Origin of the sequence: Maledivibacter sp. (genome assembly GCA_025210375.1) — a bacterium.
GTDB lineage: Bacteria > Bacillota > Clostridia > Peptostreptococcales > Caminicellaceae > JAOASB01.
This window is the reverse complement of sequence record JAOASB010000002.1, coordinates 1-57,671: the sequence shown is the minus strand read 5'-3', so window position 1 is coordinate 57,671 and position 57,671 is coordinate 1. Positions and strand designations below refer to the sequence as shown.

Genomic DNA, 57,671 nt, shown 5'->3' with positions numbered 1-57,671 from the left:
TAACTATTTCTCTAGCGACAACATCTGCATCTATAACAATAGCACCAAGCTCCTTCAAATAGCTTGATACCGTACTCTTTCCAGAAGCTATGCCTCCTGTTAAACCTATTACCTTCATTTCTTACTCCTTATTTTTATTTAGTATTATACCAATTATCACCGATATTCATGTCAGCCTTCAAAGGAACTCTTATACTAATGGCTTCTTCCATATTATCCTTCAATAATTTTTTAACCTCGTCTATTTCATCCTTATGGGCATCTATAATCAATTCATCATGAACCTGTAGAATTAATTTTGATTTTAAATTTCTTTCTTTTAGTTCATTAAATACCCTAATCATAGCTATTTTAATAATATCCGCTGCACTTCCTTGAATAGGTGTATTCATAGCAGTTCTTTCACCAAAGGATCTTAGGTTAAAGTTTTTTGATTTAAGCTCAGGTATATATCTTCTTCTTTTAAAAATTGTAGTAACATAGCCCATCTCTTTACCCTTTTTAACTTCATTGTCCATATAGTCTTTTACTCCACTATATTTCTTAAAGTATTCGTCTATATATTTTTTAGCTTCTTTTCTAGTTATATTTAAATTTGTGGCAAGCCCAAAATCACTTATTCCATAAACTATACCAAAGTTTACTGCCTTTGCTCTACCTCTCTCTAAAGAAGTCACTTCATCAAGGGGAAGGTTAAATACTTGAGAGGCTGTAAGTGTATGTATATCCTCATCCTCATTGAATGCCCTTATTAGGTTATCATCTTCAGACATATGAGCTAAAACCCTCAATTCAATCTGAGAATAGTCAGCATCTATAAGTTTATGATCATTATCCAAGGGTACAAATACCTTTCTTATTCTCCTGCCCATCTCCAGCTTAATAGGAATATTCTGGAGGTTAGGCTCCGTACTGCTAATTCTACCAGTAACAGTAACTGTTTGATTAAAGCTTGAATGAATTTTACCTGTAACTGGGTTGATTAAGTTAAACAAACCATCAACATAGGTAGATTTTAATTTAACCAGTTGTCTATATTGTATTATAAGTGGTACTATAGGATGTCTTTTGTAAAGCTTTTCTAAAACATCGTGGCTTGTAGAGTATCCTGTCTTAGTCTTTTTAATAACAGGTAGCTCTAAACGCTCAAATAGAATAACTCCTAACTGCTTTGGAGAATTTATATTAAACTCTTCACCTGACAAAGAGAAAATCTCACTTGTGATTTCATCTATTTTAGTAGTAAGTTCATCATCAATTTCCTTAAGCACCTTCTGATCCACTTTAAATCCTTCGTATTCAAGGTTTGCCAAAACTTCAATAAGTGGCATTTCAACTTCTTTAAATAATTCAGTTAATTCATGTTTTTCAAGCTCCTTAGCAAGTAAATCTCTAACATTCGCTACAATTGAGCAACAGTTCCCTCCATATCTAGACAAGATATCTCTAGATAAATCACTAAACTTCTTAGCGTTTTTACCTTTGCCTAAGAGTTCTTCTTGGCTGCTAATCTTTATCCCCAGATATTCTAAAGCTAAGTCCGATACATCATAATCACTTCTAGATGGCTGAAGAAGATAAGCGGCAATAAAGCTGTCAAATTCTATGCCATCAAGGATGATACCATATCTGAGTAATGAAATTATCTCTTTTTTAAGTCCATGCCCTTGTTTTTTTATCTCTTTATCCTCAAGCACTTCTTTTAAAGGAAACAGTAATTCTTTGTCACTTTGTACATCTATGTAATAATTATTTTCTTCATCTAGGCATAGGGAAATACCAATAATATCATCACTTCTCAGATTGTTTTCTTCTTTAAATATTTTCATAGCAAAGCTTTTTTTATCTTTTATGATATTCGTAACCCTGTTTAAATCCTCTTTTTTCTCAATGATAGTTATATCTATAGCATTAGTACTTACAGTTTCTTGCTTTCCCGCTTCTTCACCTTCATCTAAATTAGTTAATGTTTTTATCAAGCTATTGAACTCATATTTTCTGAACAGTTCGATTAACTTCTCTGAATCTGGCTGAATCAATCTAAGCTCATCAATATCTAAATCAAGGGGAATATCCGTCTTTATGGTTGCTAGTCTTTTACTTAGCAGTGCGATCTCAGCATTATCTCTTATTTTTTCCTGATGCCTTTTACTAGAAATATCGTCAACATTCATTATCAATTCCTCAACAGTAGGATATTGATTTAATAATTTAGCAGCAGTTTTTTCTCCTATTCCAGGCACTCCAGGGATATTGTCGGATTTATCTCCTACAAGTCCTTTGAAGTCAATTATTTGCATAGGAGTAACCCCATACTTTTCCTTCACCATTTCCTCATCATAGGCCTCAAGGTTTGAAATACCCTTTCTAGTTATCATAACCTTCACATTATCTGATACAAGCTGCAATGCATCCCTGTCTCCAGTCACGATTATTACTTCAAAATCCCTTTCTTCACAAAGCCTTGCAATAGTTCCTATTAGGTCATCGGCTTCAAAGCCTTCAAGCTCAGTTCTATGTATTTTATAAGCGTCTAATACTTCCTTAATAATAGGCATTTGCTGAGCTAATTCACTCGGCATCTTTTTTCTATGCCCTTTATACTCTTTATATGCTAGGTGTCTAAAGGTTGGTGCCTTTAGGTCAAATGCCACGCTAAGATACTCTGGACTATAATCTTCATTTATTTTGTTAACCATCTTAATAAAGCCAAACACTCCATTAGTATGTATGCCTTCCTTTGTAATCAAGTCAGGCAAAGCATAAAAGGCTCTATTTATAAGACTATTTCCATCTATGATTACTAACCTTTTTTTCAAAACATCATCTCCTTAATACTCCAGTACTAATATTTTATCAATAAATACAAAATTTATGAAGTAAATTTAAGCTTAGATTATTCATAGAGAGTTTAAAAGTATTTAGGGTAGTTTGGATTTCTAAGACATTTATCAAGTTCAAGGGTATAACCCCGACAGTACATCAAGAATCCGATGAATTACTTAGGAACAAAAGGACAAAGTAGACTTTTAAATTTTCTATGAATAATCTGGGTTAAGTTAAAGTTTCTTTAATATATTCTCAATCTTAACACAAAATCCTTCTTTAATGTATAAAATATAGAAATAGAACCTCCCATTTAGGAGGTTCTATAATTTTTCTCTTAATATTTATACTCAACAACTACATTTGCAGTTACTTCAAGTTCACCAGCTTCTACAGGTGTTTCATATGCATCGGCTCCCATCGACGACTTCATCATGACATTCTCTCTATATACAAGTGGAGCCCCATAGCTGTTTTCTTTGACTCTATATGGCTTTCCAAGCTTTGCCCCAAAGCTACTAAGTATAGCTTCTGCTTTACCTGAAGCATTTTTCATAGCAAGCTTTAAAGCCTCCCCATAATATTTTTCTTCATCACTTATTCCAAATCTAATATTATTTATTATGTTTGCCCCTTCTTTTCCAGCTAAATCAATTATTTTCCCAACTGTATCAATATTTCTTATTGTAACCTGTGCAACATTTCTCGCATTGTATCCTTCAGTTCTTTTTTCTTTTTCACCTAATCCAGCTGCATCATATCTATTTGTTTTGTATATGCTGTATCCAGTGGTTTTAATATCTTCATCTTTGATTCCATTTTTCTTAAGAGCCCCAATAATATTATCCATCTTGCTAGCAATCGTATCCTGAGCCTTTTTGGCATCTGTATTAAAAGTTTCTACTCCTATACTTATATAAGCGATATCTGGTTTAACCTTAACAGTTCCTAAGCCATTAACTTCAACAATATTTCCTTCTCTAGAAAAATCATTTGCTGCTGCCTTCCCACTAAACACATCTAAACTATCAAAAGCAAACAAACCTGCAATCAATATGGGAATCATTAAAATATAAAATATCTTCTTCATAAATAAATCACCCTTTCTTTTATTTTTGTTCATTTAATCTCTTTAGGTATATACATTCTTTATATTTTTCTATACTCACCTCCCCACAACATATTAGGCAAAGACATATACCACATCTCTTAGAAAATCACTTAGCTTAAATTCTTTTATTTTATTTCACTTCATCTAAGTAAATTTCTAATGTAGATAGAGCTTCCAGGTCATCTAGTGTTAGCACTTCTTCAGATAATCTTTCAATTTCCAAAGCAACGCTATCAAGCTTTTCATTTATATCAGAAACTTCATTTTCATCCTTCGTGTTATCTAAGGCTTCTTTAAGTTTCTTTTCCTCTAGTCCTAAATTATTTCTTGAATCAAGAATTTCCATATACTGTATAGTAATATCATTTGAATTGATATTTTCATCTGTAACAATTCCCATAGGTCTTATATCATCAAACATATTTTGAAATTCAGTCTTAGGGATTCTCAATACCATACTGCCATTTTTAAGGTCCCTTTCCCTGGCATTAGTGCCTAAATCCTTATATGATGTATATGAGTTTTGAACAAAGCCTCCCTTTGCGATAACTTTATTTACTATTTTATTATAGATAGCATCATAGTCAGCAATCTGAAGATTAATATGTCCACTTATTATCACCTTTTGAGGCGTAATCCCCATATTTTCAGCAGTTTTTTCTTTTTTATTTTCTAGGCCCCTATGTTCAGAAGCAAATTCCATTTTGTCCGTATTCAATTCTGCTTTTCTATGGCTTTCCATAGGTTCTTCTTTAGTAGCTATATCTGAACTTTTAGGTTCATCCATTGCCACATTAAACGGCATAGCCTGTTGTGGTGATGCCCCTTCGCTTTCCATCTTGGCGTACTCTTTAGTCTCAAAATTATTATTTATTAAGGATGATACCGAAACAACGGTTATTAAAATCCCAGCAGCAATGCCGGATAAAATCTTCCAGTTATATTTCTTCTTATTACGCACTTTCTCACTTTTTTCTTTAAAATCTATAATTTCCGAATTTTCTTCGATAGAAGATTCAACTAATTTTCTATGAAGTTCTTCTTTAAAGTTCATGGGCAATTCTACTTTAGGTGTTTCCGATAACAATTTTTTTATAGTTAATAGGTCTTCATACTCCCTACTGCATTTTTCACAATTCTTTAAATGTTTCTCTATTTCCCTTGTTTCCTTTTCATCTAATTGATTATCTATATAAAGTGATAACATTTCCATAACCTTTTCGCAATTCATGTTTTCCCTCCTCTCATTTAATTAGACTTAATTTTCTAGAAAAAGTTCCGATTCTTTTATTAATATTTCTTTCAATAATAATCTACCTCTACTTATTCTCGATTTAACAGTGCCCACAGGATTTTGAGTTATTTCACTTATTTCTTCGTATGTAAATCCTTGTATATCCCTTAAGACCAACACCGCTTTATATTTTTCAGGCATCTTATTCAATGCTACTTGAACTAATTCTTTCTTTTCCTTCACCTCATATAATTTTTCCGGTGAATATTTATTATCTGCTACCTCAAATTTATAATTCCCGTTTTCGGTTTCGTATTCCTTATCTAGTGAATAAGTTTTGATTTTCTTAAGCTTTCTTATTGCATCAATACACGTATTAGTTGCAATCCTATAAAACCATGTAGAAAAATTGGAATCTCCCCTAAAGTTCTTTATTGATTTATATACTTTAATCAGTGCTTCTTGGGCCATATCACTGGCATCTTCCTTATTTCCTACCATTCTATATGCGATATTAAAGGCTATAACTTGATATTTTTCTATCAGCTTTTCAAAGCTTTCTATATCTCCATTTTGGCTTTTCTCAATCAATATCTTTTCATAATCAGACACTCTACTCACTCCTTCCTGAATGTAGAATAATATTTTCTAAAATTAATATACTCGTCTAATATCTCCATTATATATTAGACGAGTATATTAATAAATTAGTTCCCAAATAAATAAAAAAAATTCTATTTTTTATTTATTTTTTCCAAAGAATATATAGGGATTTTAGTATAGACTTTAACTTATACTATGAAAACCCTATATAGATATTCCAGTTAAACAATTAATTTATACACATCAAAACTCCCTAGAAGCATCGGATATTTTGATATATATAAATTAAGTTTAACTTTGGAAAATCTATATTCCTAATTCATTTTAAATTTTATATTGTATTTATTAACAATTTACCTCCATATAACATATTATATATTGAGGAAATTGCATAATTCTAACTTGGCACAATTGCACAATAAATGCGGTATGACTCTAGGGCATTTAAGACTATATGTAGTAGTAAGTTCTTGAGGATTGTAATTATACAATTTGCTCTATTGATACCATATTTATAAAGGCCATTAATTCTTCCCCAAATATATAGCTTGTATTTCTAGTTTTCTATTTTCTTAATGATTACATAACAAAAGCTAAATAACCATCAGATTGGATACACAGAGTTATGCTATTAATGTCATTATCACCACCAAACAAACAAAGGCGACTAAGGTCCCCTTTGTTTGTTTGTATTTCAAAATAAAAACACCTGTGGAATTGCACAGGTGCCCTATGTCTATATTTTTTCTACTACAGGAATATACCTATTAATATCATACGGTTGGAAAAATGATTCTATTATATTCATTTGCTCATCAAAGACAACCGTTGCATGATGCATAAAATTGTTTTTAAGATAATATCTCAAATCCACTATGTTCAGTACTAGATTACCCATCTCTTCGAAATAATCAATATGCAATATAGGGGAAAAATCATTGAAATATTTTCCCACATTAGTATTATTAAAGAGTTCCACTATTTCTTCCTTTGGTTTCTTAAACTTCTCCCTCACAATAACCTTTTTATTAAAGATATTCACTTGACCCACTATATTGTGACTATTTGTATCAACTACAAAATCCCATTTATGAAATGCTATCAAGGCTGGTAGAACATTTACTTTAATCAGCTTATATCCATGGGAATAGTGTTCCTTAAGAATTCTTTCTGCCATCCTTCTCATCCCATACCTAGTCCCTATATATATAGCAAACACAAGGAAAACGGCCACCAAGAAAGTATTGCTAATATCTCTTTTGAATATAAGCATAAGGCAAAGTAAAGTTATAACAGGGTCATATAACATTAATAAGCTGGCCTTTAGCTTTCTTTCCGTAAAGGGTGCTAATAATTTAGCCCCATAGGAATTCAGTATATCAAAAAAGGTATGAGAAAATGCACCCAATAAGGTCCAAAGAAAAACACTGAGATGACTCATATCCCCAAATATTCTTCCTAATCCAAATGTAATTATACCTGATAGCACCAAAAGAGATGGTATTGAATGGGTAAGTCCCCTATGGTGTTTTAAATAATGATAATCATCCTTAAAAATTCTAACAACTACATCTATATCCGGTGCCATAGCACCTATCGCACATCCAATGCTAACGGGATTGGTTAAACTAACAGGATCTCCATTAAATGCTGAGATTGCTAGCCCAATGACCCCATGAGTAACTGGATCCATTTCATCACCACCAAAATTATTATTAACCTATTTTAGTATATCATATATATAAACCCCTCTCAACATAGTTCGACATGTCCATATTTAATTTTTTTTCAAAAACATCTTGCATACTATTAAAATTTGTGGTAAGATATTACTTGTCACTAGCCGAAGTGGTGGAATTGGCAGACGCGCTGGACTCAAAATCCAGTGGGGGCAACTTCGTGCGGGTTCGAGTCCCGCCTTCGGCACCAATTGGAAAAGCTAGGTTTTATCAACCTAGTTTGTTTTATTTTTTGCTATTTTTCTTCCGATTTTCTAACAAAACTTCTAGTACTTTTAAAAATATCATTTCAATATTTTCAAATTGCCAGTTAACTTATTAACCTTCTCTTTGGGTCCATAAATACATAATCAAAGATAGTTAATCTTATCCTTATGGGTTGAAGCTAACCTAATTCTATAATCATTATACATTTCATATCAATACCTCCTCGTAGAAATATTATAAAGGTATTATTATTGTATAATATTTACATCAATCAATGAATGGCTTTATAATATCGAAGGGGAGTTACTCCATAGGCTTTTTTAAACTCTTTAGTGAAATGAGCTTGATCATAAAAACCGGATTTTAGTGCAATATCAACTATATTATTACTACTTTTTAACAAATATTTTCCATAATCGATCTTAAGTTGTAATTGATAAGCATTTGGTGTGGTGTTGAACTTCCTTCTAAAATTTCTAATCAAAGCAAATTTATCAATATCAAATCTTTCCTCCAAATCTTTCAATTGAAGTATATCAAGAAAATGCTTTTCAATATAGCCCTTTACTGAGTTCATTTTTTTACTGCTCTGAAGTTGTATATTTATATCACATGTATTAAGCAACTCACTAAAGGCGTTTATTAATTCAACTTCCTTATCAAATCTACTTACATCACTCTTTAAAACCTCGGATAAATGTTTAATTTGATTCAATTCACAGTCATCTAATTTTTTTATTCCAATTGAATTTTTGATATCTACATTATTAAAAATGTCTTTACAAAACTCATCGTCTATATAGACCATTGTAAATGACCAGTCACTAATATCTACAGGCTGACATTTATGGCTTACATATGGATATATAATCACAGCCTCACCAGCTTTAATATAGTAATCTTTTCCGTTAACGTTCAATACAGTTGCACCTTTTTTGATATATCCAATTGATAGTTCTTTATGAAGATGCTCTTTATATGCATGTAAATCATCAGAACAAGTCTTAATTTCAATCATATCAAATTTCTCTAATCTATAATAATCTATCCCCTTCATAAGCACCACCCTATTGAAAATGTATAGTTTTATTATATCACTAATTTATTTATGACATTGGCTATATGCAATTTTTTACAATACAATTTTACTTATCAGTAATAAAATACAAGTATAATTACTTCTGAAAACTCAATTTAAAGGAGGATAAATATGATTAAAGGATACACCCTTCCACGCACACCACATGGCAAATCAAGTCTTGTCCCAAAGCCACCATGGCATTTTGTAGGTAATGTACTCTCTGTTGAATACCTTACAGATCAAGAAAATGCAGCAGCATTCTTACCACAAGGTCTTAGACTAGCTTCAAATCAATGTACAGCATACTTTATTGAATGGCAATACTCCAGTGAATCAGGAGAAGAACATCTTGATCCCGTTTGCAGCCAATATCACGAGACTATTATTCTATTGTCTGCCAGCTATAATAATTCTCCTGTGGCATATTGTCCCTTCATCTGGGTTGATCAAGACAAAGCTTTACTCCGTGGTCTCATTCAAGGTTGGCCAAAACAGATTGGAGAAACATGGATAACACGATCATATGATTTATCTTCAAAAGCCTCTCCCGTTGTTGGTCAAGGTGGAAAGTTTGGTGCTGCTCTCTCTGTAAATGGTCGTCGATTAGTTGAAGCTAAAGTTATACTAAATAAAAAAACCAATTCCCTTCCTTCACCAACCTTTGCAAAGGCTGTGAATGTAAGATACTTTCCAGAACTTATAAAAGATAAACAAGATAACCCTGCCGTCCATGAGCTTGTTCAACTTAAATCGCGGGATGTTAAGATGTCACCGATTTGGAAGGGAGAAGCCTCTATGGAAATATTCGATCATCCCTACACAGAACTCCCTAATTTAAGACCCACATCTGTCATTGCGGGTTATAGATTTTCTGTAGCACTTACAGTTGATGATTTACTTCCCCTTCTTAACTTAAAGTAGTTAGTAGAAGAAAAAGCTGTCAAATTAATAATTTTAGCAATTTCTCGACAGAACCCTTTATAGAAAAATTTCCCGGACAAAAAAATCAGGGCAGAAAGATTGAATTAGCATAATCCATTCAACTTTTCTACCCTGCTCCTATTTTATATTTCCTGCCCTATGTATTAGAAACCTTATTTTTCTAAATATGGAGTGAAAAACTTACTGTACTGTTGATTTTTTGATTCGTTAATATACTTTTTAGCTATATAGCCACTTGCTTCTGGACTCATAAATTGAAGAATAGCTGCAACCGTACCATAGTCACCTGTTTTATCAATATAGCTCTTTACTGTATCATCTATACCCTTTATGCTCATATACTGATGAACATTGTAGATACAATTAAAATTATTAGTTTTAACAACATAATCCTTAACTATTGCATCAATCTTATCCTTACTCATATAAGGCATGTAAAACATTACGCTAAACATGTCATTTGTTTTTCCCAACACCTCAGTAGCTAGCCTATCATAATCCGCTTGGGTTTTTAATTGATTTGAACCATTTGTAGCCGTATTATCCTTATTCATATATGATAAAGCTGATTGTACCTGCTTTTGATTACCACCTTTTTCATTAATATATAAATCAACTGTTTCTTTTACCCCTTGTGGTGTCATATATGAAAACAAAGGTTCAACATAACTCCAATTACCTGTTTTTTTCATAATCTCTAAAGCCAATTTATCCGGTTGATTTTCTGATATATTCTTATTCATCATACTTTCAGATGAAAGTATCGATTTAGTTGAAATATTAATAGATTGTTTTGTATCATCGAATTCTACATTATAGCCCATATATTCTAAGATTTCTTCAGCTGGCATATATAATTTTGAATCATTCTCACCATTCTTTACAATAGAAACCATCGAATCCTTCATAGGAATAACAGTATCATTGAGAGTAACTGTAACCTCCTCATATTTAGTGGATTTTATTAATCCTGAGGCAAATACACCAGTAATTCCTATAGTTCCAATAGTCCCTATTAACAATCCACACGCAAGACTTTTAACATTAATACTTTTCATTATTGAAAACCTCCCAAAATCCAATTCCTATAGCCTATTTCTTACATACATACCATAATAGACTTCTATATTAATCCTCCAGTTATTATATCATAAAAATTATATTATAAACACTTGAGCAAATTGCATAATTACCTTCTACAAAAACTATCTACCATATGTAGTTCTAAAATCCCAATAACTATACCATCAAATATGCTTATATCTTAAGCAATTAAATATAGGATGATATTCCCATATTAGGTTTAGCCAAGTAAGAGTTATGCAATTTCCTCTATTGGTAAGAAATTAGAAGAAATACAGCATAGTTACTGACTTTAACAGGCGAATTCATTATATTAGAAAATTTATTTAATTTAACTCTAGGGTTATGGATATTATTAGAAATTTTTACATCATTATATCCTTAATTGTGTTATTATTATGGATATATTACATATTAGGAGAGATGTATGAAATGAGAGTTAAACTAGTTTGTATAGGCGATAGCTTAACTGAGGGGTATGGTATACGCCAGGCTTATCGTTGGAGTAATCTTTTAAATAAAGATTTAAATATGGAAATTATCAATAGTGGTATATCTGGGGATACCACAAGTGGAATGCTTGCCAGATTTCATAATATGGTAATAGTACATAACCCAACCCATGTAATTATCACAGGGGGTACCAATGATTTATGGTTCAATCTTTCAGATGAACAAATTATCAGTAATATTCTTGCAATGACGAGATATGCTCGATATAACGGTATAATATCAATTATTGGCATACCTACGCCCTACTATTATGACAAGCAGGTATGCCCTAACAGTACTTTTCTTGATGCAAAAACCCATAGTGAACGCATTGAAGGCTATAGAAAAAAATTGATAAGCTTTGCCCTAGAGGACGGCCTTAACATTATTGATTTTTCACTAAATATGACTTGTGATTTGTTTCTGGAGGATGGCTTACATCCTAACGAAAGGGGTCATGGAATCATGAAGGAAAATGCCGAGAACGTATTGCTCCAAATTCTGAAGTAATAAAACTAAAAAATGACCCTATAGACCTAAGTCTATGGGATCATTTTAAAACTTTTTTGGAGAAGATATCTCCAGAACATAGGGGTGTTATACCCTATGCTTTTATTTATCAAATAACTTAGGAATAGATTCTTCATATGGTGGGTATGCTATCCCCTTTTCTGTAATGATAGCAGTTATGTATTCTGCATCAGTCACATCAAATGCAGGGTTATAAGTCTTAATACCCTCCGGTGCCATTGGTTTTTCATACCATGTCTTATATATTTCCTCACCTGGTCTAAGCTCTATGTGTATATCGTCACCGGTCTTTGTTTTTAAGTCTATAGTAGATAATGGTGCATGTACATAGAATGGAATGCCATACTTCTTAGCAAGTATTGCTACTCCAGATGTTCCTATCTTATTAGCTGTATCCCCATTATAGGCTACACGGTCACAGCCCACAACAACTGCATCTATCCATCCATTTTTCATAACGATTGATGCCATATTATCACATATTACAGTAACATCTATACCAGCTTCATTTAATTCCCATGCCGTTAATCTTGATCCTTGAAGCAAAGGTCTTGTTTCATCAGCAAACACTTTAAAGTCATATCCTTTTTCAGCCCCAAGATACAATGGAGCCAAAGCAGTACCATATTTAGCAGTTGCTATTGTACCTGCATTACAGTGGGTTAATATTCCCATACCTGGCTTTAATAAGGATAAAGAATATTCTCCAATAGACTTACAAACCGCTTCATCTTCATCCCTTATGACATGTGCTTCTAATCTAAGGGCCTCTTTTATTTCATCAACACTCTTATCTTTATTATTTTTTAAGCATTCTTCCATACGATCTAAAGCCCAGAAAAGATTTACAGCAGTAGGCCTAGAAGAAGCTAAACGCTCCTTTACCTTCATAAACTCATTATAGAAGTCCCCATAGTTTACAGCATTGCTGTGCTTTACCCCAAGATAAGCCCCATAGGCTCCAGCAATACCTATAGCAGGGGCTCCTCTTACCTGTAGTTTATAGATAGCTTCCCAGACATCATCTACAGTTTCAAGCTCCAGATAGCTCGTACGATTTGGCAAAGCAGTTTGGTCCAGAATCACAAGCTGGCTTTTTTCTTCCTCTAGCTTAACAGATTGAAAGTTAAGTACATTGTTTGACATATTCTTTACCCCCCTATAGTGCTTTTTCCGCTTCCTTGATAACTTCTAAGAAATCCTTACCAGTTTTCATCTCATCTCTTTTCATGATAAAGCTTTTACCTGAAAGCATACACAGTCTTTCAGCCCTTGCACGCTTTTCTTGATCTTCAATTATTGTAATATCCTTAACATGGGCGATTCCTACTATCCTTCTTATACCTTCTAATCCTGTAACTGCCGCAGTATCACGTAAAACAGTTTCTAAATAGTATTCTTTAAAGCCCTTGTATTTTGCAGTATACTCAGTAGCCTTTTCATCCCAAGCCTTAAGGAATTTTTCTTTAAATAAATCTATTACATCAACTATAGTTTCTTCTAACCATTTTTTCTGATTACTATCGCCTAAAGCATCTGCATTAGCTAAGGCAAACATGAGATTTGCTATAACATTTCCAATATCGTATCCCATTGGACCATAGAAAGCAAATTCAGGATCTATTATCTTTGTAGAATCTTCCTTTATAAATATGGAACCCGTATGAAGGTCTCCATGTATCAATGATTGAGCATTGTTCATAAACTCAAATTTTAGCTTTGCAGTTTCAAGCCTTAAAGCTTCATCTGCATAAAGATTTTCCTTTACCCACTCAGCATTAGGCCCAAATACATCGTTTCTGTCATTTATGTCACTAAAGGGCTCAGTGTAAACTAAATCTTCGGATATTTCGCAAAGCTCTGGATTAATAAAGTTTTTAACTAATTCTTTTTTAGCCTTATGCTCCATACAAACATCTGAAGTTAAAAGTAATGTATTAACCATAAATGTTGATATGTCATCGGCAAATTTTTTGAATTGCCTATGATTAATCATCTCTGTTCTCATTATAACATGGTCAGATAGATCCTCCATGGCAGTACAATTCATAATTGAATCGTAGCTATATACCTCTGGTACTAAGCCTGGTGCTAGCTTACTTTGAAACTTAAGTATTTCATACTCTATTCTATTACGATCAGGAGATAGCTTGAATTCATCTGATATTCTCGCAACAGGACCTGACTGCTTTATTATCACAGATTTTTCACTATTTAGTGAATCAACCTTAAAGATATAATTTAAATTGCCATCTCCAATTTCCTTACAAGTCAGTTCTTCACCAACATCAAAGATATTTAGCTTTTCTTTAGCATATTCAATAGCATCAGCTTCACTCATAGTAAAATATTTATCAAATTTCATTATAAACCCTCCTAACTTTAGATATGTTCAAATAATTAGTATTTTTTATGCTTCATTTTTATAATATGTTAAACCCAATGCAAGTACTAGTACAGCTCCCTTGATAATATCCATTGAATAGTATGGAACAGAAAGCATAACCAAACCATTAGATAGTGAAACCATCAATAAAGCCCCAAAAAAAGTACCTATGGCATTTGGCTTACCTGCTCCAGCCACAGAGAATCCTATATATGCAGCCGCAACTGATTCCATCAAATAACCAGCTCCACCGGAAGGATTTGACTGTCCAATACGAGCAGCTAAAAGAATCCCTCCTATACCAGCTAAGATAGCCGACATAATATAAGCAATTCTTTTATACTTATCGACCTTTACTCCAGAAAGTCTTGCTGCTTCTTGATTTCCACCAACCACATACATGTATCTACCATGCTTAGTATATTTAAGGAATATGTGTACTATAAGAATTATTAATGCCATTATAATTATAATAGTAGGCACTTTACCCAACTGTCTAAATATTGGTGATATCAATCCAGTTGAGGTTTCGCCATTTGCCATAATCATATTTTGAGAAATTATTTTTCCCCTTGAAAAGGTGGTCGAAACACCATTAAATATAAACATCGCTGCTAAGGTTGCAAGCATATCAGGAATCTTAACCTTAATAATAAATGTAGAGTTAATAAAACCTATTATTGCAGCAACCACTAAAGCCACAATTATTGAAACAAATATATTTTGACCATACCATACAAACATTGCAACGGATACAGCCATAGTCATAGAAGCCACCGATCCAACGGACAAGTCAAAGCCCCCAACAACCAGTGAAATCATAACTCCCGTTGCTATAACTGTAGTAATTGACATAGCTCTTAATATATTTATTAGATTCTGATACTTCAAAAATCTACCTTGAGTAGCAATGGAGAAAAACACAAATATTACAACTATTGTCAAAAGAGTTCCATATTTATATAGAAAATCAAAGAAATTTAGTTTTTTCTTCTGTTTTGAATTTGCATTCTTATTCACTATTTATTACCCCCTGCCGAATAGAATAAGATTTCATCTTCTGATGTATCCTTTGTGATCAGTTCTTTCACAGCTCTTCCATCATACATTACATAGATTCTATCAGAAATTCCTAATATCTCTTGTGTTTCACAAGTAGCATAAATAACTGATTTGCCCTTGGCTACAAGCCTGCCTATTAATTCAAAGATATCTGTCTTAGCCCCAACATCAACACCCTTTGTGGGTTCGTCAAATATATATAAATCCGCATCGGCAATTAACCATTTACCAACTGCTACCTTTTGTTGGTTACCACCTGATAGGTAAGCTACTTTTTGACTTTCATTAGGCGTTTTTATACCAAGGTCTTTAATTGTTTTCCATGATGCCTCAAACTCTTTCTTAAATTGTACAAAGCTATTTTTTGAGAAGTTGTCAAGACTTGGTAAAGTCAGATTGACCATGACGGATTCCTCTACCAAAACCCCTTCTTTTCTACGCTCCTCCGGTACTAAGGCTATACCCTCACTTACGGCTTGATTTGGAGTTTTTAAGTTTAGACTTTTGCCCTTCAAAATAATTTCACCACTAGTAATAGACTCAGCACCAAATAGTGCCTTACAAAGTTCTGTCTTTCCTGCTCCAACAAGTCCACCTATGCCTACTATTTCACCTTCACGGACATTAATATTTACTCCCTTGAGGTTCTTATTATCCTTAAGATCTTTCACCTCAAAGGCAATATCACCTATTTTCACTTCATGCTTAGGATAACTTTCATCGAGACTTCTTCCCAGCATATGTTCTACTACTTCCTTTTCATTTGTGTCCTTTATCTTCATCTGAGTAATGAATTGTCCATCCCTCATTATTGTTATATCATCACATATAGCAAATATTTCAGGTAGTCTATGGGATATGAAAATAATCCCAACATTCCTTGTTTTTAACTCTTCCACTACTCTAAAAAGTTCATCGGTTTCTGATTTTGATAATGGTGCAGTAGGTTCATCTAGTATTAGCAAGGAGCATTTTTGAGCAATGGCTCTAGCTATTAAGACCATCTGCTTTTCTGCTAGAGTTAGTTCTTCAACCTTTTTAGTAATGGGAATCTCAACGTTAAGATATTCTAATACTTCCTTTGCCTTTGCATTAATACTTTTCCAACTAATAAACTGTTTTCCCTTCATACCATTTACCATCTCATCGACTAGGATATTCTCTGCAACAGTAAGATATGGGATTAGGGCTACATCTACCTCTTGATAAACTATTTGAATTCCAAAATCCTTTGCTGCCTCAGTTGACCTGATATTGACATCATTTCCATTAATCTTTATATTGCCTGTCCAATGGGAATAGGCACCTGATAGAATTTTCATAAGTGTAGACTTCCCAGCACCATTAGCACCTATCAGGGCATGTACTACTCCACCTTCTGTGGTAAAGTGGGCTCCTTTCAACGCCTTAACCCCTGGAAACTCAATAGAAATATCCTGCATTTCTACTTTAAAGGCTTCCATTTAATCACCTCGAATCATCATTTTTAATGCTTTATATAAAGGTTATATATAGGGATTTTAGTATAAATTAAGTTATGCTATGAAAACCCTATACTAGTAATTGAACTTACAATTAAACATAACTCGATCAAATCAAAATATTAGGTTTCACAAACCCATTATTTATAACAAGGTTAAGATTAGCTTAAGCAATTAATCTTACTATAAAATTTGAGGAAGAAAGAGATTTCTTTCCTCCTCAAGAAAATATGTTTTACTTAGCAGCTTTGATCTTCTTCATCCATTCTTCATTAAAGGATTCAGATTTACCCCAAGTATCATAAACATCTGCTAATGTTTGAACAGTAACTTGTCCACCAGCTTTCACTAAGTCAGCTTGAGCTATAGTAGTAGCAGGTATCTCATATGTAGCTGGTGTTTCTTCTCCAGCTATTTTCTTAGCAAGAAGTCTAACATTTAATGTACCTACTAGCTTAGCATCTGCTGCGGCTGTCATAATCCATGGAGAATTCTCAGCTTGCATCATTTGAAGATCGGCATTTGAAACATCAACACCAAAAACTTTTATTTCATTTCTATTGTTTTCTTGTAAAGCTGTAAAAGCACCGGTAGCAAAAGCATCCCAGCTTGCCCATATTGCATCTATTTCACCTTCTGGAAATCTAGTAAGTAAAGAACCAATAGCATCGGCATTTAGACCTGCTACGTTTGAGAAATCACCAACTTCTCCTACTACTGCTATTTCTTCAATCTTACCTGCTTCAAGGTACTCCTTATACACTTCTTCTCTTCTTTCCATTGGAGGAAAACCAGCAATCCACATTTTAATAATCTTAGGAGTTTTACCTTCATTTGCATTAACTAAAGCTTCTAAAGATAATCTTGCTAAAGAGAAATCATCTTGAGCTGTACTTGTTACGCCTGATACCTTTGCATTTGTATCAAAGGTTACAACTGGTATTTTTTTCTCTACAGCCTGCTCAATTAAAGCCTGTGCATTATCCTGACCATGGGATACAACTATACCATCATAATCACCAATTAACACTTGATTAAAAATGTCTTCGAATTTTGCATTATCTCCATCAGTAGTAAATGTATCAACCTTAAAGCCTAGAGATTTACCTTCTTCAACTGCACCTGCTAAGAATTGAGCAGTATGCTCATCTGCACCAAGATTTCTTACAACAGCAACCTTGATTTCACCCTTACCTGCCAGTGGAGTACCTTCATAAACATTCTTTGCTTCCACTTCACCGGTACCCTTATCTGCACAAGCAGTAAAGGACATTATAGCCATTACTAAAACCAATAATAATGATAAACTTTTCTTCATTTTAAATCTCCTCCTTGTTATAATGTTATCTATGGATAAATTAAATACCCATCAATGAATTGAATTGCCTAATATTAGGCGTTTAGTTACATTACATAGAGAATTCCTTATAGCGTACCCCTTTAGGGTCAATCCTTCTTAGGGCACTTAGTTCCTCTTTTGTTGGCTCTTCTATAGTAGGAACATTATTCTCCATGATTTTGAACCCAGTTTTTGCTTTAACCTCTTCAATAGTTGTATATGGACTTATAGCTTCTAAATAAAGTCTTTCATTGCTATATCCAAATATACAAAGTGGAGTAACGATTTTATAAAGATTACCTCTGGTCGTGATGAAATCAACGTTTTCAACAAAAGTTCTCGGATCATGCTTCGTTCTCCATATTATTGCTTTCTTAGCAGTTGGAATCAATACAGCACTTCCAGCACCACCAGGAAGCCTAACCTTTGGTTTTTTATAATCACCTATTACTGAAGCATTGACATTGCCCTTTACATCAAATTGAACACCACTCAAAAATGCCACATCCAGACCACCCCTCATGGATAGGTCAAAGATCTTTTCCAAAGGAAAGTTTGCATCGGAGTTTTCCCACAATTCTTCACCAGCAGAAGAATATTCTGAGGTTCTATAGGAATTAGGATTTACCCCTCCAGGTATATTTAAAAGTACAGCTTCTGGGGCATATAAAGCCTTTGATAGCTTCATAGCCACCATGGGCAACTGAGATGAAACCCCATGAAATATTCTTTCTCCATTTTTTAGCATTCTTGCTATGGCACAAACCATTACATCTGCAGGATGATGCTGTTTATCAGCTTGAAAACTAGTATACACCAAGTCTCACCCCCGCAACTTTCTGATTATCCTTATTTTCATAATGCTTAAGATATTTTTGAAGCATATCAGTAGATTTATTTTGGGTAAAGTCCCTAAGAACTCTACTATCAATATCATATAATGTAGGACAACTGCAGGGTGCTGACCCCCTTGGTGCAATTACAATGGTATCAACTATAAATCCAGGTATGCACACATTTTGAGGCTGCCTAGAAAATCTACCCTTACCAACTATCTTTTCAGTTGTTAATATTACTTTTTTGGTCGCTAAAGAAATTAGCTCGTCATCAAACCTTGGCCCATATATTACTGCATTGCCATAGGCATCACATTCATGGACATGGATTATAGCTACATCAGGCTTTATACTCCTTACAACTGTAACCTGCTCTCCTGTAAAGGGATCGGTTATCACTTTGAAATAATCGTTTTCCTTAATGAGATCACTAACCTTTAATCCGCTTACTGGCATAAAATTCAATCCAGCTTTAGCTGCCCTTAAAGCACTCATAACAGTATAGCAAGCATGCTCGTTAGCTCTGATCTTACCACTTTCCACAGCTTTTCTATAATAATTTGCCAAACCAAATTCTGTTTCATAGCTTATAAAACCTGCATCCACAGTATCTACACAGTTTCCTGCACATAATAAGTCCACATCGTGGGCACCTGCCGTCTTTACTATTTTAAGATTTTTTCTTTGTTTTCTTACAATTTCTCTAAGGAATGCCATTGGAGCCCTATGAAGAACATTACCTCCAATAGCTACTATCATTCCATCCTTTACTTCATTAACAGCTTCATTTAAGCTCTTTATCTTAGAAATCATAACTTTATCACCTACTTAACAGCATTTGCTGCTACATTTACAGCATCCCATACTCCCGAAAATGGAGGGGCATAACACAGGTCACTCATACCAATATCTTCAGTTGTCATTCTAGCTTGAATAGCTATGGCAAACATATCTACTCTAAGAACTGCACCTTCTCTGCCTGCAATCTGCGCTCCCAAAATCCTATGGGTTCTTTTTTCATATACAATTTTTATATATAATGTTTCTTGATTCGGATAATATCCAGGATGATTATAGGACTTTACAAAGGTAGTTTCAAAATCAATCTTCATTTGTTTTGCTTCCCTTTCATTTAAGCCTGTCCTAGCCATTTCCATATATAGAACCTTTATAGCCGCTGAACCAAGGGTACCTACAAACTTTTCATGCTTACCCGATAGATTTACTCCTGCTATTCTCCCACACTTATTTGCGGTAGTTCCTAATGGGATATATGCATTTTCCTCCTTAATCAGGTGATAGACCTCTGCACAATCCCCAGCAGAATAAATATCTGGAAGATTAGTTCTCATTTCTCTATCTATGATTATAGCTCCATTCTTAGCTAACCCTATTCCGGACCCCCTTAGGAAATCCGTCGCAGGTCTTACCCCTATGGACAATATAACCATATCAGCATCATATCTACCCTTTGATGTAATTACTCCTTGTACCCTGTCACTTCCCAAAATTTCTTTAAGCCCTTCTCCTAAATGTAAATCTACATTATTGTCCCTTAATTCCTTTTCTGCAATATCAGAGATTTCCTTATCAAAGGGTGTTAATATTCTATCATTTAGTTCCAAAACCTTAACCTTTTTTCCAAGTTCTACCATAGCTTCAGCTAATTCAATCCCTATATAGCCTCCACCAACAATTATTACGTTCTTAATTTCATCGTTTATTATTTCATTTCTAAGCTTTATCCCATCTTCCAGGCTTTTCAGCAAATATACTCCCTTTAAGTTTTTTCCCTTAAAGCTTGGTACTATTGCCTTAGCCCCAGTGGAAATCATAAGCTTATCATATCTATCAAGAAAGATACTTCCTGTATTCAAGTCTTTAACCATTATTGACCTATCCTGAGGGTTAACCTTAATAACCTCATGGTTTAAGTGGGTTTTAATGCCTACACCATTGAAATCCTCTTGAGTTCTAATTATCATTCTTCTATAGTCATCATTAGCACCTGAAACATAGTATGGTAATCCACATGCTCCATAGGATAGGTAGCTTCCCTTTTCATAAACAACTATTTCAGCATTGGGATCAAGCCGCCTTAATTTTGAAGCAGCAGACATTCCCGCAGCAACACCACCTATTACTATGACCTTCATTTTAGACCCCTCCATTTATAAAATCCATAATATTAGATTGAGCTTTGCGTAATGCCTCAGAGGGTTCACTTCTACCTGTAAAAGCACTGTACACAGCTGTATATATTGGCCCAATAATTGAGCCTGTATTTAGCATCTTTGGCATTGGCTTTGCATAGTTAGCTATTAGATCATAATGTGTTTCATACCAAGGATACTCATTAGAGTCATTTTCATATGTGGATTTCCTAACAGGTGATCCAGCAAAGCTTCCTACATACCTATCAACTTCTTTGCTAGTCAAATAAATCAACAGTTTTTCAGCCATATCCTTTTTTTTGGATTTGGCAGTTATTCCAAAGCTCCATGTTACATTCCAGCTAGTATTAAATGTAAGGAATCCTATGTCCCCACGTTCTAAACAATTTTCATCCATAACCATTCCAAGCTGACCGCCCCAGGTAGTAGTCATAACGACCTTCTTGTTTTGAAATGCCTCTTTAACACCATCGTTTCCAAGGTTTTCAGTTCCACTTATGGAATATTTCTTTAGATTTATGTACTTATTAAGACCCCTTAGGCATTCTGGACTATCTAGCTTTGGTAAATGGCTATTTATATCTATAGGCTCTATGCCTTCGTTTCTGATAAAGGGAATCAAATCCAAAAAGATCTCAGATTCATGGGACTTCATTGCAACTGCCGACATATTATCGTAACCATGTACAGCTCTAGCTATTTCAATGTATTCATCAGTAGTAATTGCCCTTTTATCTATTACTCCATAAGCAGCTTCTACAACAGATTTTCTATAAACTATTATATGCCCATCACAGAAGGATGGATATAGGTATCTTATTCCATCTATAGTCATTTCATCTCTTATAACTTCACTGATATCCATATAATCATAGTCTCTGTCATCGTTTTCCTTAAGCTCAGACAAATAATTTTTTTCAACAAAATCTTTAAGCCATAGATGACCTGCAACCATAACTATGTCATAATCTATCTTGCCATTTAGTGAATCCATAAGGGTATCATAATATCTTTCCCATGGAACAATATCAAACTCTACCTTTACACCACTTTTTCCCATAATCCTATCAAGAATTCCATACTCTTCATTAACATAGACATATACTGCTGGATCAGCAACGGCTAGTACCTTTACTATATTATCCTTCATATCTATCACCTTTTTTCCGGCTCACTATCAACTATCCCTACAACCAGAGCATCGATAGGAGCTTCTTGCTCTAATCCACTCTTAACAGCATAATCCGTTGCCACTAGTACTAGTTCACCAATTCCTGCTCCTACTCTATCCGCCGCAATAAATGTGTCCTTTTTATTCCCATAGTAGGGTTCAATTATAAGCAATTTGAAGCCTACAAGTTTTTCATGTTTTCTGGTGGAAATTATGTTTCCCTTTACTTTTCCAAGTATCATTAATCTTCCACCCCTTTCTATTTTAAAAGCTCTAGCTTGTCACCGTTTTCTATAAAAAATGCATTAGCATCATCTGTATCAATATGAAAATCAAGCTTATATCTAGGATTAACACGGATGGTAATATCTGATAATATCCCGCCCTTTGTGCCATCTACCTTTACGGAAACTTTTTGACCATCTTCAACACCATAGTTTTCTGCATCCCTTGGGGTCATATGGATATGTCTGTCAGGAATAATAACACCTTCCTTTAATACAATCCTGCCCCTTGGCCCTTCAAGAATTACTCCCGGTGTATGATTTAAATCTCCGGAGCTTCTTACAACTGGTTTTATACCAAGCACCCTTGCATCAGATTTTGATAATTCAATCTGTGTTTTACTCCGCAAAGGACCTAAGACCCTTACGTTTTCGATCCTACCTTTTTCAGATATTAATGTTACCCTTTCATTTGAAGCAAATTGTCCAGGCTGTGAAATATATCTATTAAGGGTTAATTCATATCCCTTACCAAATAAGGCCTCCAAATCTCCTTGATTTAAATGAAGATGTCTTGCTGAAATAGAAACGGGCACCTTTGCATAATCCTGCTGTAATAACCCACAATCCTTTAGTTCCTCTAATACAAGCATTGTTATCTCTTCTTTGATTTCATCCTTATACATAGGACACCATTATCCTATTATTGGTAATACTTTTTTTACATCCTCAGATGGTCTTGGTATTACATGTACAGCTACTATTTCCCCGTATCTTCCAGCACTCTCCGCACCTGCTTCTACCGCAGCCTTTACTGCTCCAACATCACCTTGAACTACAACGGTTATTAATCCTGATCCTATCTTTTCAGTTCCTATCACCTTTACATCTGCTGCCTTTAACATAGTATCTGCCGCTTCTATAGCTGCTGTTAATCCTCTAGTCTCTATCATACCTAATGCTTCCATTCTTTTTCTCTCCTCTCGTATTTCCTTATTATTTTGTTGTGTTTTTTCTACTTTGTTTTCGCTCATGACTCTCCTCCTCTACTTCACGAGGAATAATATACTTTAATATTTCGCTATGTGGTTTAGATATTACAATAGCATTTTTAAGATGCCTCTTATGCTTTGTCTCTCCAAGTTCTTTTATTATATCTATTGCATCTGTAACCTCTGCTACTTTGCCCCCAACAAAAAGTGTTACTAGCTTCCCTCCTAATGCCGATTCCTTGCTAATAAACTTTACATTTGAAGATTTAATCATTACATCAAGCATTTCTAGGGCAACTGTAAAATATAAAGTTTCTACAACCCCTATTGCTTCAAATTTTTCCACAAAAACACCTACTTAACCGAAGGTAAAATTTTCTTAACATCTGAAGAAGGTCTCGGTATCACATGTACTGCCACTATTTCTCCTAATCTACCAGCACTCTCTGCACCTGCTTCAACGGCCGCTTTAACAGCTCCTATTTCACCTTGAACCATTACTGAAACAAATCCTGAACCTATTTTTTCAGAACCTAATACTTCCACGTTAGCAGCTTTTAGCATAGCATCTGTTGCTTCAATTAAAGCAGTTAAGCCTCTAGTTTCAATAATTCCTAATGCACTCATCATTTCTACCTCCATACCAGCTATTTCTTCTTCACCTTACCAATACTAAGTAATTCATCAACACCATCAGCCTTTTTAGATATACAATGGGTAAAGATATCCTCGCCATCTATATATTTTAAGGCCACCTCCCTAGCAATATCTAAAGCATTTCTAACGCTGGATATATCCCCTTCAAATTTAACTTGAAAGACATTGGGAATCTTAGCCTTATCTCCTGCCCTGGGGTTGTTGCAATCAATTCCTAGTATTTTTATATCAGCACCCTTACAAGCCTTGTCCATAGCATCTAATGCCACACTGTAGCCAAGCACTTCAAGACAACCTACTGCTTTATTACTCATATTTCTCACCTACACAATTCTAAATCCACCTTCTGCAAGTACACATCTTCTAACCCTCGTGAATGTTTTAGCGGATGTTATACCTTCTCCAGTTGGACCTGCAATAGTAAATGTAGTACTACCTTCACCCTTATAGCCTACACCGGCTAAGGTGGGTGCATTTTTCACAAATATGGTAGTATTAATAGCCCTAGCAAATTTCGTCATATGCTCTACACTTTGTGAAAATATAGAAGCAGTATGTCTATTTCCACGTTCTGCTTTAACAGCTAGCTTTATGGCTTCATCTACATTTTCACATCTCACTATTGGCATTACAGGCATCATTTGTTCTAAAGTAACATATGGATGTTCGCTGTCTACTTCGCATATGATTAGCCTAACATCTGGTTTGTTTACACCAATAGCATTTAAAATTTTAGCCGCATCCTTACCTATCCATTCCTTATGTACATGGTATTCCTTTTTCGGCCCCATGGTACAGCTTTTTGCTCCCATTACCTCATCTTCTACTAGGGTTAGATTCATTACCCTTTCTAACTCATTTCTATTTAGCATATATGCTCCATTTTGAAGCATATGATATATCAAGTCATCAGCTACAGCTCTTACTACAAAGGCCTCCTTCTCTGCAATACAAAGTATGTTATTATCAAAGGATGCTCCCTCTATAATTCCCTTTGCAGCTAATTGAATATCCGCTGTCTCATCTACGATAACCGGCGGATTACCGGCACCAGCACCTACTGTTTTTTTACCTGAACTCAATAATGACTTTACCAAGCTTGGCCCTCCGGTTCCAACCATCATCCTTATTTTAGGATGTTTAGTAAGCTCATTTACAGTCTCAATCGTTGGATTTTGTATCATTGCAACAAGATTTTTAGGCCCATTAGCCTTTATAATTGCATTATTAATTAATTGAACTGCAAATGCACTACATTGTTTTGAGGAAGGGTGGACATTAAATACAACACTATTTCCGCCGGCTATCATTGAAATACTATTATTTATTAATGTTTCAACAGGGTTCGTAACCGGTGTAACAGCACCAATAACTCCAAAGGGTGCCATTTCCTCAATCATTAACCCATTATCTCCTGAAATTGCAGATGTTTTTATATCTTCAGTTCCTGGAGTTTTCAAGGCCGCTAGATTAATTTTGGATACCTTATCTTCATATCTACCTAGACCAGTTTCTTCATAAACCAATTGAGCAATCTTCTCATTATTATTAAGCACTTCATTTCTGATAGCTTCAATGATTCTGTTTCTATCTTCTAATTTATAATTAGCTATAAACTCAGTTTGTGCATTGTACGAAGCCTCAACAGCAGCTTCAACACTATTAAAAATACCATTTTCTCCTTGATCATAGCTATTATTTTTTGGATCGTATGCAGCAAATTTTTCTACTTGGGTTGTATTTTTAGCTTCAATGACTGGTTGTAATTTATTAAGAACTTGCTCAACTATTAATTCAACATCTTTATTTGTGATAATATTATCCATCTTATCACCTGCCTTCATCTAGTTTTAGTAATATCTTCTGTGTCACCTTAGCTACAATGGCTTCAATAATTTCATCCTTATTTATTGATTTAGTATTTTCAATTTTTGTTTTTTCCTCGTTGAACCCTTTATCTAATTCCTTTGGGGAACAGGTTGGTACTCCACCTGTCTTTATACCCATCTTTTCTCTCAGATTTATCAATGTACCAACTTGATCACAATTGAGTTCATTTGTCTCTCCAATGACTCTCGATGTATACATAAGTATCGTTGCATAGTGTTCAAGGGTTTCTAGCCTATGATAAGCCTCTTCCAGGCTTTTTCCCCAAGTCAAAGCCCCATGGTTCGCTAATAATACTGCATTATGATCCTTACAAAATGGAGCTATAGAATCAGGCACTTCTTGGGTTCCTGGAGTGGCATAGGGTGCAATTGGAACTCTACCTAATAGCACAACTGCTTCAGATAATAATGGACGGTTAAGTTCAATACCAGCAATGGAAAAGGATGTAGCAACGGGAGGATGTGCATGGGTAACAGCCATTACCTCTTCATTTTCCTCATAAACCCTTAAATGCATTTTCATCTCTGAGGAGGGCTTTAACCTACCAGCTATTCTGTCTCCTTTTAAATTCACCTTTACCAGCATATCAGGAGTCATAAATCCCTTTGACACACCCGTAGGAGTACATATAAAAGCATTTTTACCAACTCTAACGGATATGTTCCCATCATTTGATGCCACAAAATTTCTATCATACATCCTTTTCCCTATTTCGCAAATCATCTTCTTTGCCGCAAATTCTGACATGTATTTTGGTGTCTGTTTATAGTAATACATTCTACACCTCCTCTCCCTTTGATGTTTATATCTTAGGTAATTTGTCTTTTATTATATGTATATTATCTAATATTTCTTTTGTTTTGTAAAGAAATTATTTTGTTTTATTTTTGTTTGTTTTGGTTTAGCTTTGTTTTCACATAATTTCTAATATTTTTTTCACCTATCTGTACAATTCTGGATTTTCATAATACAATATATAGATATGATGGATAAAATAAGTATAAAATGAATTTGAAATCAACATAATCAAAGATATATAGATTTTAATATAAATTTAGGAGGAAGTAATATGCTCGCCATCACAAGAAAAAATAAAATAAAAGAAATTATTATTGAAAAGAAAAGTATAACTGTATCTGAGCTTTCTAACACATTTAATGTAACTGAGGAGACTATTAGAAGAGACCTTCAACAGCTTGAGAAGGAAGGGTTTTTAAAAAGAATCTATGGGGGCGCATACATAGATGAGTCGGTTCAGAGTGATGTATCTGTGAACCTTAGAGAAAATATACTAGTTAAGGACAAGGAAATAATAGCTAAGGAATGTGTTCCATTTATAAAGGATGGAGATTCAATTTTTTTAGATGCTTCAACCACATCTTTTTATATCGCGACAAAAATAACAAAAAAGAACATAACAGTCATTACTAACTCCTTAAAAATTGCTACTAAATTATCTAATTCTAGCAATATAAAGCTTTTATTGATTGGAGGACTATATGATAGACACTCTATGTCCTTTCTCGGTGCGAGTGTTCAACAGGATATGAAGCGTTACTTTGTAGACAAAGCCTTCATTTCATGTCGTTCAGTTCATATGAAATTTGGAATTACTGATTCTAATGATCAGCAGGCGGAGATTAGAAGAATAGCAATCGAGCATTCTAACCAAACATTTTTGGTAGTTGACCATACTAAGCTTGATAAAACCTCTTTCTCAATTATTTCTCCACTTTCATCTGTGAATACAATGGTAGTTAATAAGAAACTTTCTAAGGAATGGATAGCTCTACTAGAAGAGTTGGATATAGAACTCATTCAACCGGATAGGTAAATTAAAGGGCAATCCATATGCTCATCACAAGGGATGCCCATTGGGAGTATAAATAATTTTGTGTCCCACTATGTACTATTTATTTCTCTAGTGTTACTTAGCCTATATAACTTGTGATTCTATCTACATATAAGATATATAGTTATGCTCACAAAAAACCTTCTTTGCTAATATTTTAATTTTTACAAAGAAGGTTTTTTATACTGCTTACACAAAATTTTTTAAAAACTTTTTTTCTTTTTTCCCTCAATTTTATCAAGTAATACTAAATACATTGCATGGGACCATAGTAGGGGATTCGCAACCTCACCCCACTTTTCTTTCCAATACTCTATGTACTTTTCATCATTTACATGGTGTAAAACTTGCTCTGTCATTTCACCACGTTCATTTGCTTTGTCTTCTACCCACATCAATATATTTTTTGCATCACTTAAATTTCCGCTTTCAGCATAATATATTCCTAACCAGCTTGATAACAAAAGCCACTCTCCACCACCATAATAGGTATCTTCAGGGTATCTATGTACTCCTCCATCATGAAGTAGCCTTTCTTCTATAACCTTTACAGTATTTTTAAATATCTCATCATTTATATCAAATAAACCGAAGGGAATAGCTACCCATAATAGACTTGAATCAATGCTATTTGAACCCTGATACTTTGAAATCCTGTTATCAACAACACAATGATCTGAAACGAATGTTTTTATATCCCTTAGTACTCCATCAATTCTACTATCCTCCACGTATTCTGTTATACTTTTTAACCCTCCATATATACATGCAAGGGTTGAAGGATGTACTTTGTCACCATTTTCTTCCCAACAATCATAATTAGGAACATACCAGAAATTAAGGAGGTAATCTAAAGTTATTTTTATACTTTTTTCGTATTTATCAATAAGTTCTTCGGTGTTTGTTTTTTTTATATGCTGGCACAGGGCCCATAACCATGTTCCATAACCATCCAACTGAAAATTTGGCCACTCATCACCGGTTTCGCTTCCATCTAGGTTGTAACGTGTAGGAAGATAATCCGTTGCACCAATTGGCTCCTTTGCTAATTTTTTATTTATAAGACTATTCACTTTTTCTTCCTGCTTTATAACCACTTTATGAACCCAGTCAAAAAATCTTCTTGAGTTTTCAGTTTTTCCTACTATGTCTAGGGAATTGGCAATAAAACTGCCATCCCTCATCCAACTATAATTATAGGTTTCAAAATTTGGACTTGCCACAAAGGCTCCGCTTTCATGTTGATTGTTCACTATTATTTCAATACTTTTTTCTTTTAAATCCATCAGTCATCCTCCATGTAATTAAAATAATTTTTCATTTTCTTCAAATTCTACTACTAAGGTACTCCAAATCTTTATTTGATCTACTTTTACCACGAGATTTTTACCCCTATCCCCATCTAAAATTGTATACTTCAGTTTTTGTGGTCTTCCCATGTTTTGATCTGGGGTAGTAATAAAGACTGATTTAACTTTACTCTCTATTTGAATCTTTAGGGTAATATCATTTACATACTCAACTTTGTTTTTTCCTTTATTCCAGTAATCATCGTTTCCTTTCAAATTAATGAAATTAATTACTTTTCTTATGGGTTTCTCTTTGACAATAATCCATACCTTGTCTGCCTCACCATAGGTACTGATATCAACATTTTCAAAAACATATTCTAAATTATCTCCACAAATATGGGTCATGGATACGTCTCTAAGTTCATGGTCAAACAGTAGGTTTGAATATCTTATAATATAATCATAATAATTCCTTATTTGCCTCACAAAATTATCATCTAAAGTTGAATAGTCCACATAGTATCCTTGAGTCAAAACTCCATTTTTTTCTCCTAAAATCAAGTGATATGCCCCATTTGCTGCGATAACAGAAGTAGCTAGCAAAGCCGCCATATTTGCTTTTTCAATATCCCTATGGGCTTCATCAATATAGGGTCTAAGATAAGCTGCAAGTATTACAGGTTTATTTCCACTATATGTTTTAGCCCAATCTATGATTTTCTTTAGATGTCCATATCTTTCATAGGGATCCCATACTTCAATATACATAGCGTCTTGCTCAGCCCTTGCAACCGTATCTACAGGCCAATTTCCTACGTTGTTAAATATAAGGCATATATCATCCTTTACCTTTTCTAATTCATTTCTTGTATTATTTATGAGAATTGGGAAATGTTCTTCTAGATTCTCTACCCTTTCCACATCATTGATCTTTGAAATCGCCCTTTTAGGAAACCCGTAGGTATCCATGTGGATTCCATCGAAATCTACTTCTTTTATGGCCTTCTTATATTCATTTATTATATGCCTATGCCAACCGCATTTTTCTGATATATTCATGATGTAGAATTTGCCAATAAAATCTACAACCCTTCCACTGCTATTATAAAGAGCCCAATCCCTATGTTCCTTATAAAATGCTTCACTAGCAGCATATACTGCTCCATAGGCGATTGCCTTCATACCGTATCTGTGGCATGTATTTATTTTTGACTTTACCGTACCTAGGTTCAGACTTCTGCCCATAAGGTCTTGAAATTCCTCTGATTTAGGTATCAGATCATCATGTCTATACATCCAATCATAGAACTGCACCAGATTAATATGAAACTTCCTCATATTCTCTAAATCCTGCATATCATCCTTTTCTTCTGTATAAAAATCGCTTAAAAAGCCGTATCTTGTTGAACGTCTCCAGTTATCAACTACATCGAAGGAGCTTGATATTTTTTGTAAAAAACTGCCCCCTTTATCATATACATTTATATCAACGCCATATCCCTTGAATTCGTCATTTTTAGGAGGTATATTTAGATTTAAAGAGGTCTTTGGGTAGGGTAGTTCAACTTTCTTTTCAAAAACCTCCGTAACTTCATCCAAGAACATAATCTTTATTTCTAAGTTCAATTCTTTTCTATCCTTGATTTCCTTAGGAAATTCAACAACCATCACGATGGGTTCACCAGCTAAAAATTGTCCCTTTTCTGGAAATACATCACTTATATATTTAATTAAACTATTTTTATTTTCCATCACTATCACCCTTTCACTGAACCGGCTGTTATTCCCTTAATAAAGTACTTTTGGAAGATTAAGAATGCTATCACCGCTGGGGCAACCCCTATTACAGCCGATGCGGCCATTAGATTCCATTTTGCTCCATATTGTTGAAAAAACATTGATATCGCCAATGGTATGGTTCTTTTGCTTTGGCTTTGAAGGAAAAATACAGCTTGAGCATAATTATTCCAAACCCCTAGACCATTGATAATAACCACAGCAGAGGTCACAGGCTTTAGTAGCGGAAATACTACTCTAAAGAAGGCTGAGAATTGAGTACACCCATCAATGATGGCGGCTTCTTCAATTTCCTTTGACACAGTTTTTATAAAGCTTGTATATAGGAAAATAGAAAATGGAAGGGAATTCGTAGCACAAACTAAGATCATTCCCCAGTAGGAATCTATTCCCCCTATTTTAATCATCAATGTATAAAGTGGTACTGTGTTTATGATCCCGGGAATCATCATTGATAAAAGTAATACATTTAAGATAATACGATTGAATTTATTTTTAGTTCTAGCTATTGCATATCCTGCTGAACTAGCAAGTAATACAATTATCGTTACTGCACCAATAGTTATTATCAAAGAGTTTAAGATTGCTAAACCAATCTTAGATGCTTTCCACGCTTCAGCAAAATTTTGAAAATATATCATAGGTAAAAAATTTGTTTCATCCATAAAGCTTCTAGAAGGAGGACTTGTTGCCAATAAGACCAACACATAAAATGGGGTTATGGAAATCAGTGCTATAAGTGTAACTACCACATACCTGCATATTTTCTTTAAAGTATCCATATTTACTGCTATTCCTCCCTATATTTCAAATTCTCTTGTTCTCATCCATCTTAAGGATATAATTACTGGAACTAAAATTATCAAAAACAATATAATGGCTACGGCTGTAGAATACCCCGTAAAGCTTCCATAGCACATACGCATTATATATATACTCAATGATTCTGTACTATATCCTGGTCCACCCTTAGTAAGAGCCATGATAATTTCAAATACCGATAAAGAACCAATAATATTTGTTATGACATTTATTTTTATAGATTGAATCATAAGTGGTAATGTAACATGTCTAAGGGTTTGAAATTTGCTTGCTCCTTCAATTTTGCTAACCTCATACATCTCTTGGGGTATTGATTGAAGCCCTGCAAGATAAATTATCATCGTCATCCCCACATACTGCCATACGTTTACAACTACTAGCACCCATAGAGCTGTATATCTATCTTGCATCCAGTTTCCAGTGAAAACATTTAAGTTGAGCATATTTGTCACTGCAAACAAAAGTCCTCTTTTGGGTTGCAGTATAAAGTACCATGTGTATCCCATTATCAAAGGACTTATAACGGCTGGCAAATATACTATTGCCCTTACTATACTTTTCCCCCTAAAGTCCTTATCTAAGATCAGTGCATATATAAAACCAAATATATTTAATAGTGGCGCACAGGCAGCAGCAAAAAAAATAGTGTTAACCACATCTGTTTTTGCTCTATCATCCTTGAAGAAATCAATAAAATTATCAAGGCCGATAAAATTTGGTGGCGTCATTCCATTATAATCCGTTAAGCTAAGCCCTATTCCCCTTAAAAGTGGATAAATGAAAAATATTGAGAAAAGAATCATAGCGGGTATTGCCATAAATTTGTGCAAATTCGAGTTTATCTTATACCTTATTTTTTCCACTTACATCTCTCCTAAATACTGCTGTAGATCAGCACTGAATCTACAGCAGTAATTATTTCACTGGGGACTATTTATTAGTTGCATTCCATGCCTTATCCCAGTTTTCTTTATATGCCTTAGCAAAATCTAATGTGCTTTGATACTCACCAGCATAAAGATTCTGAACCAATCTTCCTGCATCATCTCCGGAAAAGCCTGATGGACATTCATTTGTAAAACCAATATTTACACCATTGCTCAAGGCCTTTCCTACTTCATCCTTAATAATTCCCCAATCCGCATCAACATCTTTGAACGCACAAGGCGACTTTATAAATTCACTATATTTCTTTAAGTTTTGTTTATTAAACATAAAATCAAGAAATCTCTTTGCCTCCTCCTTATGCTTACAGTCAGAGGTAATAGCATACACTGAATCCTCGGCACTTAGGATTACTGATTTTGTACCGTCTACGATAGGTGGATAGGGCGAAAAACCTATATCCTTCATATTTTCATTTTTCTCAAGTATCCCACCTAAAGCCCACATACCTTGGCTAATAACAGCGGCCTTACCATTAGCAAAGGCTTCTATTTGGTTATCGTATGTTGCAGTTAAGAAGTCTTCATTTAATAGTCCATTGTCCTTCAATTCTAAGAATCTTTTCCCGAAACTATCCATTGGTCCATTTTCAGCGCCAAATTGAAGTTTTTCATCTTCATTGGAAAGAAAAGCTTTTTTTGCTTCAGTAGTTCCATATTTTTGTTTTACAACACCGTGGGCCATAAACTCTATTAGGTGCCCTAGCATCCATGAATCATTCCCACCAACAAACATGGGAGTCACATCAGGTCTTTTTTCCTTTATAACCATTAGGTTATTTTTAAATTCATCCCACGTCGTTGCTTCTTTTAATCCAAGCTCATCAAATATTTCTTTATTATAAAACATTCCAGCCATTGTCATATTACTTGCTATTTTAAATTGTTTATTTGTCTTTACATCAGTACACATTTGTTTTATCGATGGATTCATCCTTGACCACCACTGTTCTTCTCCTGATAGATCCATGTATTTACCTTGATCAATATAGTCTTGAGTAACTACTGTTGTTATATCTGGAGCAGCATTTGAGGCAAACTTTATTTTTATTGCATTACTGGCCTCTTTCTGAAACTCTTGTTCAACAATGATATCCGGATTTTGAGCATTAAATTCTTTAATCATACCATTGATAAGATCAACCGTTTCAACCTTCCCTGTAAAAAACTTTATCTTTACAGGTTCTTCCTTGGATTGAACATTTTCTGTTTTGGCCCCACAGCCTACAAATGAGCCTATAATTAGAACTAAAGCCATAAGTAGTGAAATTCTCTTTTTAATCATTTTATCTCCCCCTTGATATCGTTTTCCATCGATGTATGCTTCAAAAGTATAGTTCACTTAGAAAACCACTGAAAATACTAGAAGTCAGAGGTAAGCTCATATTTATTATACTTCTGTGGCAAACATCCATAGGGATTTCAGTATAAACTTTAAGTTATACTATGAAAACCCTATATACAGAGTCCCAAGTAAATCCTAATTTATAAATATTAAAACATCCCATGTTCCTGGGGATTTTTGATATGTACAAATCAAAGCTTTAACTAGAATCTCTATATCCTACAATTTCATTATAAATCTTTACACTTTCCAATGAAACACCGTAAATCTTATATGATGGTTCGTGTTTTTTAGAATCACATCTATCTTAGACCCTTCCATGATATAATATTAATATCTAAAGGATTTTGGATAAGCCCTATTATAGGAGTGTTTTTATGACCCACAATTATAGAATAAAAAATTTAGGTATAAGCTTCAAGCTTGTAGTAAGTACTGCACTACTTATTTTATCCTCTGTATTTCTAGTTTCTTATTTATCCTACATTAAGTATACAGATGATTTTAAGGAGCAGTCATCTAAACAGGTACAACAAACCCTTGACCAAGTATCCTTAAATATTGATACTTATCTGGATGACTTATTTAGGCTTTCATTATCTCCATATTATAACGATGATGTCATTGATGCCCTTGATAGGAAGATTGACGATGACGATCTGCAATTTTTAAGCAGGGAAAGAACTATTGAAAATTTTCTCGATCAAATGATGATCTTTCCTAGAGAAGATATTTTAAGGGTCTTTATCATAACCGATAGAATCTACAAAAGTGAACGTATTCCATCGACCTTGGATAATACATTAAGCCCTAAAAAATATGACTGGTATACAAAGGCCCTTGAAACTGAGAAGCCAATATTTGTTCCAGCCCACTTAGAACAATTGATTAAAAAACCAAAACATATAGTTTTTTCCGTTGTAAATAAAATTAAAAGTACAAGAAATCTTAATAGAATTCTTGGGATAATTAAGGTTGATGCTAATTACTCCCGTATTGCGTCGATATGCGAAGGAGTAAATACTGGAGATTATAGCGGGCTTTTTATAATTGATGAGAATAAAAATATTATCTTCTCATCCCTTGATAATATTCCCTATGATGAATATTTAAATTTCTACAGAAATGCTTCCCAAACTAAAGATTCTTACATACTCAGTGAGTACAACGAAAAACATTATTTGCTGAACATAGCGAAAACTACCCATGCGAATTGGTCAATTATAGGTGTAAACTCCCTTAACGAAATAAACAAAAAAGCTGTTGTAACTAGAAACAATAGTTTTCTTATGGCTTTTTTCTGTTCAATATTTGCGATCTTTATACTAGTATTTTTTATCAAATGGTTTTTGAATCCCCTACTTTGTATTGTTTCCAGAGTAAGAAAAGTAGAATCGGGAGATTTTACAGTTAAGTTTCCCAGTGATAAAGATGATGAAATAGGTTATCTTGGAACATCCCTAAATGATATGGTAAAAAGAATAGACTATATGATGAAGGAAAATACAGATTTAGTTAAACAGGTATATGAAGCTAAATATCTTCAAAAAGAAGCACAAGTGAAGAATCTTTTCAATCAAATAAGACCACATTTTATATACAATACCTTAAACATGATAAGCTTGTTTATTCAATGTGGAAAGGAAGACAAGGCAGTTGATAATATCAATAAATTGAGTAGTATATTAAGGGGCATGTCCCATCTGGATAAGGATATAACTTTAGAATACGAGCTGAAACTATTAGATTCATATCTTAGTATCCAATATAGTAGATTTGATGGTAGACTCAAATACTCAATTAATATAGATGAAAAATTTAATTCTTACATAATACCAGCCCTTTTATTCCAGCCAATAGTAGAAAATGCCGTTATTCATGGCTGTGAAGCAAAAAAAGATTTGACTGATATAAATATTTTTTCCCATGAAGAAAGTGATAAAATTATATTTACCATAGAAGACAATGGAATAGGAATGACTAAGGAAGAACTTAATACTTTGAGAAGTAAAATATATAACTATACCACTAACCAGGATGATCTTTTAGACATGGAAAACAGAGGCAGCGGTATTGGGCTTGTAAATGTACATAAAAGAATTCAAATAAAGTATGGTAAAGACTATGGACTACATATAAATAGCACCTTTGGAGTTGGAACTATTGTTAGATTGACTCTTCCAAGATTTGACTATAAAGGGGGATATACGAATGTATAAATTAATGATTGTGGACGATGAACCTCTTACCAGGGAATATATGAAAATAAATGTCCCTAGGTTAGACCAAAGATGGACTGTTTCGGCAGAGGCTATGGAAGGTACTGAAGCATTGACAATTCTACAAAATGAAAAAATTGATTTGATAATCACTGATATTAAAATGCCAATAATGGATGGACTAAAACTCTGTGAATTGATACATAAAGAATTTCCTAATCAGAAAGTAGTTATCCTATCAGGCTTTGAAGAATTTGAATTTGCTAAAAAGGCTATGACATTTGGAGTAAAGGACTACATTTTAAAGCCAATAGTGAAATCAGATTTAAAAAACCTACTAAATGATATGGCTATAAAAATTGAAAAGGATAGCAATAGGGAAATAACTTTTAAGGCTATGATGGATTTATCTAATGAATCCAGAAAGCAGATAGTTCGAAACTTCTTAAAGGCTGTGGTTACAAACTCCTATATCGAAGTAAAATCCCTTTATCCCATCCTATTTAAAATGAAGGAAAACCTTATAGAATCCGACGCATCAATTATGTTACTTAGCATCGACGAAGAAGTATTTCTTCAAAACAGTATGTCAACAAATGAAATACATATCTTAAAATTCATTCTAAACGAAATGGTATCTAATATTTTTCAGGGTGAAGACTCTATTAAGGTTTTTTGTGATGATCAAGAAAACACTTTAATATTAATAAACATTGATAACAACAAGGACTTTAACAAAGAATATAGTAAAATTTTTAATACCCTTTCAAAAGCATTCCTTGATAAAACTGGTATTACAATATCCTGTGGTGTAGGCGAACCTGAGAATGAAGTGCTTCAGCTTCATTCTTCATATCAAAAGGCACTGACAATATTAAAAAACAAGCTGATAAAGCCTCAAAAAAAGCTCTATATTTATTCAGAAGATAACAACAATCTAGACAAAATCCTTAAAATTGATGATGCTTTATCATTAATAAAATCTTCAATCCTAAATAATGATTCCATATCCTATAATATAGCCCTATCAAATTATATAAATCTAATAGAGGACTTTACTCTATCAAATATTTTAATCTTTGGAATTCACATGTTAAAATCCTTACATGGCTTAGATTCTACCAAGGATGAGTACTCAAGCTTAGCTATGAACAAATTAAAGGATTTATGTTCTTCATGCAATGTTGATTTAACCCATACTCAGGTATTATCCATATATAAAGAAGTGGGAAATTTATTTAATAAAAGCTATAACAAGTTAGAAAATGAAGGAGATATTGTATCAACATCCAAGGAATATATTTATGCTCATTATAAAGAGCCCCTAAGTCTTGCACTAATAGCCGACAAACTTTGTGTTTCTCCAAGCTATTTAAGCAGTGTATTTCATAAAAATGTAGGTGAACCCTATACAAAATTCATTACGAGGATCAGAATGGAGGAAGCAGCAAAACTATTTAGAACAGATTATAAAATAAAGGTTTATGATGTAGCTGAAAGAGTCGGATATATAAGTGTAAAACATTTTTCCCACATTTTTAAGAAATATTACAATCTATCTCCCAGCGAATATAAGACAAAATTTACTTTAGACATTTGATTTCTGTCCAAAAAACACAAAATCCTACGATTAATATTTATGTAGGATTTTTTAGTCACTTCCCCCTTCGTTATTTTGTACCTTATCATGGTTAGTTTCAAACATATCGTCATCTTTACAGTTTTTCCAATATTCATCAAGCCCTTCCCTTTGCCATTCGTACCTAAACCTACATATGATTATTGCCAGTATAAAAACAAGTATAATACCTCCTGCTAAGATAGCTGTAGTCTTATCAACTAAAGTTATATTATTCATTAATTCACGCTTCCCTTCTGGGGTGTTTTGAATCTATAAATAGTTCTATAAATTTAATTAATCTCCTTTAATATTTTGAATGTTACTATCCTAGACTTTTATGATAAAATATACATCATGTAGTACAATTTTGTTTACTAAAAAGGATGATTGAAATGAATATTTTAACTGTTGATAACATTTCTAAAAGCTATGGAGAAAAAATACTTTTTGATGATATATCATTTACTATAAACGATAATGACAAGATTGGTTTAATAGGTATTAATGGTACGGGTAAATCTACACTTCTCAAAATAATAGCTGGATATGAATCCAGCGACTCTGGAGATGTAAGGGTTCCAAGGGGAAAGGCTATCGAATATTTACCACAAAATCCTGAATTTGATGCTAATGCCACTGTTTTAGAGCAAATATTTAAAGGTGATTCTCCCTCAATTAAACTAATAAGGGAGTATGAAAAAACCCTGGAGGAGCTTTCAATAGACCCTGAAAATTCCGATCTACAAAAGCTACTCTTGAAGCTAACAGATGATATGAATGCACAAAACGCTTGGGATCTTGAAAGCCAAGTTAAAACGATACTAACAAAGCTTGGGGTCACTGGCTTCAATAAAAAAATGGGTACATTATCAGGTGGACAAAAGAAAAGGGTTGCATTGTCAAGTGCTTTAATCTCTCCCTGTGACCTACTTATCCTAGACGAACCTACTAACCATATGGACAACATGACTATAGATTGGCTTGAAAATTATTTAAGTAATAGAAGGGGTGCCTTGCTAATGGTTACCCATGACAGATATTTTCTAGATAGGGTTGTTAACAGGACTTTAGAGCTTGACTATGGCAAAATATATTCTTATACGGGTAATTATTCACAATTTATTGAGAAAAAAATTGAAAGAAAAAATCTAGAATGTGCCATTGAACGGAAAAGACAGAACCTATATAGAAAAGAACTGGCGTGGATTAGGACTGGAGCAAAGGCTAGAACTACAAAACAAAAGGCAAGAATTCAGAGGTTTGAAGAATTAGAAAATGCTAAAAATAATATAGACCACTCAAAGGTAGATATATCCGTTGGGCATTCCAGATTAGGAAAAAAAGTTATTGAGCTTAAGAATATATCTAAAAGCTTTGGTTCAAATCTAATAATTAAGGATTTTGATTATACTTTTTCAAGAGATGATCGAGTGGGTATAATCGGTGATAATGGAATTGGTAAATCTACACTTCTAAATCTGATAACCGGTAAATGCATGCCGGACAGTGGAATTATCGATATTGGATTAACAGTAAAAATTGGATACTTCTCACAGGAATCAGAGGATATGGACCCTAACCTTCGCGCTATAGAATATATTAGAGAAAGTGCAGAATATATAACAACCTCGGATGGAACTAAAATAAGTGCATCCCAAATGATGGAAAGATTTTTATTTTCCGATGATATGCAGTGGACCTATATATCAAGACTATCTGGCGGTGAAAAAAGACGACTATATCTTCTAAAGATTCTCATGCATGCTCCTAATGTACTCATTTTAGATGAGCCTACAAACGATCTAGATATTGATACCCTCAAGGTCTTAGAAGATTACATCGATGAATTTAATGGTGCTGTTATAACCGTATCCCATGATAGATATTTTTTAGATAGAAGTTGTAATAGAATCTTTTACTTTAAGGGAAAGGGGAAAATATTAGAGCATACGGGTAATTACACTGACTTTATTTCTTATCAAAATAGAATAATTCCTAATGAATCAAAGGAAAAAAGGGTCGAAAAAGTTAAAAACTCTACGATAGCAAATTCAAAACAACCAAAGCTAAAGTTTTCTTATAAAGAAAAGCTAGAATATGAAAAAATAGATTCTGAGATCGAAAACCTAGAAAATGAACTGGCTAAATTAGAAGTGCAAATCCAAGAAAATTCAAGGGATTTCATTAAGCTTCAAGGGCTCATAGACGAAAAGGATAAAATCGAAGAAGAACTATTATTTAAAATGGAACGGCAAGAATATCTTGATAATCTTGCAGAAAAAATTAATAAATCGAAGCTATAGATGTCAACTGGGGCTGAAATAAAGATAACGTCTTTACTTCAGCCCCAAAATATTTCAGAATAAATTTTTATAATCATATTAGCTTAGGATTATCTCTAAACTAGAGAATTTGCTTTAAGCTCATGTACTACAGCTTGCCTGAATTGGCATATCATCTTTTAACCAACCATTCATCATGCCTCCCATTAAAGAGCAAGCATCATAACCTAGAACTCTAAGGATGGATACAATTTGCCCAGCGGTTTGACCAGTATAGCATATAACAATAACTTTATCATCTTTCTTAAAAACATCTTCTTTGATAAAATCTAATACTTCTGGCCATTCAGCATGAAAGGCACCTTCTATATGCCCTTTTTGGTAATCATCTTTTTTTCTAATATCAAGTAAAAACAATTCTTCTCCCGCTACCATTCTTTCTTTTAATTGCTGGCAATTAATTAGGTTATTACAGCCATTCCGTAAATTTTTAAAATACTTCTCAACGCCTTCATGAACATATTCCATTCTATCCCCTCCGTTTTTATAAGATTTCATCAGCATTATATTAGCATATGCTATTTATATATATAGATTATACTTTATTAATTATATTAAGTAAATAAGTTCGACAAATAATATACATTTTTTTTATTTTTATTTAATATAATGAATTTATGTAATATTTTTCAATATTTTGTTGGTTAAGAGTCTTTTCCCCACAAATATGTATCTAAATCAATACTTCCATTCTTATTTACACAAATACCTTCTCCCTCTAACAAAGACTTTTGAAGCTCAAACCCATGACCTTCTTCAAGAGAAATCATTCCTTTAGAATTTATAATCCTATGCCAAGGCAGATCATATTTTTTAGAATAAGCTTTAAGGACCCAAGCCACCTGCCTAGCCCCCCTAGGATTTCCTGCCATCACAGCCAATCTTCCATAGGTTGTCACTTTTCCATTTGGGATGGTTTTTATTATTTCTAGTAACTTTGAAGTAAACTCAGTCATCACTTCACCTTCTTTTATTAATTTTGAAAATTGCATTTCTATAGGGATTTAATTATAATATAATATTAACCTTTCACAAAATAAAAAGGATTAATAGCTTATATTAAAGTCTGAGCCATCAATCCCTTTGTAGATCATAATAAATTATTATCAAAATTATAACGTGTTTTTATTCAAAGTCATCTGGGCTAAGTTCTTCAGAACGTTTCAGCTTCATTTCCTCACATTCCATGCCTTTTTTCCCATTTCCACCGATACTTTGAATTTTGGTTGTTATCCCTTTCACCCTTGAAATTATAGAGCTTTTTTCTCCTTTATCCATAAAATTTTTATTGTTTTTCATAGTTCACCTCCATCTAAGAGTATTTTTTTCTATTTTATATTTTTTATTCCTTTGATTTTAAGTTTTAATGATCTACTAACTTACCTACTAGTTTGAGATAGTAAGTAAATAAATATATTATATTTTATATAATTTCTTTACATATAAATAAAATATATATGTTTGAAAAAAATAATTATTAATGTTACTATTATTTTATGATATTTATATTGGGGTGTTAATTATGGATTTTAAACAGTTAGAAACCTTCGTGGCAGTAGCAAAGCTGAAAAGCTTTTCAAAGGCTGCTGAAAACCTTTTTATTACTCAGCCAACAGTAAGTAATCATATAATTGGTTTAGAAAAACAACTTAATACTGTGTTAATAAATAGAGCTAATAAAAACATCACCTTAACAAAGGCTGGTACTCTGCTTTATGAATATGCTATCGATATTCTAAACAAAAGAGATAATGCATTTTTTTCCCTTAATCAGTTTATGGGTAAAATTGAAGGAATATTAGAGATTTCATCAAGCACTATACCAGAACAATATTTTCTTCCTGAACTTTTGAAAAAGTTCAGCAAGATATATCCTGATGTTAAATATGTTTTAAGAAAGTATGATACCAGTCAAGTAATTAATAAAATATTATCTGGAGAAATAGATTTTGGTATTGTTGGTGCTAAAAAAGATTTTAAGCAATTAGAATATCTAGAAATTTTAGATGACAATATTATTCTTGCGGCTTCAAATAAGGGTCAATATTCTAAGATCAATCGTATTACATTAAAGGATCTACTGCATCTTCCACTAATTATGCGTGAAGAAGGCTCTGGAACAAGAAATATAGTTGAAATTTTACTTGAGGAACATAATTTCTCTACGGATAATTTAAATGTAATAGCTTATATTGAAGATACGGAAACTATAAAGCAATGTGTTAAAAAGGAATTAGGTGTTACATTTATATCCCAGCAGGCTGTTAGTAGCGATATAAGAAATCATCTTATAAAAAGGATTCATATAAGGGATTTTGAATTTAAAAGAAAGTTCTATTTTGTTTATCATAAAAGCAGGGCACTTTCTCCTCTGGCTGAAACCTTTAAAAAATTTGTTTTAGAATCTAGAAAATAACAAATCCCACCTTCATGGTGGGATCTCAGTCCACCTAAAAACCCGAATTTCTTCGTTGTCGCTTCAAACAAGAACCCTTACGTATGTCTATATACGCTACGGTCTCTCGCTTTCAGCACGCCTCGAACTTCAGTTTTTTAGGTAGCCTGCCACCTTGTTGACTTTGTCAACAATCTGAAATCCCACCTTAACGGTGGGATTTGTTTTTAGTTTATTATGCATCTTTTAAAAAGGCTTTATATCCCTTAAATGTCATATATAAATCGGCTTTACTAACTAATTCAAATGGAGCATGCATACTAAGCACTGGCGTTCCACAGTCTATTACTTCTGCTCCATAATTAGCCAGTATATATGCAATAGTTCCGCCGCCGCCTTGATCGACTTTTCCTAGCTCTCCAATCTGCCATACTACCTCATTGTCATTAAATATTTTTCTCACATCGGCTGTAAATTCAGCATTAGCATCGTTACAACCTGACTTTCCTCTTGCTCCTGTATATTTAACTATTGACACCCCATTACTTATGAAAGCAGCATTTCTTTTATCATGTACATCAGGATAATTTGGATCAAATCCAGCGGCAACGTCTCCCGATAAAACCCTTGTAGATGAAAAAGCTCTTTTCAAAAGCAATCCATTGTAATCCTTATTTTGTAATGCAATAAGCTCCGCCACCATATTTTCAAAAAACATTGACTGCATACCAGTATTTCCTTGGCTTCCCACTTCTTCTTTATCAGCAAAAAAAGATACACAAGTCCTTTTAGGATTCTCTATCTGAGTAATGGCCTTCAAAGCTGCAAAGGAGCATACCCTATCATCATGACCATATCCACCTAAAAGACCCTTATCAAGTCCTACATCTCTAGTCTTACCAGCTGGTACTACCTCTATCTCTGCAGTGGTAAAATCATCTTCCTCTATACCATATTGATCGTTTAATATTTTCATTATATGAAATTTTACTTTGTCCTTAATATCTTTATCACCAAGGGGTATATTCCCTACTACTATATTTAGACTTTCACCAGTGATTCCTTCCCCAAGCTTCTTTTGGTTTTGATCCTTCGCTAAATGTGGAAGTAAATCCGTTATAAAGAATACTGGATCATCTTCTTTCTCCCCAATAACTATATTAATTTTTTCACCATTCTTTTTAAATATCACCCCATGTAGTGCTAGGGGGAGGGATGCCCATTGATATTTTCTTATACCACCATAATAATGGGTTTTAAGAAAAGCTAATCCACCGTCTTCATACAATGGAAATGGCTTTAAGTCTAATCTAGGGGAATCTATATGGGTTCCCACTACATTCATACCTTTGTCTATTTTATCTTCACCCACTACCAATAATAGCGCCGCTTTACCCTTATTATTTGCATAAATTTTCATACCTAGCTTTATTTCTTCATTACCCTTTATAATTTCTTCCAAATTCCTAAATCCCTCATGCTTTGCTACTTTCACTATCTCATCTACACATTCTCTCTCAGTTTTACCATTATCTAAGAAGTTTTTGTATTCATCTGAAAGATCAAATGTAGCTTGCTTCTCAGCTTCGCTGATTTCCTCCCATACGTTCTTGAACTTGTAGGTTACTCTTTCATGTATTTCTTTAAATTTCATATCCATATATTACCTCCACAATAAAAATATTTTTATATGTATTATTTTTTCTAACTTAATATTATTTTTTTTCTGAAAATTTGTCAATAGTCATATATAAGTTTTAGTCATATTCAAAAAATAAACTGATCATTTTACTCGTCCTTTTAATTCTTTTAGTCTTTACCGGATGACTTGTATGTAGTGAGGATGTACACGACCCAGTGCCTAGAAAATAATCAAAATCACTTCATGGTCTAAGTTGTCTATTTTTTTCATATGCCTTATTTATTTTTCCCAAAAATTAAAATAAAACTCAGCGACATTAAGCCACTAAGTTTTGAGTCAAATTAAGATATCTAGTCAAAGTACTAAATCTTTTTTATATTATGCTTAAAAGCATAGATAGCTGCTTGAGTTCTATCATTAACTTCAATCTTCTTAAATATATTGGAAACATGATTTTTTACAGTTTTTTCACTAATAAATAGGCTTTCAGCGATTTCTTTATTATTGAGTCCTTCAGCTATAAGGGTTAATACTTCATATTCTCTCCTAGTTAATTTATTCTTGTTATTCTCTTTATCCGAATCCTTACCACGGCTTTTATACTCTCTAACAAATTCTGAAGCTAGGCTAGGATGAATATAAGACTCCCCTAAATGTACATTTCTTATGGCTCTAATTAGGCTATTTGATTCAGCATCCTTTAGCACATATCCTTCTGCTCCAATATTAACGGTTTCAAATAGATATTCTCTATCGTCATGGATGGTTAGCATAATTACCTTTGTATCTATTCCCATATCTTTAATTCTTCTTAGTGTTTGTATTCCATTCATATTCGGCATATTTATATCCAAAAGTATTACATCGGGCTTAAGCTTCAAGCATTTTTCTAAACCATCTTCACCATCTACAGCTAATCCAACTACCTCGATGTCCTCCTCTATTTCTAAAATTTGCTTTAAACCTTGCCTCATTAGAGAATGATCATCGACTATGAGAATTCTAATCTTATTTTCCTCCATACTTACTCCTCCTCTTCACATAATGGGATAGAAACACTTATTCTAGTGCCTTTCCCCTTTTCACTTTCTATATTAAGATTACCATTTAGGAGATCCACCCTCTCTCTTATACTATAAAGACCAAAACCATTTTTATCATCTAGGGAATTTACCTTCTCATTCACATTAAATCCTATCCCATCGTCTATTATCTTTAAATATATTTTGTTCATTCCGATATCTAATTTGATTAAAACGTTATCAGCTTGTGCATGCTTTTTTACATTATTGAGGCCCTCTTGGATTATTCTAAATATGGTAAGTTGGATAATAGATTCCTTTATTAATCTATTCTCACTAACAATGAAATCTATATTTGTTTTAGTGGCATTTCTAAAGTTTAAAACTAACCTTTGAATTGTTGGTACCAGACCTAGATCATCTAATGACATTGGTAGTAAATCATATATTATTTTTCTTATATCCTTTAAACTATCCCTAACAATTTCCTTTAATAACTGTAACTCTTTTTTAGCCTTTTCTTGATCAATATCTAATAATCTATCACACAATTCAGCTTTAAGCACTACATTTGCCATGGTCTGAGCAGGCCCATCATGAATTTCCTTGGACACTCTTTGTCTCTCTTCCTCTTGGGCTTTTATAATCTTCATTCCCATAAATTGTCTTTGCTGAATATCTTCTAACTGTTCAAAAACTCCTTGAAGATTTCCACTTAGGTATCCTAATGCTACACCAACCTTGGAAGTCAAAGCTTCAGCCTTGTCAACAACTTCCTTAGATCTTTTTAGTCTCATTTCAAGACTCTTTCTTACCTTAATAAGCTCTTTTTCTTCGTGTCTTTTTAAGGTCAACTTCACTTGAAGGTCATTGGCTATCTCATAAGCTTTTCTGATATCACTCTCATTAAACTGGTCAAAATTTCTACTAACGATCAATAGTTTTTTTCTACTGTTTTTTTCAAGTATCTCTATCTTATCTACTTCTTCTATTATTTTTCTAACTCTTTCCTTAAGCTCATAAAGTTCATTTTCAACTTCATTACAATCATTTCTAGCTTTTTCACTAATCTCAAATATTTCTTTTTTGCCAGATTCAATGGCTTGAATAGTTTTATCAATCACTCCATTCAGAACCTTAGCATCTACATTTCTCGTCATTAGAACACCTCATAAATTTGTTGAAATATAACTTTTATTATATAATTATATCGAATCTTTTAGACATATGGAATAGTCTTATACTTCTAATTTTTTCAATTAATCATATAAAAAACTAAATAGGTCAGTTTGTAAAGTGATTTTGATTATTTTTTAGACACTTTATCCTAAATATAATCACTGTATGTAAGAAATGAAATAAGAACAAAAGAATTAAAAGAACGAGTAGGATGATAATTTATTTTTCAAATATTCCTTAAGTCATGCAAAAAGAAAAATGTGAATAGATAATTCACATCATAAAACAAAATAACTATAGGGATTTAAGTAAGGACTTTAATTTATACATATCAAAAATCCACAGAAACATGGGATATTTCCATATGTATAAATTAAGATTTACCCTAAACTTTCTATAATTTATTGTTTAAAATTAAATAACCTTATAATCACTTATTTTCCATATCTCATTACTCTTGATTAAATTCATTCTATAATCAATATTTTCTCTATAGTTTTTCTCAAATCCTTCCATAAGCCATTCTACTTCTATATCAACAGTTATTTCCTTCTCACCTATTTCTACATCCTTTACTTTTAAAACATCCACCTTAAGTATTCTTTCCATGCTTGTACACCCATTTTTTATCTCACTAAAGGCTTCTATATCATATGTAAGTAATGGAGGAGCAACTATTTTTTTTAATTCTTCATTTATATCCTCTAGATTAGATTGCTGGCAAAATAATTCATTCCATAAAAGGGCTCTTTTATTTAATAGATCATGTACATCATTTCCTATTTCAATTATTTGATCCTCACTTACAGTACTGCTAGTATCTTCTACTGCAAAAATCATACTTTTATTAATTACTAATGTAATTAATAATAAAAAAAACAACAGTATCTTTTTCATCCTTCGCACCTCACTATATATTGTATTATTGATACGATTATATACTATATGACGTGCGAATCATGGGTTTTACTGTTGTCAAAGAAGATTTTTTTATCAACATTTAATACAATATTATTCCAAATCTCCTAATTTTTCTTTTTCCTCATCTGTAAGAATTTTTTCTAAATCCAATAAAATAATAATTTTTTCTCCAACTTTACCTACACCTGTAATATATTGTCTATCTACTCCAGCAACAATTTCAGGTGCTTCATCGATATCATTATCATTTATTCTTAGTACTTGGGAAGCTTCATCTACAACAAATCCAACATTTCTATCATTTATATTGATAACAATTATTCTTGTATCAGAATCAATCTCCCCATCAGAAACTTCAAATCTTTTTTTAAGATTTATTATTGGAATAATTTCCCCTCTTAAATTTATTATTCCATCAACAAAATATGGCGTATTGGGAACCTTAGTACTTTCTTTAAATTCACTTATTTCCTTTACATTCATAATTTCTACACCATATTCCTCATTACCTAATTTAAATATTACATATTGTTTCTCAGACACTAATATTCCCCCTTTTTGATCTTCCGTACTTATCAATCCTTAAACTCTATACAGTCTAGTTGCTTTCTAAAGCTTTTCCTAAAAGAATTTAAATACTCTTGTCTAAGCTTCTTTTGTTCTTCCTTCTCTAGACTAGTCAAACCTTGTGTTTTTGCTTTTTTTGCTAATAAGTTTATTCTGTCTAATTTATCCTTTGACAGCATTTACTACCACTCCAATTATTATATTTGATACTATCTTATCATTTAAAATATTTCTATGTCAATTATTTTACATATAAATACCTAAAATAGCAATGCTTATTCATTAAACTCTTTCGTTTTTTTGTGATATTTTGCAGCTTATTTAATTGACAAAATTGTACAACTCTCACTTGGCTAAGCCTAATATGCGAATATCATCATTAATTTGATTGCTTAAGATATAAGCATATTTGATGGTATAGCTATTGGGATTTTAAAAACTATCTATAGTATAGGGTTTTCATAGTATAAGTTAAAGTCTATACTAAATTCTATATATATGGGTTTTATAAAAAACAATTACACAATTTCTTCAATTAATCAAAAAAAATTCAAGGCAAATATGCTAATACTAATTTGCCTCGAATTCTAAAAAATCCTATACAATTAATTCATATTACCTATAATATTTTCCACTTCATCAATAATCATATGTTTTTTAATTAATTCTGAACATTTATTTATATCTGTATACATCACTCGGTCTTCATGAAGTGTTGATACTTCCTTTCTAATAATTTCATACGCTACTTTAGTACCTTTCCCTAATTCCCTATTTTTATTAAAGTCTATTGCTTGGGAAGCAGCCAATATCTCAATGGCTAAGACATTGGTTACATTCTCTAGTATATCCCTTGCTTTTCTTGCCGCTATGGTTCCCATGCTAACATGATCTTCTTGATTTGCTGAGGATGGTATAGAATCAACACTTGCAGGATGTGCTAAAACTTTATTTTCCGAAACCAATGCAGCAGCAGAGTATTGAGCAATCATAAAACCTGAGTTAAGCCCTCCTTTTTCTGTTAGAAATGCCGGCAAACCACTTAATTGTGGATTTACAAGCCTCTCGATTCTTCTTTCAGAAACATTTGCTATCTCAGCTATTGCAATACCTAGGAAATCAAATGCCAAAGCCATGGGCTGTCCGTGGAAATTTCCTCCTGATATGACATCCCTTTGCTGTGCAAATATTATGGGATTATCCGTAACAGAGTTTATTTCTATATTTATCTTTTCAAGCACATAATCAATAGCATCTCTGCTCCCACCATGTATTTGTGGTGTACATCTTAGTGAATATGCATCCTGTACTCTAATTTCGCCCTGTCTCGTTGTCATATTACTTCCTTGGGTTAATCTCAAAATATTTTCGGCACAATCCCCTTGGCCTTTATGGGGTCGAACTGCATGTATTCTTGCATCAAAGGCGTCTGTAATACCATTTAAGGCTTCTAAGGTCATGGCGGCACTTATATCAGCCATTTTTACTAGTTTTAATGCATCATAAACTGTTAGGGCTCCTACAGCTGTCATCACTTGAGTTCCGTTGATCAAAGCTAAACCTTCTTTAGAGGTTAATTCTATTGTAGGTATTTCTGCTCTTTCCATGGCTTCTTTTCCTGTTAGCTTTTCATTTTTATATATCGCTTCTCCCATTCCCATCATTACTAAAACCATATGGGAAAGGGGAGCTAAATCTCCGCTGGCTCCAAGTGAACCCTTTTCAGGTATTAAAGGATGTACTCCCTTGTTTAGCATATTTATTAAAGTATCTAATGTAGATAATCTAATTCCTGAAAAACCCTTAGCTAGTGCATTTATTCTAAGAAGCATTATCGCCCTAGATATTTCTTCATGAAAATGATTTCCTACTCCACAAGCATGACTCATAATTAGATTTTTTTGTAGTCCCTTTGTCTCTTCCTTAGAGATTGCAACATCACTAAATTTACCAAAACCAGTAGTTATACCGTAAACAACCTTTTCATTTTCAACAAATTCATCAACCACTTTTCTAGCTTGCTTGATTTTCTTAATTGTATCCTTAGTAAGTTGTATTTTGTAATCCTGTCTAGATACTTTTATTACATCCTTGATAGTTAAACTTTCACCATCAACGTAGACAATAGACATGGCTCCCTCTCCTTCTACCAATGTTATTAGTTTAATAAAACCATACATTGTATTATACTCTTTTTTTATTTTATTATTATGTCGTCTTCAAAACGTCAAATAAGAAATAAATCTCAAAATTTTTAGCAATTTTTTAAAATTCCCTTTAGTATAATAATTCTTTATTCTCTCACGGTTATCCTCCATTGCTTTACAATTTTTTTGCAAACTTTAAAATTTATTAACAAGCTACCGTTGTATCGCAATAAAGTATAGGATGTATGAAGAAATAAATATGTATAAAGCCCAGATTATTTATAGCTAATTTAAATACACTATAAACAACCTGGGCTTAAGAGTTAGATTTATATTAATTTAAAGATTTACTTGGAACTTCCTATGGTTTTACAAGAATAAAGCTTAAGGAATGAAAGTATCGACCAAGGTTCTTTTACAATTCAACTTTTTTTACTGACAAAATATTGCTAATTTTTTCAACTTCTTTTAAGGTTTCAGTAGATACTTCATTATCAACATTTAGAAGCATTAAAGCTTCTTCTCCCATTTCCAATCTACCGACCTGCATTGATGCAATATTTACGTTTTCAGTTCCTAATACTGTTCCAATCCTTCCTATTACTCCTGGGATATCCTTGTTTTGTATAAAAAGCATATGTTCACTAGGAGTTACATCTATCTCATATCCAAGCATTTCAACCAGTCTACCTTCATTTTTTCTAGAAAGATTACCTGACAATGTAAAGTTTATATCCTTGCCTCTTATCTTCACTTTTACCAGATCAGTGTACCCATTGTAATTTTCGTTTAACTTTCTTTCATTTATAACTATTCCCCTTTGCTTTGATATCAGCCTTGCATTTACATAATTAACTCTTTCCTTTATAACGGGCTCTAATAATCCCTTTAAAAATGCCACCGTAATCATTTCTACATCTTGATTAGCAATGCTACCATAGTAATTTATATCTATCATGTCAATTGGAGTTGTATAAAGCTGATAATATATCTTTCCTAGCTTTTCCATCAAATATAAGTATGGCTTTATAACCTTTAATTCATCTCTATTTAAAGTAGGTAGATTTATTGCATTTGGAACTACTTCACCATCTAATGCGCATAAAACTTGTTTAGCGATTGTTTCTCCCACATTGAGCTGAGCCTCATTTGTACTCGCTCCGATATGTGGAGTAACAACAGTATTATCTAGCTCGAATAATGGATTGTTATATGAAGGTTCTTTTTCATGAACATCTATCCCTGCACCTATAACCTTCCCACTCTTTAATCCTTGTAAAAGAGCTTTTTCGTCTATGATTCCTCCCCTTGCAACATTAACTATAATTACTTCGTCCTTCATTTTTCCTATTTCTTCTTCACTAATCATTCCAATTGTTTCAGTTGTCTTAGGAGTATGAATAGTTATAAAATCCGACTCTGCTAGCAATTCCTCTAGGTTTTCTTTTTTTGCTGCATTAAATCTTTCAAATCTCTCATCGGGAATATATGGATCATATGCAATGATATTCATACCAAAGGCAGCCATTCTAGAAGCAACCAAGCCTCCAATTCTTCCAAGTCCAATAATCCCTAGTGTCTTGTTATAAAGCTCTGAACCCATAAATCGTTTCCTATCCCATTTTCCAGATTTAAGATAGCTGTTTGCCCTACATATATTCCTTGCCGTGGCTAATAAAAGACCTATCGTTAATTCACAGGCTGATATGCTATTACTATCAGGTGTATTAGCTACTACCACACCTTTTTTTGTTGCTTCATCAATCATTATATTATCTATACCATTTCCTGCTCTACCCACAACCTTTAGTTTTTTTGTATTTGCAAGTAACTCTTTATCTACTTTTGTACTACTTCTAACTATAAGTCCATCATAATTTCCAATTTCCCTTAGTAATTCTTCTCTAGGCAAATCTAGCTTCACATCAACCTCCACATGAGACTCTAAAACATTTTTTATAGATTCTATATTGACTTTTTCAGCTATTAGCACTTTTTTTCTATCCAAGATTACCCTCTCCTTATATATTTAATTTATAATTCCCTTAGCAAAATAAATAGCCGGCTATCTTCGTTTTATTAGGCATATGAAGAAAATAAAGACCTCAGGTCGCAAAGTAATTTTGATTATTTTCTAGGCACTCAGTCACGGGCATACTCATTGTATGTAAGTGACCTAGTAACGACGAAAAGAATCAGAAGGACGATTGAGATGACTTATTCATTTTTGGAATATGCCTTATATTAAAAAACCCCGTTCCTTGACATAATAGTCAAGGACGGGGAGTAAATCCACGTGGTACCACCTTGTTTCACTGTATTTTATACAGTCTTAAAAATATTTAACGATAATTACCGGTATAGGTTTTTACCCCTATACAGCTTAGGATCGGATTCAATAATTCTAACTATCGGTTTCCACCACCCACCGACTCTCTGTATGATATATAAAGAAATTATTCTTAATATCCTTAAGTTAGATACTATTTACTACTATCCTTCGTAGCTTTTTTCTATATAATATTTTATATTATTCTAATAGTATTAGATTCTAAAGTCAATAGCAGAAGTTAATTTTTATGTATAAATTTGTTTATATATACACAAACCTATATCTCTACATATTTTCGACCTTTAAAATACTGGCTATTTTTTCAACATACTCATAGGAATCCACTTCCTCAAGGGCGCTATCCAATATACCTTTATCAATATCATGGGTAATAAAAACTAGTGCTACGGTTTCTTCTCGTTTTCCTTTTTGCACCACGGAATCCAAGCTAATTCCATGCTTTCCAAATGTCATAGCTATACTACCCAATACACCGGGCTTATCAGTCACTTGTAAGCGTATATAATACTGGCTTCTTCCAATTCCTTTTACTTCATATTTATTTAATAAATCATTGGATTCCTTATTATTTTCTATATTATTGTTTATAAGCTTCGCTACAGACAAAATATCTCCCAACACTGCACTTCCTGTAGGCAAAGAGCCTGCTCCTTTACCATATAATAAAAGCTCCCCAACCGCATTACCCCTAACAAATAAAGCATTAAATTCATTACTTATTGAAGCTAGAGGATGTGCATTAGGTACCAGTGAAGGGTAAACATATATTTCTATAGAATCCCCATACTTTTTTGAAGCTGCTAGGAGCTTTATCTTATATCCTAGCTCAGATGCATATTCTATATCACTTTGATGTATTCTGGTAATTCCTTCTCTTTCAATAACATTAGCCGGAATATTTATACCATGGGCAATAGATGTTAATATAGAAATCTTAAAGGCAGCGTCTTCTCCTTCAATATCAGATGTAGGATCGGCCTCAGCATATCCGTTATCTTGAGCTAATTTTAAAGCATCATCAAAGCTCATATTGTTATTCGTCATTTGAGTTAATATATAATTAGTAGTCCCATTTATAATTCCAATAATTTCTTCAATTTTATTTGCCGCTAGACTCTCCATCAAAGTATTGATTATAGGGATGCCTCCCCCAACACTAGCTTCATAATTTATAAATACTCCATTATCCTTTGCTAAGGCCTTAAGCTCCTTACCATATGTAGCCATTACTGCTTTATTAGCAGTTACCACATGTTTTCCCTTTTCAATTGCCCTTTTTATATAATCTTGAGCCGGATTTATGCCTCCCATTAATTCAACTACAATTTGTATACTCTCATCATTTAGAATATCGTCAATATTATCGGTCAATACTTCCTGACTTATTGATATATTCCTATCTTTATTTATTGTTCTTACCATTATTTTTTCTACTTCTATGCCGCAATTCAAATATTTATATATCTCTTCACTATTTTCTTGTAATATTTGATATACACCTGTCCCTACATTGCCTAGTCCTAAAATCCCTATCTTTATATTCGACATAATTACCTCCTACCCCATGGCTATAATGTTTATCATATTTACTCCATTTGTTCCTTCCAATTCATCTATTAATGTATCAAGTTCAATATCCAAATCTGTAATATCAAAGGTTATACTAACATTGGCTATTTTATTAATTGGTATATTTTGATTAATCGTTAATACATTTCCCTTCTTCTCAGCAATTTTATTTAATATATCAGATAATACTCCTGTCTCATGTTCTAATAGAAGTGAAATAGTTACTTTTTTACCTAAATTACCTTCAGATAAAGCAAACACATAATCCTTATATTTATAAAAGGTACTTCTGCTTATACCTACATTTTTAACAGCTTCCGTTATCCCTTTTACTTTGCCTCTTCTTATCAATTCCTTAGCCTTTAGTACCTTTTCAAAAACATCAGGTAATATTTCCTTATCTATTACTAAATATTTGCTTTTCATAAACGCCTCCTGTGTTCTTACGACATACACTTGTATGTGTTGAGAATACCATGTATATGATTATAGCATATATATTTTTAATTTACAATATTTTTTACCAATTCTTATTTCTTATCAAATGAGTAAATTGCATAATTACTTTTTATAAAAACCATCTACCGCATGTAGTTTTAAAATCTCAAAGGCTATACCATATATATTATGCAATTCTACCAAGTAAAAGTTATGCAATTTCCTCAAATAACAAAAGGGAGCTTTCTGAATAGAACTCATTCTTCAGAAATACCCCCTATAGCTTAGCTTTATTTATTTACTATCTTTTTTTCTTACTATACTTAGTCTTATACCTTGGATTTTTACTTTTTTTCTTTGAAATTCTTTTTATATCTTCACCTTTGCCCTTAGGCCTTATTAAGCATTTTGAATCAAATCCTATTAAATCTTCTCTTCCACCAATAATTAAAGCTCTTTTTACTAAATCATAGTTTTTAGGATTTCTATATTGAAGCAATGCCCTTTGCATAGCTTTTTCAAGCTTGCCTTTAGGTATATACACGGGTTTCATTGTTCTAGGGTCCAACTCAGTGTAATACATACATGTTGACAAAGTTCCCGGTGTAGGGTAAAAATCCTGGACTTGCTCAGGATAATATCCAATGTCCCTTAAATATTCTGCCAATTGTATGGCAGATTTTAATGTGCTACCTGGATGACTGGACATTAGGTAGGGAACAATAAATTGCTTTTTATTAATATCCTTATTGATTCTAGTAAATTTCTTAACAAATCCTTCATAAACCTTTCTTTTCGGCTTACCCATCAATTCCAATACTTCGTCAGAAATATGCTCTGGAGCTACTTTTAATTGTCCACTGACATGATGCATACATAATTCTTTAAAAAACTCTTCGTCTTTATCCGCCATAATATAATCATATCTAAGCCCCGATCGTATAAAAACCTTTTTTACATCAGGCAGTTTCCTAAGTTTTCTTAGTAAATCTAAATAATCTTTATGATCGACCTTAAGATTCGTACATGGCTTAGGGAATAAGCACTGCTTATCCTTACATACACCTTTTTTAGCTTGCTTTTCGCACGCGGCATGTCTAAAATTAGCAGTTGGCCCACCAACATCATTTATATATCCCTTAAAGTCCTTATCCTTTATGATCTTTTCAGCTTCTTCAATAATAGATTCATGGCTCCTACTTCTAACCATTCTCCCTTGATGAAAGGCTAATGAACAAAATGAACAATTACCAAAACAACCTCGTTCACTAATTATACTATGCTTTACCTCTCTAATAGCGGGAACTCCCCCTAGTTTTTCATAGGAAGGATGATAATCTCTTTGGTATGGTAAAGAATATACCTTATCCAATTCATACCTCTTTAAGGGAGGCGTAGGTGGATTTTGTACCAAGTATTTTTCTCTATGCTTTTGTACTAATACCTTACCATAGATAGGATCTTGTTCTTCATACTGAATTTTGAAAGCCCTTGCAAAATCCTTCCCATCATTTTCTATTTCTTCAAAGGATGGAATGACTCTATAATCATATAAATTTTCTAATTCCTCGGTTATAAAACAGGTTCCCGGTATATGACTAATATATTGAATGTCAAGCCCATCATTAAGATTATTTGCTATTTCCCTTATCTGATTTTCTCCCATACCATAAACTAATAAGTCCGCGGTACTATCGATGAGAATGGATCTTCTAACCTTATCACTCCAATAATCATAGTGAGCAAATCTCCTCAAGCTAGCTTCAACACCCCCAATAATTATGGGCATCTTTTTATATGCTTGTCTAATCAAATTACAATATACTATTGTAGCCCTATCTGGTCTTAATCCAGTCTTTCCCCCCGGTGAAAAGGAGTCTTTATCCCTTAGTCTTCTGCTAACAGTATAATGGTTCACCATAGAGTCTAGGTTTCCAGACGTAACCAAAAAACCAAGTCTTGGTCTTCCTAGGCTTTTTATATCATTTAAATTTTTCCAATTAGGTTGAGCTATTATGCCTACCTTGAATCCAATATTTTCTAAAACCCTAGATATAACAGCCGCTCCAAAACTAGGGTGATCTACATAGGCATCTCCTGTAACCACAACGAAGTCGGGCCTTTCCCAACCTCTTTTTTCCATATCATTCTTATTTATTGGTAAATAATCATCTATATTCATTTAATCACCTGTCTTTTAAAATTCTAAATTGTAAGTTCTAAGTTCCAAGTTTTCGAGTCATCTTTTTAAGTTTATTTTTAAAAATATCAAAAGCTATCTATTAGATTTAAAGCAAGTTTTAAGAGTTGATTAAAAATATTTACATAACTAATATACTATCAAAGTTTATATATATATACAAGCACAATATATTAGGTTTCATCTCATTTATTATTAGCACTAAGTTAGGACTTCTCAACCCTCAAAACTTTGAACTTACAACCTATGACAAATCTAAAAGCATTGACCTTTAAGGAATATAAAACCTCCACAAGGGAGGTCTCAGATTGTAGACAAAGTCTACAAGATGACAGGCTACATAAAAAACTGAAGTTCGAGGCGTGCTGAAACCGAGAGGCCGTAGCGTATATAGGCATACGTAAGGGTTCTAGGTTTCAGCAACAACGAAGAAATTCGGGTTTTTAGGTAGCCTGAAACCTCCACAAGGGAGGTCTATATTATTGCATTCTTTTTTCTAATTGTCTATGTACATCTTCAGGTGTTAATCCTTGTGCATATATTACAGACGCCTTTGTAGAAGTATCATGCATACCTAAAAAGTTACTATTTTGTCCAGATACTACAATAGCATCAAAGGAATTAATCTTATCTTTGTTATTTTCTAAGCTTTCAACCGAATATCCTTGTTCCTTTAAATAGGATTTAACATTGCTTAAAGACCTTTCAACAGCTACTCTTTTCAAAATTTCACCTCCCATACTAAACTTATTATTAGTCACTGGAAGGAAAAATATTCTCTACATATATACAAGTTAACACATGAGCAAATTGCATAATTACCTTCTACAAAAACTATCTACCATATGTAGTCTAAAATTCTTCAAAGCCATACCATCAAATATGCTTATATCTTAAGCAATTAAATCAAGGATGATATTCGCATATTAGGTTTAGCCAAGTA

Annotated in this window: 53 protein-coding genes, 1 tRNA gene and 1 other annotated feature (1 of these 55 running past the window's edge); of the genes, 8 read left to right on the top strand and 46 right to left on the bottom strand. The window is 33.1% G+C overall.

The genetic code is table 11. The features are described from left to right. The 6 genes from coaE to N4A68_00400 all read right to left on the bottom strand — a co-directional run. Positions 1-118: the beginning of a dephospho-CoA kinase gene (gene coaE / locus N4A68_00425; GenBank protein MCT4562783.1), read on the bottom strand. 485 nt of this gene lie to the left of the window's left edge; only the first 118 of its 603 coding nucleotides appear in the window; it begins with the start codon at positions 116-118; its stop codon lies off the left edge, out of view. 16 nt (positions 119-134) lie between these two features. After that, complete coding sequence (polA, locus tag N4A68_00420) at positions 135-2,819, bottom strand: DNA polymerase I (GenBank protein ID MCT4562782.1); 2,685 nt, start codon at positions 2,817-2,819, stop codon at positions 135-137. Between the two features lie 344 nt (positions 2,820-3,163). Continuing rightward, entirely contained in the window at positions 3,164-3,916 is a 753-nt protein-coding gene (locus N4A68_00415) for an SIMPL domain-containing protein (GenBank protein ID MCT4562781.1), read from the bottom strand. 151 nt (positions 3,917-4,067) lie between these two features. After that, positions 4,068-5,168: a DUF4349 domain-containing protein gene (locus tag N4A68_00410; GenBank protein MCT4562780.1), complete on the bottom strand. Its 1,101-nt coding sequence runs from the start codon at positions 5,166-5,168 to the stop codon at positions 4,068-4,070. A gap of 27 nt (positions 5,169-5,195) precedes the next feature. Further along, positions 5,196-5,783, bottom strand: coding sequence for a sigma-70 family RNA polymerase sigma factor (locus tag N4A68_00405; protein MCT4562779.1), 588 nt, complete (start codon positions 5,781-5,783; stop codon positions 5,196-5,198). 727 nt (positions 5,784-6,510) lie between these two features. After that, on the bottom strand, positions 6,511-7,467 hold the full coding sequence (locus N4A68_00400) for a metal-dependent hydrolase (GenBank protein ID MCT4562778.1): 957 nt from the start codon (positions 7,465-7,467) through the stop codon (positions 6,511-6,513). 149 nt (positions 7,468-7,616) lie between these two features. On the opposite strand from N4A68_00400, the gene N4A68_00395 reads away from it, so the two are divergent. Further along, positions 7,617-7,703, top strand: a tRNA-Leu gene (locus N4A68_00395). 288 nt (positions 7,704-7,991) lie between these two features. Here the strand turns inward: N4A68_00395 and N4A68_00390 are convergent. Further along, positions 7,992-8,777: an AraC family transcriptional regulator gene (locus tag N4A68_00390; GenBank protein ID MCT4562777.1), complete on the bottom strand. Its 786-nt coding sequence runs from the start codon at positions 8,775-8,777 to the stop codon at positions 7,992-7,994. 153 nt (positions 8,778-8,930) lie between these two features. Between N4A68_00390 and N4A68_00385 the strand changes: the two genes are divergently transcribed. After that, positions 8,931-9,722, top strand: coding sequence for an acetoacetate decarboxylase family protein (locus N4A68_00385; GenBank protein MCT4562776.1), 792 nt, complete (start codon positions 8,931-8,933; stop codon positions 9,720-9,722). Between the two features lie 173 nt (positions 9,723-9,895). Here N4A68_00385 and N4A68_00380 read toward each other — a convergent pair whose 3' ends face one another. Beyond that, on the bottom strand, positions 9,896-10,801 hold the full coding sequence (locus N4A68_00380; protein ID MCT4562775.1) for a hypothetical protein: 906 nt from the start codon (positions 10,799-10,801) through the stop codon (positions 9,896-9,898). 457 nt (positions 10,802-11,258) lie between these two features. Between N4A68_00380 and N4A68_00375 the strand changes: the two genes are divergently transcribed. Next, entirely contained in the window at positions 11,259-11,828 is a 570-nt protein-coding gene (locus tag N4A68_00375; GenBank protein ID MCT4562774.1) for a GDSL-type esterase/lipase family protein, read from the top strand. A 102-nt stretch (positions 11,829-11,930) separates the two neighbouring features. On the opposite strand, the gene mtnA is transcribed toward N4A68_00375, so the two are convergent. From mtnA to N4A68_00290, 17 genes are all read right to left on the bottom strand, one after another. Continuing rightward, positions 11,931-12,995, bottom strand: coding sequence for an S-methyl-5-thioribose-1-phosphate isomerase (gene mtnA, locus N4A68_00370; GenBank protein MCT4562773.1), 1,065 nt, complete (start codon positions 12,993-12,995; stop codon positions 11,931-11,933). 13 nt (positions 12,996-13,008) lie between these two features. Next, positions 13,009-14,217, bottom strand: coding sequence for an S-methyl-5-thioribose kinase (gene mtnK / locus N4A68_00365; GenBank protein ID MCT4562772.1), 1,209 nt, complete (start codon positions 14,215-14,217; stop codon positions 13,009-13,011). A 42-nt stretch (positions 14,218-14,259) separates the two neighbouring features. Continuing rightward, positions 14,260-15,255 (bottom strand): ABC transporter permease, encoded by a 996-nt coding sequence (locus N4A68_00360; protein MCT4562771.1) that lies wholly within the window; start codon positions 15,253-15,255, stop codon positions 14,260-14,262. Further along, entirely contained in the window at positions 15,255-16,760 is a 1,506-nt protein-coding gene (locus N4A68_00355; GenBank protein ID MCT4562770.1) for a sugar ABC transporter ATP-binding protein, read from the bottom strand. Before N4A68_00355 ends, N4A68_00360 begins: the two co-directional genes overlap by 1 nt. A 253-nt stretch (positions 16,761-17,013) precedes the next feature. Beyond that, entirely contained in the window at positions 17,014-18,096 is a 1,083-nt protein-coding gene (locus N4A68_00350) for a sugar ABC transporter substrate-binding protein (GenBank protein ID MCT4562769.1), read from the bottom strand. A gap of 91 nt (positions 18,097-18,187) precedes the next feature. After that, the gene (locus tag N4A68_00345; GenBank protein ID MCT4562768.1) at positions 18,188-18,934 is read right to left on the bottom strand and encodes a CoA-transferase; all 747 of its coding nucleotides are present in this window, start codon (positions 18,932-18,934) and stop codon (positions 18,188-18,190) included. Beyond that, positions 18,924-19,766 carry a CoA transferase subunit A gene (locus N4A68_00340; protein MCT4562767.1) on the bottom strand — a complete coding sequence of 281 codons (843 nt, stop codon included), beginning with the start codon at positions 19,764-19,766 and terminating at the stop codon, positions 18,924-18,926. The genes N4A68_00345 and N4A68_00340 overlap by 11 nt, the downstream gene beginning before the upstream one ends. Before the next feature lie 11 nt (positions 19,767-19,777). Continuing rightward, positions 19,778-21,109: a CoA-disulfide reductase gene (locus N4A68_00335; protein MCT4562766.1), complete on the bottom strand. Its 1,332-nt coding sequence runs from the start codon at positions 21,107-21,109 to the stop codon at positions 19,778-19,780. A gap of 1 nt (position 21,110) precedes the next feature. Beyond that, positions 21,111-22,277: an extracellular solute-binding protein gene (locus N4A68_00330; GenBank protein MCT4562765.1), complete on the bottom strand. Its 1,167-nt coding sequence runs from the start codon at positions 22,275-22,277 to the stop codon at positions 21,111-21,113. A 5-nt stretch (positions 22,278-22,282) separates the two neighbouring features. Further along, positions 22,283-22,540, bottom strand: coding sequence for a EutN/CcmL family microcompartment protein (locus N4A68_00325; GenBank protein MCT4562764.1), 258 nt, complete (start codon positions 22,538-22,540; stop codon positions 22,283-22,285). 17 nt (positions 22,541-22,557) lie between these two features. Next, positions 22,558-23,208 carry a phosphate propanoyltransferase gene (locus N4A68_00320; protein ID MCT4562763.1) on the bottom strand — a complete coding sequence of 217 codons (651 nt, stop codon included), beginning with the start codon at positions 23,206-23,208 and terminating at the stop codon, positions 22,558-22,560. 9 nt (positions 23,209-23,217) lie between these two features. Next, positions 23,218-23,490, bottom strand: coding sequence for a BMC domain-containing protein (locus tag N4A68_00315; GenBank protein ID MCT4562762.1), 273 nt, complete (start codon positions 23,488-23,490; stop codon positions 23,218-23,220). Positions 23,491-23,518: 28 nt separating this feature from the next. After that, a complete protein-coding gene (locus tag N4A68_00310; protein ID MCT4562761.1) occupies positions 23,519-23,860 on the bottom strand; it encodes a BMC domain-containing protein in 342 nt (113 codons plus the stop codon). Between the two features lie 8 nt (positions 23,861-23,868). Next, on the bottom strand, positions 23,869-24,144 hold the full coding sequence (locus tag N4A68_00305; GenBank protein ID MCT4562760.1) for a BMC domain-containing protein: 276 nt from the start codon (positions 24,142-24,144) through the stop codon (positions 23,869-23,871). Positions 24,145-24,161: 17 nt separating this feature from the next. Then, positions 24,162-24,485, bottom strand: coding sequence for a BMC domain-containing protein (locus tag N4A68_00300; protein ID MCT4562759.1), 324 nt, complete (start codon positions 24,483-24,485; stop codon positions 24,162-24,164). Positions 24,486-24,494: 9 nt separating this feature from the next. Beyond that, positions 24,495-25,997, bottom strand: coding sequence for an aldehyde dehydrogenase EutE (locus N4A68_00295; protein ID MCT4562758.1), 1,503 nt, complete (start codon positions 25,995-25,997; stop codon positions 24,495-24,497). A gap of 4 nt (positions 25,998-26,001) precedes the next feature. Next, entirely contained in the window at positions 26,002-26,838 is an 837-nt protein-coding gene (locus tag N4A68_00290) for a class II aldolase/adducin family protein (GenBank protein MCT4562757.1), read from the bottom strand. 292 nt (positions 26,839-27,130) lie between these two features. On the opposite strand from N4A68_00290, the gene N4A68_00285 reads away from it, so the two are divergent. Further along, positions 27,131-27,895 carry a DeoR/GlpR family DNA-binding transcription regulator gene (locus N4A68_00285; GenBank protein ID MCT4562756.1) on the top strand — a complete coding sequence of 255 codons (765 nt, stop codon included), beginning with the start codon at positions 27,131-27,133 and terminating at the stop codon, positions 27,893-27,895. 221 nt (positions 27,896-28,116) lie between these two features. Here the strand turns inward: N4A68_00285 and N4A68_00280 are convergent, their stop codons facing one another. The 5 genes from N4A68_00280 to N4A68_00260 all read right to left on the bottom strand — a co-directional run bounded on the left by N4A68_00280 (position 28,117) and on the right by N4A68_00260 (position 34,053). After that, on the bottom strand, positions 28,117-29,199 hold the full coding sequence (locus N4A68_00280; GenBank protein ID MCT4562755.1) for a glycoside hydrolase family 15 protein: 1,083 nt from the start codon (positions 29,197-29,199) through the stop codon (positions 28,117-28,119). Between the two features lie 18 nt (positions 29,200-29,217). Beyond that, positions 29,218-30,957, bottom strand: coding sequence for a glycoside hydrolase family 66 protein (locus tag N4A68_00275; protein MCT4562754.1), 1,740 nt, complete (start codon positions 30,955-30,957; stop codon positions 29,218-29,220). Between the two features lie 5 nt (positions 30,958-30,962). After that, positions 30,963-31,784 (bottom strand): carbohydrate ABC transporter permease, encoded by an 822-nt coding sequence (locus N4A68_00270; protein MCT4562753.1) that lies wholly within the window; start codon positions 31,782-31,784, stop codon positions 30,963-30,965. An 18-nt stretch (positions 31,785-31,802) separates the two neighbouring features. Continuing rightward, positions 31,803-32,687, bottom strand: coding sequence for a sugar ABC transporter permease (locus N4A68_00265; GenBank protein MCT4562752.1), 885 nt, complete (start codon positions 32,685-32,687; stop codon positions 31,803-31,805). A gap of 67 nt (positions 32,688-32,754) precedes the next feature. Continuing rightward, positions 32,755-34,053, bottom strand: coding sequence for an extracellular solute-binding protein (locus N4A68_00260; GenBank protein ID MCT4562751.1), 1,299 nt, complete (start codon positions 34,051-34,053; stop codon positions 32,755-32,757). A gap of 437 nt (positions 34,054-34,490) precedes the next feature. On the opposite strand from N4A68_00260, the gene N4A68_00255 reads away from it, so the two are divergent. Next, positions 34,491-36,332: a sensor histidine kinase gene (locus tag N4A68_00255; GenBank protein ID MCT4562750.1), complete on the top strand. Its 1,842-nt coding sequence runs from the start codon at positions 34,491-34,493 to the stop codon at positions 36,330-36,332. Continuing rightward, complete coding sequence (locus N4A68_00250) at positions 36,325-37,932, top strand: response regulator (GenBank protein ID MCT4562749.1); 1,608 nt, start codon at positions 36,325-36,327, stop codon at positions 37,930-37,932. Before N4A68_00255 ends, N4A68_00250 begins: the two co-directional genes overlap by 8 nt. A 51-nt stretch (positions 37,933-37,983) precedes the next feature. Here N4A68_00250 and N4A68_00245 read toward each other — a convergent pair whose 3' ends face one another. After that, entirely contained in the window at positions 37,984-38,190 is a 207-nt protein-coding gene (locus N4A68_00245) for a hypothetical protein (GenBank protein ID MCT4562748.1), read from the bottom strand. Positions 38,191-38,345: 155 nt separating this feature from the next. Here N4A68_00245 and N4A68_00240 point away from each other — a divergent pair, with 155 nt between their 5' ends. Beyond that, positions 38,346-40,256, top strand: coding sequence for an ABC-F family ATP-binding cassette domain-containing protein (locus tag N4A68_00240; GenBank protein ID MCT4562747.1), 1,911 nt, complete (start codon positions 38,346-38,348; stop codon positions 40,254-40,256). Between the two features lie 120 nt (positions 40,257-40,376). On the opposite strand, the gene N4A68_00235 is transcribed toward N4A68_00240, so the two are convergent. The 3 genes from N4A68_00235 to N4A68_00225 all read right to left on the bottom strand — a co-directional run bounded on the left by N4A68_00235 (position 40,377) and on the right by N4A68_00225 (position 41,594). After that, complete coding sequence (locus tag N4A68_00235; GenBank protein ID MCT4562746.1) at positions 40,377-40,763, bottom strand: rhodanese-like domain-containing protein; 387 nt, start codon at positions 40,761-40,763, stop codon at positions 40,377-40,379. A 176-nt stretch (positions 40,764-40,939) separates the two neighbouring features. Beyond that, positions 40,940-41,251 carry an MGMT family protein gene (locus N4A68_00230; GenBank protein MCT4562745.1) on the bottom strand — a complete coding sequence of 104 codons (312 nt, stop codon included), beginning with the start codon at positions 41,249-41,251 and terminating at the stop codon, positions 40,940-40,942. Between the two features lie 169 nt (positions 41,252-41,420). Further along, on the bottom strand, positions 41,421-41,594 hold the full coding sequence (locus N4A68_00225; protein ID MCT4562744.1) for a hypothetical protein: 174 nt from the start codon (positions 41,592-41,594) through the stop codon (positions 41,421-41,423). Between the two features lie 223 nt (positions 41,595-41,817). On the opposite strand from N4A68_00225, the gene N4A68_00220 reads away from it, so the two are divergent. Continuing rightward, positions 41,818-42,711 (top strand): selenium metabolism-associated LysR family transcriptional regulator, encoded by an 894-nt coding sequence (locus tag N4A68_00220; protein MCT4562743.1) that lies wholly within the window; start codon positions 41,818-41,820, stop codon positions 42,709-42,711. A 214-nt stretch (positions 42,712-42,925) separates the two neighbouring features. Here N4A68_00220 and N4A68_00215 read toward each other — a convergent pair whose 3' ends face one another. The 12 genes from N4A68_00215 to N4A68_00160 all read right to left on the bottom strand — a co-directional run bounded on the left by N4A68_00215 (position 42,926) and on the right by N4A68_00160 (position 57,453). After that, a complete protein-coding gene (locus N4A68_00215) occupies positions 42,926-44,344 on the bottom strand; it encodes an aminopeptidase (GenBank protein MCT4562742.1) in 1,419 nt (472 codons plus the stop codon). A 350-nt stretch (positions 44,345-44,694) separates the two neighbouring features. Continuing rightward, positions 44,695-45,354 (bottom strand): response regulator transcription factor, encoded by a 660-nt coding sequence (locus N4A68_00210; GenBank protein MCT4562741.1) that lies wholly within the window; start codon positions 45,352-45,354, stop codon positions 44,695-44,697. A gap of 2 nt (positions 45,355-45,356) precedes the next feature. Continuing rightward, on the bottom strand, positions 45,357-46,514 hold the full coding sequence (locus N4A68_00205) for a sensor histidine kinase (protein ID MCT4562740.1): 1,158 nt from the start codon (positions 46,512-46,514) through the stop codon (positions 45,357-45,359). Positions 46,515-46,947: 433 nt separating this feature from the next. Then, the gene (locus N4A68_00200) at positions 46,948-47,430 is read right to left on the bottom strand and encodes a hypothetical protein (protein MCT4562739.1); all 483 of its coding nucleotides are present in this window, start codon (positions 47,428-47,430) and stop codon (positions 46,948-46,950) included. 114 nt (positions 47,431-47,544) lie between these two features. Beyond that, positions 47,545-47,997, bottom strand: a complete 453-nt coding sequence (locus N4A68_00195; protein ID MCT4562738.1) for a chemotaxis protein CheW — start codon at positions 47,995-47,997, stop codon at positions 47,545-47,547. Positions 47,998-48,029: 32 nt separating this feature from the next. After that, positions 48,030-48,200, bottom strand: a complete 171-nt coding sequence (locus tag N4A68_00190) for a DUF896 domain-containing protein (protein ID MCT4562737.1) — start codon at positions 48,198-48,200, stop codon at positions 48,030-48,032. Positions 48,201-48,626: 426 nt separating this feature from the next. After that, positions 48,627-50,153, bottom strand: coding sequence for a histidine ammonia-lyase (gene hutH / locus N4A68_00185; protein ID MCT4562736.1), 1,527 nt, complete (start codon positions 50,151-50,153; stop codon positions 48,627-48,629). Positions 50,154-50,583: 430 nt separating this feature from the next. After that, positions 50,584-52,176, bottom strand: coding sequence for a phosphoglycerate dehydrogenase (gene serA, locus N4A68_00180; protein ID MCT4562735.1), 1,593 nt, complete (start codon positions 52,174-52,176; stop codon positions 50,584-50,586). Between the two features lie 264 nt (positions 52,177-52,440). Beyond that, positions 52,441-52,681, bottom strand: a binding site (T-box leader). Between the two features lie 104 nt (positions 52,682-52,785). Next, positions 52,786-54,069 carry a homoserine dehydrogenase gene (locus N4A68_00175; protein MCT4562734.1) on the bottom strand — a complete coding sequence of 428 codons (1,284 nt, stop codon included), beginning with the start codon at positions 54,067-54,069 and terminating at the stop codon, positions 52,786-52,788. A gap of 9 nt (positions 54,070-54,078) precedes the next feature. Further along, complete coding sequence (locus N4A68_00170; protein ID MCT4562733.1) at positions 54,079-54,516, bottom strand: ACT domain-containing protein; 438 nt, start codon at positions 54,514-54,516, stop codon at positions 54,079-54,081. Between the two features lie 313 nt (positions 54,517-54,829). After that, positions 54,830-56,710: a YgiQ family radical SAM protein gene (locus tag N4A68_00165; GenBank protein MCT4562732.1), complete on the bottom strand. Its 1,881-nt coding sequence runs from the start codon at positions 56,708-56,710 to the stop codon at positions 54,830-54,832. Positions 56,711-57,207: 497 nt separating this feature from the next. Continuing rightward, positions 57,208-57,453, bottom strand: coding sequence for a YkuS family protein (locus tag N4A68_00160; protein MCT4562731.1), 246 nt, complete (start codon positions 57,451-57,453; stop codon positions 57,208-57,210). Positions 57,454-57,671: the final 218 nt, after the last annotated feature.

Bases quoted from the DNA above. Each gene is read 5' to 3' on its own strand.
- N4A68_00415 (MCT4562781.1), bottom strand. From the start codon at position 3,916: ATGAAGAAGATATTTTATATTTTAATGATTCCCATATTGATTGCAGGT.
- N4A68_00410 (MCT4562780.1), bottom strand. From the start codon at position 5,168: ATGAATTGCGAAAAGGTTATGGAAATGTTATCACTTTATATAGATAAT.
- N4A68_00400 (MCT4562778.1), bottom strand. From the start codon at position 7,467: ATGGATCCAGTTACTCATGGGGTCATTGGGCTAGCAATCTCAGCATTT.
- N4A68_00390 (MCT4562777.1), bottom strand. From the start codon at position 8,777: ATGAAGGGGATAGATTATTATAGATTAGAGAAATTTGATATGATTGAA.
- N4A68_00385 (MCT4562776.1), top strand. From the start codon at position 8,931: ATGATTAAAGGATACACCCTTCCACGCACACCACATGGCAAATCAAGT.
- N4A68_00380 (MCT4562775.1), bottom strand. From the start codon at position 10,801: ATGAAAAGTATTAATGTTAAAAGTCTTGCGTGTGGATTGTTAATAGGG.
- N4A68_00375 (MCT4562774.1), top strand. From the start codon at position 11,259: ATGAGAGTTAAACTAGTTTGTATAGGCGATAGCTTAACTGAGGGGTAT.
- mtnA (MCT4562773.1), bottom strand. From the start codon at position 12,995: ATGTCAAACAATGTACTTAACTTTCAATCTGTTAAGCTAGAGGAAGAA.
- N4A68_00355 (MCT4562770.1), bottom strand. From the start codon at position 16,760: ATGGAAGCCTTTAAAGTAGAAATGCAGGATATTTCTATTGAGTTTCCA.
- N4A68_00350 (MCT4562769.1), bottom strand. From the start codon at position 18,096: ATGAAGAAAAGTTTATCATTATTATTGGTTTTAGTAATGGCTATAATG.
- N4A68_00340 (MCT4562767.1), bottom strand. From the start codon at position 19,766: ATGATTTCTAAGATAAAGAGCTTAAATGAAGCTGTTAATGAAGTAAAG.
- N4A68_00335 (MCT4562766.1), bottom strand. From the start codon at position 21,109: ATGAAGGTCATAGTAATAGGTGGTGTTGCTGCGGGAATGTCTGCTGCT.
- N4A68_00330 (MCT4562765.1), bottom strand. From the start codon at position 22,277: ATGAAGGATAATATAGTAAAGGTACTAGCCGTTGCTGATCCAGCAGTA.
- N4A68_00325 (MCT4562764.1), bottom strand. From the start codon at position 22,540: ATGATACTTGGAAAAGTAAAGGGAAACATAATTTCCACCAGAAAACAT.
- N4A68_00320 (MCT4562763.1), bottom strand. From the start codon at position 23,208: ATGTATAAGGATGAAATCAAAGAAGAGATAACAATGCTTGTATTAGAG.
- N4A68_00315 (MCT4562762.1), bottom strand. From the start codon at position 23,490: ATGGAAGCATTAGGTATGATAGAGACTAGAGGATTAACAGCAGCTATA.
- N4A68_00305 (MCT4562760.1), bottom strand. From the start codon at position 24,144: ATGATGAGTGCATTAGGAATTATTGAAACTAGAGGCTTAACTGCTTTA.
- N4A68_00300 (MCT4562759.1), bottom strand. From the start codon at position 24,485: ATGAGTAATAAAGCAGTAGGTTGTCTTGAAGTGCTTGGCTACAGTGTG.
- N4A68_00295 (MCT4562758.1), bottom strand. From the start codon at position 25,997: ATGGATAATATTATCACAAATAAAGATGTTGAATTAATAGTTGAGCAA.
- N4A68_00290 (MCT4562757.1), bottom strand. From the start codon at position 26,838: ATGTATTACTATAAACAGACACCAAAATACATGTCAGAATTTGCGGCA.
- N4A68_00285 (MCT4562756.1), top strand. From the start codon at position 27,131: ATGCTCGCCATCACAAGAAAAAATAAAATAAAAGAAATTATTATTGAA.
- N4A68_00280 (MCT4562755.1), bottom strand. From the start codon at position 29,199: ATGGATTTAAAAGAAAAAAGTATTGAAATAATAGTGAACAATCAACAT.
- N4A68_00275 (MCT4562754.1), bottom strand. From the start codon at position 30,957: ATGGAAAATAAAAATAGTTTAATTAAATATATAAGTGATGTATTTCCA.
- N4A68_00270 (MCT4562753.1), bottom strand. From the start codon at position 31,784: ATGGATACTTTAAAGAAAATATGCAGGTATGTGGTAGTTACACTTATA.
- N4A68_00260 (MCT4562751.1), bottom strand. From the start codon at position 34,053: ATGATTAAAAAGAGAATTTCACTACTTATGGCTTTAGTTCTAATTATA.
- N4A68_00255 (MCT4562750.1), top strand. From the start codon at position 34,491: ATGACCCACAATTATAGAATAAAAAATTTAGGTATAAGCTTCAAGCTT.
- N4A68_00250 (MCT4562749.1), top strand. From the start codon at position 36,325: ATGTATAAATTAATGATTGTGGACGATGAACCTCTTACCAGGGAATAT.
- N4A68_00245 (MCT4562748.1), bottom strand. From the start codon at position 38,190: ATGAATAATATAACTTTAGTTGATAAGACTACAGCTATCTTAGCAGGA.
- N4A68_00240 (MCT4562747.1), top strand. From the start codon at position 38,346: ATGAATATTTTAACTGTTGATAACATTTCTAAAAGCTATGGAGAAAAA.
- N4A68_00235 (MCT4562746.1), bottom strand. From the start codon at position 40,763: ATGGAATATGTTCATGAAGGCGTTGAGAAGTATTTTAAAAATTTACGG.
- N4A68_00230 (MCT4562745.1), bottom strand. From the start codon at position 41,251: ATGACTGAGTTTACTTCAAAGTTACTAGAAATAATAAAAACCATCCCA.
- N4A68_00225 (MCT4562744.1), bottom strand. From the start codon at position 41,594: ATGAAAAACAATAAAAATTTTATGGATAAAGGAGAAAAAAGCTCTATA.
- N4A68_00220 (MCT4562743.1), top strand. From the start codon at position 41,818: ATGGATTTTAAACAGTTAGAAACCTTCGTGGCAGTAGCAAAGCTGAAA.
- N4A68_00215 (MCT4562742.1), bottom strand. From the start codon at position 44,344: ATGAAATTTAAAGAAATACATGAAAGAGTAACCTACAAGTTCAAGAAC.
- N4A68_00210 (MCT4562741.1), bottom strand. From the start codon at position 45,354: ATGGAGGAAAATAAGATTAGAATTCTCATAGTCGATGATCATTCTCTA.
- N4A68_00205 (MCT4562740.1), bottom strand. From the start codon at position 46,514: ATGACGAGAAATGTAGATGCTAAGGTTCTGAATGGAGTGATTGATAAA.
- N4A68_00200 (MCT4562739.1), bottom strand. From the start codon at position 47,430: ATGAAAAAGATACTGTTGTTTTTTTTATTATTAATTACATTAGTAATT.
- N4A68_00190 (MCT4562737.1), bottom strand. From the start codon at position 48,200: ATGCTGTCAAAGGATAAATTAGACAGAATAAACTTATTAGCAAAAAAA.
- hutH (MCT4562736.1), bottom strand. From the start codon at position 50,153: ATGTCTATTGTCTACGTTGATGGTGAAAGTTTAACTATCAAGGATGTA.
- N4A68_00175 (MCT4562734.1), bottom strand. From the start codon at position 54,069: ATGTCGAATATAAAGATAGGGATTTTAGGACTAGGCAATGTAGGGACA.
- N4A68_00170 (MCT4562733.1), bottom strand. From the start codon at position 54,516: ATGAAAAGCAAATATTTAGTAATAGATAAGGAAATATTACCTGATGTT.
- N4A68_00165 (MCT4562732.1), bottom strand. From the start codon at position 56,710: ATGAATATAGATGATTATTTACCAATAAATAAGAATGATATGGAAAAA.